Source organism: Paenibacillus campinasensis (assembly GCF_002272015.1).
Taxonomy (GTDB): Bacteria; Bacillota; Bacilli; order Paenibacillales; family Paenibacillaceae; genus Paenibacillus_AQ; species Paenibacillus_AQ campinasensis.
In genome coordinates this window covers 1-45,485 of the sequence record NZ_NPBY01000055.1, presented here as the reverse complement: position 1 = coordinate 45,485, position 45,485 = coordinate 1, and the positions used below count along the sequence as shown (strand labels likewise).

Genomic DNA, 45,485 nt, shown 5'->3' with positions numbered 1-45,485 from the left:
TCTTAAATAATTCATCGTTGAGTTCTTCGCAACGACTCGAAGCCATCCCCGCATCTTGCTTTCATTCTCAAATTCCGGCTTGCTTGTAATCACTTTCAGGAATGATTCTTGAATAATATCCTCGGCCGCAGCATGATCTCGAACAATATACAGGATCTGTCCATAGACCAGATCATAAAATTCGTAATAGATTTGTTCTTGCAAAGCTTCGCTCAGATCAGCGAATTCTGCTGCGAGCAGGAGCTGTAATCGGTTGGACACTCGATAATCTCCTCTCTGGCGTTCCCATCCTATTTCTTTCATCATTTTACATCAAGTTGTGTGAAAAAGCCCACCTCATTCTTATTAGAAAGCAAAGAAGCTTATACCAACTGATATGGACAAATAGGGTGGATCATTATTGAAATTTGGTTCGGTGTTGTCAACTTGAAGAAGGAGGGAAACAGGCCGAGACGAATCATAATGGAAGCGAGAAACCGAGTGGAGGTGAAAGGGCGTGCTAATACATCCAGAAACAGCATCATCAGATCGCCGGTTCGGGATCATAGCGGTGGATGCGTGGGGTGGAATCCATCCCGAAAGGGGAGAGGAGCGCAGCGGAACTAGGGCGGATGACACCGCCAAGCCGAGCTTGGGACAGCCCTTGCCCGAATGAGAACAAAGGGCGAAGGGCTGTCTGACGCTCATGCACGATACACGATATAGAGCGAATGTTAACGGACTCCGTCAGGCTGGACAGCAGGGCTTGCCCATGGAATAAGCGGGTTTTATGCCCAATTGCCGTCGATAAAAACAGGCTCTTCCTTGCCGTCACGGGTAATGCCGGTAATGTTCAGATCCTTCGAGCCCATCATGAAATCGACATGGGTAATGCTGGCGTTCAGGCCGTGCTCTCGCAGCTGTTCCGGCGTCATCGTTTTGCCGCCCTCCAGATTGAAGGCATAGGCGCTGCCGATCGCCAGATGACAGGAGGCATTCTCGTCGAACAGCGTATTGTAGAACAGAATGCCGCTTTCCGAGATCGGGGAGCGGTACGGCACCAGCGCCACTTCTCCCAAAAAGTGTGAGCCTTCATCCATCGAGATGAGGCGGGCCAACGTATCCTGACCTTGCTCGGCAGAGAAGTCGACAATGCGGCCTTGCTCGAACGTCAGAGTGAAATTGTCGATAATGTTGCCGCCATAGCTTAGCGGTTTCGTGCTCCGCACTGTGCCGTTTACACCGGTCTTCAGCGGAGCGGTGAACACTTCTTCGGTCGGGATGTTGGCAACAAAGCGCTCGCCTTTCTCGTTATGGCTGCCCGCCTGCGCCCAAATATGGCCTTCCGGCAGCTCGATGGTCAGATCGGTTCCCTCGGATACAAAACGAAGCTTGTGATATTTCTTCCGGTTGAGCTCATCGGATTTCTTCTGCAGCGTGTCGATATGCTTCTCCCAGGCCGCGACCGGATCATCCAGATCAGCGCGAACCGCATGGAAGATCGCATCCCACAGCTTCTCGACCTGCTGTTCCTTCGGCACATCCGGGAACACTTTGGCAGCCCAATCCGGGGATGCAAAGGCGATGCCGGTCCAGCTCATCTTGTCGGCCTGCTGGTACTGACGGTACTTGGACATCGCTTCACCGTATGTACGCTGATACGTGGCAATGCGCTCCGGATCAACGCCTTTCAGCAGGTCCGGATTGGAGGAGAGGACAGTCAGAAAGGCAGCACCCTGTTCAGCAAGCTCAGTGACCTCCTGGGCGTAATGCGTTGGCGCTTCCTTGAAAGACTCATCCGGTGCGAGGTCATAGCGGATGCGGTTGACGATTTCATCGCTATAATTCACTTTGACCAGCTTGGCACCGGCTTCGTATGCTTTTTTTACAATGAGACGAACGAGGGGAGCGGCTTCAATCAGCGCATTGACAACCAGCGTTTGCCCTGGCTGCACATTGGCGCCCACCTTGACGCCAAGCTCCGCGTATCGTTCCAGCTTCTCTTCAAAACTTGCCATGTTCATTCCTCCGTTATCCTTTTTCTATAATTAACCTAAGGTCAATTCATATTGATGTCGGGTTTAGGAAAGCAGCCATCCAGACAGAAGCTGAATGGCTGCCGCACCCTAGAGTACGCTGTTTAAAATGCCCAATTTCCTTTCAGGAATACAGGCTCCTTCTGACCGTCTGCCGTAATGCCGTATATATCCATATCCGCAGATCCGATCATGAAGTCCACATGGGTCACACTGGTATTCAGGCCGCGCTCCTGCAGCTGCTCATGATTCAGTCCCTTGCCGCCTTCGAGACAGAAGGCATAGGCGCTGCCGAGCGCAAGATGGTTGGAGGCATTCTCGTCAAACAAGGTGTTGTAGTATAAAATATTCGACTCCGAGATCGGGGATTGATGGGGAACGAGCGCAACCTCACCCAGATAACGAGCACCTTCGTCCATGGACAGCAGCTGCTCCAGCGTTTCCTGGCCGGTCTCGGCGGTGAAGCTGACCACCTTGCCATTCTCGAAGGTGAGCGAGAAATTGTCGATGATGTTGCCGGCATAGCTGAGCGGCTTCGTGCTGCGGACAGTGCCGTTCACGCCCGTCTTGAGCGGAGCGGTGAACACTTCCTCGGTCGGCATGTTGGCGACAAAGGCATGTCCCTTTTCGTTGATGCTGTCCCCTTGCGCCCAGATATGGCCTTCCGGCAGCTCGATCGTCAGATCGGTGCCCGGGGCGATGTAGTGCAGCTTCTTGTACTTCTTGGCATTCAGCACCGCGGATTTCTGATCCAGTGTCTCCAGATGCTTCGTCCAGGCGGCAACCGGATCAGGCTGATCGACGCGTACCGTATGGAAGATCGCGTTCCACAGCTTATCGACTTGCTCTTCCTTCGGAACATCGGGGAACACTTTAGCGGCCCATTCCGGAGAAGGAACGGCGATCAGACACCAGCTGAATTTGTCAGACTGCTGGTAGGCGCGATATTGCTTCAGCGCTTCGCCGCGGGTTTTGTAGAAGTTAGCGATGCGGCCGGATTCAATGCCATTCAGAAGGTCGGGATTCTCGGAGAGCACATGCAGCACAGCCGCTCCGTTCTCGACGAGCTCGGTCAGCTCGCCCGCCAGCCACTTAGGCTCTTCCGTAAACACATCATCTGCGGCTTTTTCGAACTGAAGCCGCGTGATCGCTTCATCGTTCCAGATCACCTTGACCAGCCGGGCACCCGCTTCATATGCCTTGTTGGCAATTAAACGGATAAAGTCTGCAGCAATGACAGGCGCGTGAACGACCAAGGTTTGACCTTTCTGGACGCCCACACCTACCTTTACTGCCAATTCGGCATACTTGTCCAGCGATGTATAGAAATCGGACATTTGGTACCCTCCAATACGAATATAGATTTTCCACCATATTATACTAGATGAATGTACATATTAAAAACATTAATGACAGACGCGCAAAAGTGTTATATTGTGTCTTATGGGTATGAACTGTTGAAGGAGGATGAAAAGGTGTCACAGATTCAAATTGAACGTGCCGGGATGCAGCGGGATGATGAGGATCATTTTATCGGATACACGATCTTTGCCTATGAAGGCCATGCTGAACCTTATGAAATTACGTTCCACAGCAAAGACGGGCGCAACTGGGATTACAGCCTGAATTTTGCGGACGAGCCCGGTCTGGAAGAGCAGTTCCTGGCGGTAGACGAGCTGATCGAGAACAATGACGACCTGTTTGACGATTTGCTGGATGCAGCGATTGAGGCGGGGGATCTGTAGTACATAGCGGAGCGTGACCTGCATCAACAATTGAGCCATAGATAGCGCAAAAACCGTGCTTCCCCTTTAAAGGTGAAAGCACGGTTTGTTTGTGAGCTTATGGCCGTACCCGCGGTGTCTGTCTCATCATCCGATGATAATCTTGCCCTCCGGATGACGATACAGATCCTTATGGTTGTGGCGGCTTAACGCATAGGCCAGCGTTAACGGCCCGAGCCGTCCGAGGAACATCAGCGACGAGACCGTTACCTTGCCGATATCCGACAGTTCGGGTGTCAGTCCCATGGACAGACCAGCGGTGGCAAAAGCCGATACCGCCTCGAACAGAATGATCAGGAAGTCACCCTGCTCCGTGACCGACAGGAACATGGAGGCGCCGACCAGCAGCAGCAGCGACAGGATCGTCAGCGTAATGGATTTATAAACGACCGCCTGAGCAATCCGGTTGCGAAACAGGACGACATCGCGTTTGCCCTGAATCATTGCCACCACAGCGCCGATCAGGATCGCAAAGGTAGTTACCTTGATTCCGCCGCCGGTCGAGCCTGGCGCAGCTCCGATGAACATCAGGATGACCATGAAGAACTGGGAGGACTGCTGCAGCCCTGATATGTCAATCGTGCTGACCCCGCCGGAACGGGGGGTGATCGATTGGAACAGGGAGGCCATCATTTTGACCGGAGTGGATAGCGGCCCAAGCGTTCTTGGATTGCTGAACTCCAGAATAAACAGCAGAACTGCACCGAGCACGATCAGGGTGGAGGTAACGGTCAGCACCACTTTGGAATGCAGGGAGATTTTGCGTGTCTTCGGATACTCAATCAGGTCGAAGATGACGATAAAGCCGATACCGCCGAGGAAGATCAGCGCCATCAAGACCAGGTTCACATACGGGTCTGCCACGTAAGCGGGAAATCCGCTGAAAGGCCCGTGATGGAGACCCATCAGATCAAAGCCCGCATTGTTGAAAATGGATATGCTCTGGAATATGCCCAGATACATCGCTTCAGACAACGGCATGTCCATGGCAAAGCGGATGGTCAGCAGGATTGCGCCTGCGGCTTCAATAATGATCGAGTAAATGAGCGCTCTTCGAATCAGATCCACGATACCGGACATCTGGGTATGTCCCATCGCTTCCTGCAGTATCATGCGCTCCCGCAGGGAGATGCGCCGGTTGAACATCAACGCTACCCACGTAGCCGATGTCATGAAGCCGAGTCCGCCGATCTGGATCAACAGCAGCAGCACGATCTGGCCGAAGAATGACCAATGGGTGCCGGTGTCCACCACGACCAGGCCGGTAACGCTTGTCGCCGATACGGCCGTGAACAGCGCATCGACGAACGGCGTGGATGTGCCGTCCGAGGAGGCGATAGGCAGCTTGAGCAGAAAGGTGCCGATCAGCACGATCGCTGCAAAGCCGAGAGCCAGAAATTTAGGCGGGCTTAAAGGTTTGCGTAAATGGTTCTTTTTTTTCATGTCGTCAGGTCCTTTATTGATATTATTGCAAAAGCCATACTTTCTAATCATAACACGAAAGGTGAATCACTCAACTACCATGAATGCAGACAAACCGCCAATTCCTGTACCGATCCCTTTGATCATTGGGATTGTGGCCATTTCATTTTCTTCCATATTCATCAAATGGGCGGAGAGCCCGACCTCGATTCAGGCCATGTACAGACTGATTATCACCGCATTGATCATGCTCCCGTTTAGCGGCAAATACATCGCCGAGATCAGGAAGCTGACGCGCACGGACTGGGCGCTGCTAGCCTGTTCAGGCTTCATGCTGGCACTTCACTTTCTGCTCTGGATGGGCTCCCTCCGGTGGACCAGTGTGGCCAGCTCCACGATTATTCTTGCCCTGCAGCCGGTATTTGTAATGATCGGCGCGTATTTCTGGTTTAAGGAGCGGGTGCATATCCCGGCGCTGATCGGCATGTCGATCGCCTTTGCCGGGGTGTTCCTGCTGATCGGAAGCAGCGGGTTCGACGGGAGTCAGGGTCATCTGACCGGCGATCTGATGTCGCTTGGCGGTACCGCAGCGATCGCCGTCCACATGCTGCTGGGTCAGCTGCTGCTGAGGCGGCTGCCCGCGTACCTGTACAGCCTGCTTGTGTTCCTGTTCGCAGCAGCTGTGCTGGCCGTATACAATGCCGCGCTGGGCGTTCCTTTTACCGGCTATGCTGCATCAGAGTGGGGCATCTTCGCGTTGCTGGCATTCGTGCCCACCGTGTTCGGCAGCCTGCTGTTCAACTGGCTCATGAAATATGCCTCGGCTTCCACCGTGTCGATGAGCGTGCTCGGCGAGCCGGTTGGAGCCAGCCTGTTGGCCTTCCTGCTGCTTAACGAATCGATGAGCCTGCTCCAGGCGGCAGGAGGCGCGCTCGTGATGCTCGGGTTGGTGATGTTCCTGCAAGGGAACAAGGCAAGCAGGGCGGTCACGCCGCTTCGGCAGGAAGAAGCCGGATAACGATATGGGGCGGGTGAGCATACCGCTGATTAGCTGATTGTGAGGACGGGCGGGAAGTTGTCACTCATCGCCAGGCGTGCCATGTTATAATGAAGGCAGGTTTGGAGTATGGATAGACCAAGAGATTGTGAGAGGGATCGGATGGAAGTGAACACGGAAGTACAGCACAGCCCCTCGAAACCGATCGAGGGCAATACTTACTTGCAAGGGGTTAAGGACTGTGTGCCGACGCTGCTCGGCTATTTAAGCATCGGCTTTGCCGCCGGTGTGGTGGAGCGGACCGCTGGCTTCAGCTTGATGGAGATCGCGCTGCTGTCGCTGATTGTGTATGCGGGCTCCGCCCAGTTTATCGCAGCTGGTATGGTGGCGGCCGTCTCGCCCATAGCGACCATTGTCACGACGATATTTTTTGTCAATGCAAGGCATTTGCTGTTAAGTGCGGCAATTGCTCCTTATTTTGAGAAGCTGTCGGCTCGAAAAAGCTTTTTTATCGGTTCGCTGCTGACAGATGAAACGTTTGGCGTGGCTTCGACCAAAGCCCAGGAGCAGAAGAAGCTCGGCTATAAATGGATGGTGGGGCTGAATTTGACCGCCTATCTGAACTGGTGTGCAGCTAATGTAGCCGGCGGGCTTGTCGGCGACTGGATACCGAACCCGGAGCGATGGGGACTTGATTTTGCCTTGCCGGGCATGTTCATCGGCCTGCTCGCGCTGCAGATGATCAGCCGGAAGAAATTCGGCCTCGACCTGCTCGTTGCGCTATGTGCGGCAGCGGCCGTTGTACTGGCCAGCTTCCTGATGCCGCCGAGCGCGGCGATTATTGTGGCGATTCTCGTGGCGGCCACGGCGGGGATGGTGATGGAACGATGGAAGTAAGATGGCATATCTTTCTGCTCATTGTCGGCTCTGCCATCGTCACGCTGATTCCCCGGGTGCTGCCGCTCATGGTGCTCAATCGCCTGCGCATACCGGAAGCGCTGCTGCGCTGGCTGGATCATGTGCCGGTCGCGGTGATGGCTGCGCTGCTGGCCCAGGAGCTGCTGCTGGCTGACGGGAAGGTCGATCCGGGCCGAAATCTGCTGGAGATCGCCGCCGCGGTGCCGGCCTTTCTGACGGCGTTCATCACGAAGAGCCTATTCGCCACGGTGATTGTCGGCATCATCACAATTGTTGTTCTGCGTCTTGTGATCTGAATACTGGAGCTGTTCTCACATGCTTGCCGCATGATGGGGGCAGCTCTTTTATTTCGCATATTTGGACGAATGTCAGGGGACAGGGGTCCTTTCGGAATGTCTGTAGATTGCATAAGGTGTACTAGACCATGATGTTTGCTTGAGTGTAATCGAACCTGATAGGCAGAAGGAGGGGACAGGGGATGATGCCGACGGTAACGATCGTCATACCCTTTTATAATTGCCCATATATACAGGAGGCATTGGAAAGCGCCATTCACCAGACCTATCCCGCTGTCGAAATCATCGTTGTGGATGACGGGTCAACCCGGCATGCCGATCTAATTGCACCTTATACGCACCGGGTGTATTACTTGGGCAAGGCTAACGGCGGGACCGCTCATGCGCTCAACCACGGATTTCGGCATGCATCGGGTGAGTATATCGCATGGCTAAGCTCGGATGATAAATTTGAGCCTCACAAAATTGAAAGACAGATGGCATTCATGCTCACGCATGGATTGGACGTAAGCTATACCGCCTTTTCGGTTATCGACCAGCACAGCCGGATTACCGATCCGTACCGTCCGGCTCCGATGGCAGGCATGGCCGATCTGTGCCGGCAGCTGTCCTATTCGAATCCGATCAATGGGTGTACGGTGATCGCCAAAAAAGAATGGATCGCCGGTGTCGGGATGTTTAACGATCATCTTCCTTTTACGCATGATTATGACCTGTGGATTCGATTGGCCATTAACGGGGCGAAATTCGGGTATATGCCGGACTGCCTCACCAAATACCGGGTCCATGAGCAGATGGGCACGATTCAGCACCGGGCCAGAATTGCCGGTGAGTATCAAATGGTACAGAATAATTACCGCAATTTACTGCAGCATGTGGCGGCTCAACTCGGTGGTTAAGGGGGAGAACGTGTGAAGATACTGCTCGCAACCCACTGGCTGATCCCCCATGTCGGCGGCGTCTGGAATTTTATGGTCCAGCTGAAGCAGCACCTGGAGAACCACGGGCATCAAGTGGATATGATGGGAAACAGTCCGGATTACAAAAAAATTCACATCGTGAATCAACATGGGATGGAGCTGGCCAAGGAGGCGCTGCTGCCGATTCTGTCGGCTAAGCTGGCATCGGCGCAAGTCCCGGAACTGAACGCACATCCGGTCATTACCAATTATGAGCTTGAGCGATACTTTATGGAGCTGTCGGCCGCCTATTTTGGCCTGGAGAGCTATGATATCATCCACACACAGGATGTATTTGCCACGCGTTCCCTCAGTCGGGTGAAGCCGAAGCGAACGCCGCTGATTGCTCATGTTCACGGCTCTGTAGCGCGCGAAATGATGGACCATTTCCGCAACCATCCGGAGATGGGAATATCGGAGGGGAGTCCTGCATGGAGATACTTTCCTTCCATGGAGTATCATGCAGCGATGGCAACGGACATTACGATTGCCGCCAATCAGTGGTCGAAAAACATTCTCGTTGGCGAGTTCGGTGTCCCGGAGAACCGGGTAGCCGTGTTTCAGTATGGATTTGATGCGCCGGCCTTTTATGCCAAGATGAATGCAGGCACCCCGGTCGTGCGGCCCCCAGGCAAAAAAGTAATTATCTGTCCGGCAAGGCTGGTCTATGTGAAAGGGATTCATGTGCTGATCTCAGCGCTGGAAATTTTGCGGCATATGCGTGACGATTGGGTATGCTGGATCGTAGGGGACGGCGACTATCGCGGGCAACTGGAACTGCAGACGGTCAACAGCAGCCTCCAGTACCATGTATTCTTCCACGGGTCCAGAAACGATGTGCCGGCGATGCTGACTCAATCGGATATTTTTGTCCACACCTGCATTCAGGATAATCAGCCATATTCGGTTATGGAAGCCCAGATGGCCGGGCTGCCTTGCATCGTATCCAGTGCCGGCGGCCTGCCCGAAATGGTGCAGCATGGTCAGACCGGTCTGATCTCGCCGGTTGGCGATGCATACACGGTAGCACAGCAGCTCAATCTTCTGCTCGAACGCGATGATTACCGGATGAGGCTCGGCCAGAATGCGAAGGCCTTTGCCATGAATCACTGGTCCATGGATCTGATGGTTCAGCGGATGCTGATGATGTATCATGGCGCGCTGACTCAGCGATAAAACAACATGGAGGGGAAGCTGATGAATCAGCAAGCATTTACCGTGATGAGCGATCTGTATAACCGGATCTTTCACCGGCAGGTATCCACGCCTGAAATTCTGGTGGACTACGTTGTATTCAATCGCATTCTCGCTTCATTGCCGAAAGATTACAAGCTGCCGGATACGGTCGTTTCTAACCCGTAAGGGGCTGGTGGGGTTACTTCTTCGCCTATCAAGGGCATGGGGGTAGCCCCTATCTTGTTACCTGCAGTTCAGGTATAATTTTCCTTGAAATTATAACTCTAAAGGATGGTGCCCTATGAATCTAATCACGAAGGAAGCCGTTGATCGATTTACGATAATGCATGATCAATACATATCAGACTGGCATGAGGCAATGGCGACAGGAGACACGACGGCTTTGGATCGGATGGCCAAAGCGTACTACGTTGCGTTTTTTGACAATCCAAGTGCGAAGCCCTTGTTCTTTAATGCCGAGGAATCCTGGAAAGGGATGCAGGATTCCGTAAACCAGCTGCTGGGCGACCATAAAAACTTCGATCACCGCGTGATCAGGCTGAAGGACAACGAGCAGGCGGTCGTCTTCTATGACCTGTCCATTACTTATAGGGATAATAAGGTGGCGCAATTCTTCACCATTGAAAACTGGCAGTTTATCGATGGAAATTGGCTCATCCAGAGTGAAATCCAGCAGCGCATCATCTAGCTCATCCATAATCTATGCAAACCAGCACACGCGTTTGACACCATACGATATATCGTTATATCATAACGATATATCGTATTAATTGATAACAGCAGAGATGATAGATAACATGCAGAACCAGATGAGGAGGCTTCATATATGCTTATTCAAACGAGAACGATGGTGGTGAAGAAAGGCTTTGCCGATCAAGTGATCGAGCGCTTCACGCAGGATAGCCCGATGGACGCGATGGAAGGGCTGATCGACAAGACCGTGATGGTGAACCGGAAGAAGCAGGAAGACGATGTGGAGGAAGTGGTGGTTGTCATTCGCTGGAGATCGATCGAGGACTGGAAGAACTGGGAGAAGAGCGACGCTCATATTCAAGGACACCGGGAGAAGCGCGGCAAGCCGCAGCCCGAGTATCTTGTAAGCGTTAATGTTAATATGTACGATGTGAAAGCGGTCAAAGAAGGCCAGCATAAGGATCAGGCATAATTCGGAGTCATAAAGAAGAGACATAACAGTAAGGCTTTAATACGAGGCTTATAATAATATAATCAACCGGACCTTAAGAAAGGCGCAGCTTCCAGATACGGAGGCTGTGTTTTTTTTGTTGTGCAGATCGAGGTGGAAAGACCGCCTGTTTTCCGAATCTACCATCTAATAATTGGAATTAAATGCAACAAATTCTACAGTCTGGCCGTTTGAAGAGTAGTGAAAGGAGGAGATCAACGATGAAGATCTTTGCATTGCTGCTTACCGTTCTGCTGACTTTCAGCGGATGCAGTTCGATGGAGAGCGAAGGAGGCGCACAGCGGACCGAAATCATCGGCAATGTCACCGCCGAACAGCTGCTGGCCCGGGAGCCGGGCGCGGATATTTTTCAGTGGGAGGGCCTCGTTTACCTCAACGCAGAAGAGATCGAGTGGGTTCAGGAGGAGGAGCTGGAGCCGGGAGACCTCGTTGGAACGATCCAGCAAGTGTATGAGCAGAATCGTCCCTTTGTCGATGGCATGGCGACCGTCCTGCCGGAAGGCACGGAAATTTACGAATCCAAGCCGCATCTTGGACCGATTCTGCTGGCAAAAAAGGGCGATACCTACATTAAATATTTGGCGCTCATCGAAGGGTAAGTGAAGCCGGCATCAGCAATTGGCTATCCATATGATAAGCGGTCACCAAAGGATTTGACGCGATGTCAAATCCTTTTATTTACATTGCACGCAAGTCAGGATATAATGAATTCGAAATGACTGACCGGGGGTCGGTCAATGACTGAGGAGGAGGCGTGGTATGCGTATCGTTAAAGAGCATGATGTGCGCCGCAAGGAACTGCTGGATACGGCGGAGAAGCTCTTTACCACGAAGGGGTATAACGAGACAACGATCAACGATATCCGGGAGGCCATCGGCATTGCCAAAGGGACGTTCTATCATTATTTCAAATCCAAGGAGAAAATTCTGGATGCCATCATTGACCGCATCATTGAACAGGACTTGATCCGGGCGCGAGATATTGTGGCGGATCCATCAATCAGTCCGATGGAGAAGCTGTATCGGGTGTTGCTGGCTCAGCGCCCCTCATCCGGGGACAGCAAGGAAGAGATCACGCAAAGCCTGCATGAGCCCGAGAATGCGGAAATGCATCTGAAGACGATGATCCGCGCTATCGAAAGTCTGGCTCCGGTCATTACGGAAGTAATCGAGCAGGGGATTGCCAGCGGGGATTTTCATACGGAGTATCCGCGAGAGGTCGTCGATATGCTGCTGATCACCGGGCAGATGCTGTTTGACGAGGCGCTGTTTCAGTGGTCGCCGGAGGAGCAGCTCAGACGTCTGCAGGCTTTCATTCAGGCCATGGAGCTGCTCCTCGGAGCTTCGAAGGGCAGCTTCGACTTTATGTATGACATCTTAATGGGCGGGTAGATAGCCAGCGAAAGGTGTGAAAGGTATGGAAGGTGTGGAGAACCCGGGGAAACCGATACAACCTTCACCGAGAAACTTTAACCTGATGGTGATCGGACAGATCATCTCCATCTTGGGATCGGCGCTGCTGCGCTTTGCGTTATCCCTGTATGTGCTCGACATTACGGGGCGGGCGGACATCTTTGCGACGCTGTATGCGATCTCGAATATCCCGCTTCTGCTCTCGCCGCTCGGAGGCGCCATCGCCGACCGGTTCAACCGCCGCAATCTGATGGTCATCTACGACCTGATCAGCAGCGCGATTGTGCTGGGCTATATTGTGCTTATGCTGGGCGGCAGCACCTCGGTGTTCTTGATCGGAACCGTGATGGTGCTACTGTCCTTCATCAGTGCGCTGTATACGCCGGCGGTAACGGCAAGCATCCCGCTGCTGGTGGAAGAGAGAAGACTGGAGAGCGCGAACGGGCTCGTGCAGGCGGTGCAGGCGCTCTCCGGGGTCATCGCCCCCTTGATCGGCGGTGTGCTATACGGATACATGGGCGTGCGCTTGCTGATTGTCATCAGCTGCATCGCGTTTGCGCTGTCAGCGCTCTTGGAGACGTTGATTCAGATTCCGTATGTGAAGCGCGCGCGTGACCGTGGAATGGTGCATATGCTGGCCGGGGACATGAGGGAGGGATTTGCCTATGTGGCGAAGCAGCCGCTCATTCGCAAGTCGATCATCCTCGCCGCCTTGCTCAACCTTCTGCTAACACCGTATTTTATCGTAGGCGGCCCGATCGTGCTGAGGATTACGATGAACAGCAGTGAAATGATGTACGGACTTGGCATGGGTCTGATTCAAGCAGCTACGATTCTGGGTGCGCTGATGATCGGTTTTTTTGCCAAGAGGATGAAGACCTACACCTTGTATCGCTGGCTGCTGGCCATCGCCTGTCTGCTCATGCCGATGGCGGCGGCGGTGTCGCCCTTGATGCTGGACCTTGGCTATTATCCTTCCTACCTGATGTTCATCGCATGCGCGATTGCGATTGCCATGGCGATGACGATCATCTCTATTTATATCATCACCAAAGTTCAGAAAGAGACGCCCAATGAAAATCTGGGCAAAATCATGGCTATCATCACGGCGGTCTCCCAATGTGCCGCTCCGGTCGGCCAGGTCCTGTTCGGCCTTGCCTTAGAGCAGTTCAGCTCCAGGGTGTACGTACCCACATTCTTTGTCATTGCGGCGATGCTCGGGCTGTCTGCGTTGACCTACCATATGCTGAAACGCAGGCCGGCGGTATCCCTGAGAAATGAGGAAACGGTATAAATGAAAATCAGAATACTGCGAAAAGACTTCTCCAGAAACAAAATCATAACCGCAACACTGTTTGTTTTTATCATGCTGGCAGCGATGCTCGTATCGGGTGCGGCCCATATTGTCGTCACCTTGTTCGGTTCCATTGACAGTCTGTTTACCCGCTCTCATGCACCACATTATGTGCAAATGCATGCCGGGGAGCTGAATCAGGCCGACATCGACGCTTTTGCCAGCAGCAACGAGCTGGTCAAGGACCACCAGACAGTATCCATGCTCGGCATCAACGGCGCATATATTTACCTCGGGGATAACGAGTTATCCGAGGCGGGCAGCATCGTGGAGAACAGCTTTGTGATGCAGAATCACGCCTTTGATTATTTGCTGGATACCGACAGCAGCATCGTGCAGATGGAGGATGGCGAAATCGGTGTGCCGATCTACCATATGAAGCAATATGATTTAGAATTGGGCGATTCGGTCCGGATCGTCAAGGATGATTTCAGCAAGGAATTTACGATTGCCGCCTTTGTCCGGGATGTGCAGATGAACCCTTCCATTGTGACTTCCAAGCGCTTCCTCGTCAGTGACAACGACTGGACAGCGCTGCGGGATCATATGGGAGAGATTGAGTATTTAATCGAATTCAGGCTTCATGATCCAGACAGGGTCCATGAATTCGAAGCGATGTACCAGGCCAGCGGTCTTCCGCAAAAGGATACGGCGCTCACCTACTCGTTATATCAACTGCTCAACGGAATTACCGACGGCATTGCGGCGGCAGTCATCATGCTGATCAGCCTGCTGCTCATTGCCATTGCAGCGCTCTGTCTGCGCTTCACCCTGACCGCGACCATTGAGGAAGACTACCGGGAGATCGGCGTCATGAAGGCGATCGGAATCAGCAGCCGGGACATCCGAAGCCTCTACATGGTCAAGTATGTCCTGCTCGCGGTGCTGGCCAGTCTGTCAGGCTGGCTCATCTCCCGCTTGCTCGGTCATCTGTTTACGCAAAATATTGCGCTCTACATGGGCCTGGCACCGGCAAGCGTCTGGAACCACATCGTTCCTGCACTGGGTGCGCTGCTAGTGGGTTCAGCCGTTGTCCTGTACTGCCGTTTCGTGCTTCGCCGCTTCGGCCGCATCTCCGCTGTGGAAGCGCTGCGTGAAGGGGTGCTTCAGACGGGGGAGCGCGGGCGTCAAGCGTTTCGGCTCAGCCGAAGCTCGCTCGGCAATGTAAACCTGTTTCTCGGGATTAAAGCGGTGTTCAGCCGGTTTAGCATGTACGGTGTGCTCTGCTTTGTGTTTACACTATGTGCCTTCCTGATGATTGTACCGTTCAATTTTCTGAATACGATCCAGTCTCCGGACTTTGTGTCCTATATGGGTGCGGGGCGAAGCGACATTCGGATCGACCTGCAGCAGGGGGAAGAGATGGAGCAGCGCTTCAATCAGATTGACGGCTATCTTCGTCAGGATGCGGATGTCACGAAATACGCCTCGTTTGTTACCGCGGCCTACCAGGCGGAGAATGCGGAAGGAACTTACGAGAACATCAAGGTGGAACTGGGGGACTTCTCCGTCTTTCCTCTCCAATACGTGAACGGGACGGCTCCCGCGACCGAGGATGAGATTGCGCTCTCCACGATGAATGCCGAGGAACTCGGCAAGTCGGTCGGGGATACGCTGACGGTGCTTGCAGGCGAGCAGGAGCGGACACTGACCGTCACCGGCGTGTATCAGGATGTCACGAACGGCGGCAAGACAGCCAAGGGCCTGCTGCCCTATGCGCCGGATCAGATTTTGTGGTATGTGGTGAACCTCGAGGTGGCCGATGGCGTCTCTGTACCGGACAAAATAGAGGAATATCACGCGGCCTTCTCCGCGGTCAAAATTACGGATATGGACGACTATGTGTCCCAAACCTTAGGCGGGCTCATCGACCAGCTGTCGCTTTCGGTTGTGCTGGCTTACGGGCTTGGCATTGCGATCTCGATTCTGATCACCGCCATGTTCTTCCACATGCTGATCGCTAAAGAAGGGGCGCAGATTGCCATTATGCGCAGTCTGGGTCTTACGGCAGCGGATTTGCGGGTGCAATATATCACGCGGGCGATGCTCGTGCTGCTGATCGGAGTCGTGCTTGGCACGGCAGCGGCTGTCACACTTGGTCAAGGACTGGCCGGTGCGCTTATTCCCGGCATATCCAGCATGCGCTTTATCATTCACCCGCTAGCCAGCTTCATCGTCAGTCCGCTGCTGCTGGTGGCTGCAGTTACCGGCACCATGCTATGTGTCAGCATGTCGATGAACAAACAGAAGCTTACGCTGACGGCACAATAGGGAGGCAATTATGAACGTTATTTTGGAAGCCAAACAGTTGAATAAGGTCTACACCACCGGTACAAATACAAGCCAGCAGGTGCTGCGTGACGTGAGCTTGGCTATTGGGGAAGGAGAATTCGTGTCGGTGATGGGTCCGTCCGGATCAGGCAAATCGACGCTATTGTACAGCATCAGCGGCATGGATCAGATCACTTCCGGCAGCATCCAGTTTGACGGCCAGGATCTGGCCGCCATGCGGGAGGAGGAATTGGCTGCCCTTCGATTGACGAAGATGGGGTTCATCTTTCAGCAGAGCAATCTGCTGAAGAATCTGAATTTGCTGGATAACATCCTTCTATCGGCCTATGTGGCGAAACGGGAGAGCCGTAAGACGATCAATGGGCGGGCGCAAGCGCTGATGGACCGGCTTGGCATTGCCTCGCTGGCGGATCATGACATCACCCAGGCCTCCGGCGGACAGCTGCAGCGGGTGGCGATCTGCCGGGCGCTGATCAACAATCCGTCCATCCTCTTCGGGGATGAGCCGACGGGCGCGCTGAATTCCAAGGCAACGGGTGAGGTGATGGACATTCTTGCCAACATCAACCGGAACGGTACCACGATTCTGCTCGTGACCCACGATGCGAAGGTAGCGGCGAAGACGGAGCGCGTCATCTTTATGACCGATGGGATGATTGCAGGGGAGCACAAGCTTGGCAAATATGACTCCGATGCGGATCTGAAAACGCGCGAGCGTGAGCTTGCGGTATGGCTGTCATCGAAGGGGTTTTAAGGTGCGGCGGCGCGGACGGATGCAGTTCCGTTCGGGCCGCTTTGTCATAGAAATGGACCTGAAGCGCCATTGAACCGGTCCCGTGCCTTCCTTTATGATGGAAGGGTGTGTCGGCTCCGACAGTTGGGCTGGTCATCATAGTAAGAGATCGAAGCATATCCGAGGGGTATCGCTGGACATCGGGCTTGTGCCCGCCAGGCAGCACTGCTGTTATACGTGTGGAATTGTAGCAAATCATCATCAGAAAGGCGGGAATTGGGACATTGCTATCCTCGATCATTACCTTTGTTATGATCATGTTGGTCATTGTCATACTGCTGAAGCTTGGCGTACTGCAATTGACAACGAAAAAGAACTACGTGTTCAAGCGAAAGGGGAAGGAGCTTTCGTTCCGCTATCAGAAATTTGACGGGTTCGAGTACCATTATTTCTGGTTCGGAAAGGGAGCCGAAGTGACGCTAACCTATGAGGTCATTGTCGAAGAAGGCGAGCTTGCCCTGGAATGGATCAGCGGCGGGAAGATCATCTGGCAGCAAAGCTTTACTTCGAACAGCGAAGGATCGTTTACAACGCAGCTTACCCGCCGCTATCATTCGGTGCGAGTGGTAGGCCGGCAAACGAAGGGTGAATGCCGCATCCGATTCACATAGCGGCCGCCGCGGCATAAATCTTAGCCAGCGATGGCGGCAGGAAGCTCATGGATCGCGCTTCCTGAATAGCCGGCTCAATCCTCATCATTCCGCGGAAGGGGTCGCGGCCATGACTTCCCGCAGCCGCTGCATGTCGCTCATCGGCGGCTGTCCGTACATGCGGGCATATTCCCGGCTGAACTGGGACGGGCTCTCATAACCTACGCTATAGGCGGCATCGGCAGCCTGAAGACCCTCGATCAGCATCAATCGGCGGGCCTCCTGCAAACGGACCGTTTTCTGATATTGCAAGGGACTCATCGCAGTGACGCGTTTGAAATGTTTATGAAATGCTGAAACGCTCATATTGACGGACTTGGCCAGCTGCTCGACGGAGAGCGGCTGGTCATATTCGCGATTCAGCACTTGGACTGCCTGGGCGATATTATGGGCATGGCTGCCGATCATGGCGAATTGCGACAGGAGCGCCCCCTGACCATTCTGAAGCACCCGGTACACAATTTCGCGGGTTATGAGCGGAGCGAGAACCGGGATGTCCTCCGGCGTGTCCAGCAGCTGGAGCAGGCGGACAAGCGCTTCGAGCAGCGCGGATGACGTCTCATTAACGGTAATGCCGCGAGCAGCTTGGGAGTCTGATTCCGGGCGTTGCATTTCTTTTACAATATCCACAATCACGTCAAGATCAACCCCCAGCTTCAAGCTAAGGTAGGGAACCTCGGGTGAGGCTTCGATAATATGACCGACGATTGGCAGCTCGACGGACGTAATGAGATAATGAGCGGGGTCATAGCGATAGATCTCGCTGGCAAGCGAAGCGGTCTTCGCGCCTTGAGCGACGACACAGATTGAAGGTTTATAGACGGATTCCAGCGGTTCCGAGGGATGGACGGCATGCATCAGCGACAGCGAAGGCACCGCCGTAGGGTGGGTGCCGCTCGATGGCGTGTGGCGCAGGATGAGCTGTGCCAATTGCGCCAGCGCCAGCTGCTGCCGCTCGGGATCATTCAAGGCTTCCATTACAGAAGCACTCCTTTCGCACCAGGCATGGTGCCCTTAGTTATTGGGTTATTGGAAAGCGGAATAGAATTAGGCAAGGATCGAACAGCTATAGGTTAACGGTATGCTTCTCCTCTGCATTACAATCAGGTTGCAAGCTTCAACGTTTGTAGTATACCATCCTGTGCAGATGATCGTAAAAGGAGCGAATGAATATGCGTTTACAAGGCAAAGTGGCTATCGTTACCGGGGCATCCCGAGGCATTGGAAGACAAATCGCCATACAGCTGGCGCAGCTTGGTGCAAGCGTGGTCGTCAACTATTCTGCAAGCGAGGGCAAGGCGGAGGACGTGGTGAATACGATTAGGCAAGCCGGAGGGGAAGCGATGGCCATCCGTGCGAATGTCGGACGCGTGCAGGAGATCGAGCTTTTATTCACGGAGACGATCCGGTCTTATGGGCGCATCGATCTTCTTGTCAACAATGCGGGCATTATGGAATGCCAGGCGATTGCGGATGTGACGGAGGAGATGTTCGACCAGCATTTTGACATTAATGTGAAAGGGACGTATTTCGCCTGTCAGCAAGCGATGAAGCATATGGAGGCGGGCGGCACGATCATCAATTTCTCCACCTCGGTATCCGGTGCGATGCTGCCGACTTACAGTGTGTATGCCGCGACGAAAGGAGCCGTTGAGCAGCTGACGCGTCAGCTCGCCAAGGAGTTCGGGCCGCGGGAGATTACGATCAACTGCATTGCGCCCGGACAAGTATCGACGGAGCTGTTCCTGGACGGCAAGTCGCCGGAGCTGGTTGATTCCTTCCGCCGGATGAACGCCTTCGGGCGGCTGGGAGAGCCGGAGGATATCGCTAATGCGGTGGAGCTGCTCGTGAGCAGCAACGCCCGGTGGATTACGGGGCAGACGATCCGTGTGAACGGGGGCTTCAACTAAGAATCCCAACCACAGAGGAGTAGCTTCTTCGGCCTGAATACAGTTAGGACATATTCAGGCAATGAAATACAATACAAGGGAACTGAAGGGCTGCTCTTAACCAGAGAAGTCCTTTTTCCCGTTGCGGGATTTTGGCATGAATAGGAAGGGGATACCCACTAATAATCCAGTCCTATTGTAGACCATAATAACGTAGCGATATTGATAAATTGAAGGAGGGATCTACAATGCACAATCAAAAGCTGGGCGTTCATGAATCTCTAGAGCTGCATGAGCTGCTCACATTCAAAACAACTTGTCTGACCAAAAGTCAAAGTATGGTGCCACTCGTTGCTGATGTAAATTTAAGAACGATTTTGCAGCAAGATATTCGGGATGGTGTAGCGGACATTCAGCAGTTGAAGAACGTTCTGATGTAGAATCAAAAATAACAGGAGGCTAAAGATGAATCCAGTTACAGGAAATGCAACCGGAATGAATGCCATGACAGATCAAGCCATCGCTGCGGATTTACTGAATTCGGCCAAAGCAGGGATTAAAAACTATGCAACAGCCATCGCGGAGACAGCTAGCCCAGAGGTAAGAAATATGCTGTGGGATCAATTGAGCAAAACGGTAAAGCTGCATGAGCAAATTTTCAATTACATGCACACCAATGGCTTGTATGAACCGCATGATATTAACAAGCAAATCCAAATGGATATCCAAAACGCGGATAAAGCCATACAACTTGCAAGCACGCACATGAACCCGATCAGCTAGCTATATCGTTCTCTCGGCATGAGGACATGGAAGAAGTCGCGATACTCGCGGCTTTTTTTAATAAATTGAAGGATAAGGGTTGATAAAACGCTCGACTGCCATTAATATATAAGCATTCAATTATATGCTAATGTGTTGTGAAGGATTGGATAGGGAAGGAGGGCGTCGAATGGAGACGTTGCATGAAGCCGCCGAGAAGCTGAAATTGCTCGGTGACCGGACCCGATTGACCATGCTTACGCTGCTCAAGGACCGGGAATGGTGCGTGTGCGAGTTTGTGGAGATCTTTGACATGTCCCAGCCTGCCGTCAGCCAGCATTTGCGGAAGTTGAAGTCACAGGGACTCGTTCGGGAAGCGCGAAGAGGGCAATGGGTATACTATTCGCTCCATGTGGAGGACAAGCCGTATATCCAGGCGGTGCTGGATGCGATGCCGACCGGTTCGCAGGTGCTGTCCGCGATGGATAAGGAGATCCGCTGCGCCTGTGATTGATGCCTGCCCATGGACTGACCTGCACATGCTGCATATAAGCATATGATGATATATTGATTACAGATAAAGCGGGGGTTCTTCATTGTACTCAGTCCTTATGGCCAGTATTATTTTTCTGATTACGTTAGTGTTTGTCATCTGGCAGCCTAAAAACCTGTCCATTGGCTGGTCGGCGTGTGGCGGCGCTGTGCTGGCGCTGCTGTTCAACGTCGTTGATTTTCAAGATGTGTGGGATGTGACCCAGATTGTCTGGAATGCTACGCTTGCTTTTGTGGCGATTATTATCATTTCCCTGATTCTGGACAAAATCGGTTTCTTCGAATGGGCAGCGTTACATATGGCGAGTGCAGCCCGCGGCAGCGGATTGCGAATGTTCGTCTATATTACGGTGCTCGGCGCGATTGTGGCCGCCTTGTTCGCGAATGACGGGGCAGCGCTCATATTGACTCCGATTGTGCTTGCGATGGTGCGCGCGCTTCGTTTTGACGAGAAGCATGTGTTTCCGTTCATCATAGCCAGCGGATTTATAGCCGATACCACCTCACTGCCGCTTGTGGTCAGCAATCTGGTGAATATCGTGTCCGCCGATTATTTCGGGATTTCTTTTATGACGTATGCCAGCCGGATGATCGTTCCCAATCTGTTTGCCTTAACAGCCAGCATTGTCGTGCTGTATCTGTTCTTCCGCAAAAGCATTCCGCGCTCCTTCGATGACACGCCGCTGAAGCCGCCAGCCAGCGCCGTTACGGACCCGAGAATGTTTCGCTTGTCCTGGATCGTGCTCGCTGTTCTGCTGGTAGGCTATTTTGTGTGTGAATTCGTGCATGTGCCGGTATCCATTGTTGCCTCTTGCGTCGCGTTATTCTTCCTGCTGATCGCACGCAGAAGCCCGGCTGTCTCCACGAAGGAAGTGCTGCAAGGCGCGCCATGGGCCATCGTGTTCTTCTCGATCGGGATGTATGTGGTCGTGTATGGGCTCCGTAATGCAGGCCTGACCGATCTGCTGGCTACGGTCATCCAGGGCATTGCAGATCAGGGGCTGTTCGCTGCCACCATTGGCATGGGCTTTGTCGCCGCGATTTTGTCCTCGGTGATGAACAATATGCCAACGGTGATGATTAATGCGCTGGCGATCGACGCGACTACCACTTCGGCGGCGATTAGAGAGGCGCTGATCTATGCAAATGTGATCGGTTCCGATCTCGGGCCGAAAATTACGCCGATCGGTTCCCTGGCCACGCTGCTGTGGCTGCACGTATTATCGAGGAAGGGCGTGAAGATTGGCTGGGGAACGTACTTCAAAACAGGGGTAATATTGACGATTCCGACGCTGTTCTTCACGCTGTTGGGGTTGTATCTGTGGTTATCCATCCTATGAACTTAGAGAACATACAAGAAAAGGAGCAGCAGCCATGAAAAAAACGATCTATTTCCTGTGTACCGGCAATTCATGCCGCAGCCAAATGGCGGAAGGATGGGCGAGACAATATCTGTCCGGCGAATGGGAGGTTTACAGCGCTGGCATTGAAGCGCATGGCTTGAATCCGAATGCCGTCAAAGCGATGCGCGAAGTCGGCATTGATATTTCGGGACAGACGTCAGATATCATCGACTCGGATCTGTTGAATACGTCAGATCTGGTCGTTACGCTGTGCGGGGATGCCGCGGATCGCTGCCCGATGACGCCGCCGCATGTCCGGCGTGAGCACTGGGGATTTGACGATCCGGCGAAGGCTGAAGGAACCGAGGAGGAGAAGTGGGCGGTATTCCAGCGGGTTCGCGATCAGATCGGGGAGCGGATCCGGACTTTTGCCGATACCGGTCAATGAGGCGTTGACTGCGAGCGCCGGGCGTTAACCCGGTGCTCGTTTGCATGTGATAACGTTAGCTCATGGCATTTAGGGAACGAAGAAGATGGGAAGGGGAGGAAAGCGGATGGAACCCGGATTGGAAATCATTCGAAATCAGGTTCGGGAGAGCGGCTGCTATTGCATGAGAAGCATGAAGAAGCATCCCGGATACGAAAATAAAGTGAATTGGACGGAAAGCCAGTTCGATCACGGGCTGTCTTATGTGCAAATCAAGCAGGGGAAGAAGGTGCTGGGCTTTATTGAATATGCTCCTGGGGAGTCCTCCTGGAGAGCCGTGCATGCCGACGGCTACCTGGTCATTCATTGCCTGTGGGTCGGTGTACCGGGCATGGGGACCGGTTCCCGGCTGATTCAGCTCTGTCTCGAAGAGGCCAGGGAGCGCGGTATGAAAGGCGTAGCTGTTCTCACCAATCCGGATACCGGATGGGCGCCGAGCAAAGATATTTTTGTCAAAAACGGATTTTCCCAGGTTGAGCATGGCCCGTACTCCTTTGAGCTGTATGCTTATACATTTCCGGATGCATCAGCATCAGCGCCCTATTTTCCAACCGATTGGGATGCGCGTCTGCAGCGATTCTCACAAGGACTGACCATATTAAGGACGGATCAATGCCCGTATCTTGAAGTGGCGACTGACAATTTATTGGAAGCCGCGAAGGCGGCACATATTGAGCCTCACATTATACATATCGAGAGCCGGGCACAGATGATGGCACTATCCCCGACACCTTATGGAGTTTTTAACGTGGTCTATAACGGGGAGCTGATTGCTTATCACCGCATGACTGCTCGAGCGTTCTACAAGAAGCTGACAAGTTAATTGATGCTTGAATGCCGATACAGAAGTACTCAGACGATGAACGCAGTTTATCGCAGCCAATGGAGCCGAGATTATCTCGGCTTTTTTTGCGTGTTCAAAGTAGAAGAATCGTTATATTCTGCGTTCGAAACGCTTCAATGCATGGTTGTATTGTTCCGATATCTATAGTAGAACGATCGTCACAGCAGGCAAGGAGGGAGCTTATTGGCAAAGCGTTAGGGAAGGGTATCTGTCGCACAGCTTCGCGTTATAATGCCGAAAACTACTGGAGGTAATGCAATGAAGAGTTTGCAACTGAAAGTCATGGCGGGATTCAGTGTGGTTACTGTATTAATGACGGCATTGATCATCATTAATGTATTGCAGATCCGCACGTTTAACAACGAAATTGATGTGCTTGTCGAACATGAGCTGCCTTTGTTAATTGCCGACGAACGTTTGCAGTATAATCTTTCTCAGCAAATTTCTCTGGCTAGAGGGTATCTCCTATTTGGAGACGATGCCTACAAAGCTGCGTTTCATCAACTGACGGAGGAGAGTACCGATCTACACCAGACTTTAACGGCTTTAAGTGAATCTGTAGCCTTGCAAGAGCTGATCGAGAAAAGTGTGGCCTGGGGTGAACTAATTGAGAAGGAGATCTTCGCTGCCCATGAGCAAGGAAGAACCGAAGAGGCGATCCGTGTGCTAAGCAATGAGGGAACAAGCATTGGCACAGAGATCATGGAAGGGCTGAGCGAGCTCGTTGGCAGCAGAGAAGCGGAGATTGTGAGCGATGGACATGCGCTAATCGCAGATGGAGAGCGCATTATAGCCTTGACGATCGGTTTAACCATATTCGGAATACTCGGGGCCTTGACCCTTGCTTATATCCTTTCCAGACGGATCAGCAAGCCCATCCAGCTGGTTACGGAGCGCGGGAAGATGGTGGCGAGCGGCGATCTGAGCAAGCCGCATCTAGACATTCACTCGAAGGATGAGGTTGGGCAGCTTGCGGCCTCGTTCAACCATATGACCGATCAGTTAAAGGTGCTGATTCGGCAAGTGGCCGAAGGCTCCGAACAAGTGACGGCCGCATCGGAGGAGCTTACGGCCAGCGCAAGGGAAACGACGCAAGCGACCCATCAGGTTGCAGCCACGATCCAGGAGCTGTCCACCGGTGCTGAAACAACAAGGCATGGCACAACGGAAAGTGCGCGAGCTTTAGAGGAAATGGCCGCCGGTATCGGGAAAATTGCAGAAAGCGCAGCAGTTGTATCGGAAACGGTCGTCAGCGCGACCGCCCAAGCCAAACGTGGCAGCGAGCAGATTCAACAGGCGGTGGAGCAAATGGTGACAATGAATGAACGGACCGGGGATACTTCCAAGCTCATCACGCGACTCGGAGAACGTTCGGAAGAGATCGGCAGCATTGTCGAAGTCATCAGCGATATTTCCGAGCAGACCAACCTGCTGGCGCTTAACGCTTCAATTGAAGCGGCAAGAGCCGGAGAACATGGCTTAGGCTTCGCCGTGGTAGCCGGACAGGTGCGCAAGCTGGCAGAGCAAGCGAATGCAGCGGCCAACCAAATCTCCGATCTTATCAAAGAGGTGCAAGAGGATACGGCCCGCGCCGTTCAGTCCACCAATCAGGTGGTCCATGGCGTCAAGGATACGACCCGAATGGTGCAGCAAGCGGGAGAGGGCTTCGGAGTGATTGTGAAGGAAGTGGACATCGTAGCGGCTCAAGTGCAAGAGGTATCCGCATTGTCAGAGCAAATGTCCAGCAGCTCGCAGGAAATATCAGCCTCCATTACCGAAACGTCCAAGATAGCAGAGGCATCGGCCAGCAGCACGCAGAGCGTGGCCGCCATTGCGGAAGAACAATTGGCAGCAATGGAAGAGGTCACCTCTTCTTCCGAGGGATTAAGCCATCTGGCGACCGAGCTGCAGGATGCTGTGAAGAAGTTTAGAATATAGGGAAAGCAGAAGCCGTGGGACTATCCTGCGGCTTTTGTTTATTTTCCTGAAATGAAATGAAGTGCTTGAACCTAATTTGTAAATGGGATATAGTTTTTATATCGACATAACAGCAGGTCTAAAAAAGGAGGAGCCATGTCACCACGTACCAAGGAGCAGAATGAAGCCATCCGGGAGATGCGGATGCATCAAATTATGCAAGCGGCTGCGGAAGTTTATTTGGAGAAGGGTATTCAGCTGGAAATCCGGGATGTGGCAGCGAAGGCAGCCCTCGGCTATGGCACGGTGTATCATTATTACAAGAATAAATATATGCTTCTGGAAGATTTATTGTGGGATGCCCTGTATCGAGCGGAGTCCGCTGTAGGGGCGGCGTTGGCGGTGGAGGGCGGCGGTTTGCAGAAAGCCGAGTCATTCGCACGGCTGCTCCTGCAGCAGTGCATCCAGGACCCTTCCGTATTTATTTTGCTTAAAACGGTCGCCGATAACTTCCACCACTTCCCGGGCAACCGGTTCAGCAAGCTGCTAGCGGAATTTCAAGGGCGGATCTATCAGCCGTTTGTGGCATGGATCGGGGAAAGCAGCGTGAGCTCGTCACCGGAGAAAACAGCGAATCTGATATTCGGTTCTCTGGTCGGCTGCGCCGCGCTGAACATCCATCACGATCGGCGAGGCGAGCTGGATGCCGAAGGGGTTATGGATATGATTTTTTCAGGCATACAGCCGAAGGAGAGATAAGGTATGGTGATTCTGAAATCACGTGCAGAAATTGAAGAAATGAGAAGGGCTGGCCGAATTGTTGCCGCTTTTCATCAAGCCATCGCAGGCATGATCCGTCCGGGCGTCACGACGCTCGATATCGAATCGTTCGCCGTACAATTCTTGAAGGACAATGAGGCTAAGCCGTATACGATGGGCTATAACGGATACCCATATGCAACATGCGCATCCGTCAACGATGTCATTGCGCATGGTTTTCCAAGCGCTCAGCCGCTCAAGTCTGGCGATATCGTCACGATTGACCTCGTCGCACTGGCGGATGGCTGGGTCGGTGATTCCGCCTGGTCCTACGCAGTTGGCGAGGTGCCGGTAGAAGCGGAGCGTCTGTTGCGGGTGACCAAGGAGTGCTTATATCTGGGTATCGAGCAAGCGGTTCCTGGAAACCGGATCGGCGATGTGATGCATGTGGTTCAAACCCATGCCGAGCACAATGGATTTTCCGTCGTGCGTGATTTACTTGGCCATGGCGTCGGAAGGGAAATGCACGAGGAGCCTAACTATGCCCATATCGGGAAGCCTGGGAAAGGGTTCCGCTTGAAAGAAGGGATGGTGTTGACCATCGAGCCGATGTTAAATGCCGGGACAGCACGGATGACCATCGATGCCGACGGATGGACCGCCAGAACGGCTGACGGATCGCTGTCCGCACAGTACGAGCATACGATTGCTATTACTGCGGAGGGGCCGGTCATTCTGACCGAAATTTAATGGATGCCAAGGTTGGCATCGGACGGGATCATGAAGACCATGTGCATGATACTGGTTGAAGCATCTGAGGAACCATACAATCAAGGACTATGCCGCCGTATCGTGTACACGGTGACACGTGATGGTCTTTTTCTTAAAATAAGTAAAAAAGGATTAAAGGATTCGGGAAAATAATGATGAAATCTCGTGGATAGAACAAAATCTAGAGGAGAGGCTGCCGGATGAAATTTTCATTTGAAGTTGGACACGAAGAGAAGCATACGGTGGAATTCGAATTTAATCAATTCCTAGGAAACCTGAGTATTAAAGTGGACGGAAACGATAGAATCCGTGATTTTAGAACGCTCTCATTTAAATTGATGAAAACTTATGAATTCGAGGTTGGAAATGAAGAAAAACACCAAGTTAAGATCGAAAAAATCAGGAAGCTTATACTGGCAGGATTCAGAAAGACCAAATATAAAGTATACATTGACGGCATCTTAAGCAAAGAATATGAAGGAAAATAAGAGCTGTGAATAGGAATGTTATCAAAAATCCCAGCGGTTATCAGCTTAAGAGAAAAACCAGTTTCAAAAGGAGCCGCTCTAAATGAATAGCATCTTTGAACATTTCTAAACAGCTATTTAATGGGCAATCGATCCAACAAATCGGAGGGGCTTAATCGTGAAACAAAATAAATACGACGATGCTGCATTTTTTTCACAATATGAACAAATGCCAAGGTCTATTCAAGGGCTCGAAGCGGCCGGAGAATGGCATGTGCTGCGAGAACTGCTGCCTGATTTGAGCAACAAGCAGGTACTGGATTTGGGTTGCGGCTTTGGCTGGCACTGCCGCTATGCACGTCAGCAACAGGCTAGCTCCGTTATCGGTGTAGACATATCAGATAACATGCTGCGCAAAGCCCGTGAAATGACAGATGATCCTCACATCTCTTACCAGCTTATGCCGATTGAAGATATCCAGTTTTCCCCTGCCCAATTTGATGTGGTCATCAGCTCGCTGGCATTCCATTATATTGAATCGTTTGCTGCAATCTGCAACAAGGTATATGATCTGCTGAAGCCAGAAGGGAGCTTCGTCTTCTCTGTGGAACATCCAATTTTCACATCGCGCAACGAGCAGGATTGGCATTATGATGACGAAGGAAACCGTCTGCATTGGCCGCTCGATGATTACCAGGCAGAAGGCGTGCGCAGCACATCATTTTTAACGGATAACGTAATCAAGTACCACCGCACGATATCAACCTATATGAACGATGTCATGGAGGCGGGTTTTACGATTACAGCAGTAAAGGAGCCGACGCCTTCGGAGGACATGCTGGCGCAAATTCCTGGTATGCAGGACGAATTGCGACGCCCTATGTTCCTCATCATATCAGCCATCAAAACGCTGCGCTGAAGTAAGGCATAGCAAATTACATTCTCCGATTCTCGCGTGTTCAATAATCCATTTTCCTGAATCGCCAAAAGCCGATTGCGCATGCCACCATGATCCAGATTAGAAGAACCGTTAGCGCGCCGGCCCAGGATCCGTTAACTGCGTTCATATCGAACAATGTATGCAGCGATTTTTCTGGAAATACGGACAATAGCAGCTCCGACACGTCTTCCGGGAACATCTTAACGAGGGCGGGGAGGAACATGACGCTTAAGGCAAAGGATATTCCTCCGGGTGTGGACTGGAAATAAAAAGCACCCGCCGCACTCAGCGAACTGTAGAATAGCACCATAAGCATGGATCCGATGGCTTTGGCCAAAATTGCGGAGTCTAGAGACAAGGCCTCCATCTGGTTCATCGATATGATGAACTGATTGACTGCGAAGATTATCAAGATCAGGGCCGTGCTGATCAGCATGGACAGTATGGCTATGAACGAAAGCTTCGTGAGATAGTATTTTCTGCGTATGGGTGTCATGGCCAGGTTCGTATGAACAGCCCCTGATGCCAGATCCTTCTTAACAAAAATAGCGGCAAAGATGATAAGCATAATCGCGGCTACATCCATCCCAAGTAAAGTAATATCGATCATCTCCATGCCAGATAGTTCCGACAGCACCTTCCCTTGTGTAATCTCGATGGTGAACAGGAAGATCACCCCGAACAGAATACTGAGCAGGATGGTTGCAAAGATCATATACCGATAGCTCGGCAGGAACATCATTTTTTTGAAATCAGCTTTAATCAAGTGCTTCATGCATGGTCACTCCCTTGGCAACATAGTCTGCTTTTCCATCGGTTATCTCCGTAAATACATCTTCAAGGGACGGATTAACCTTTGTTAATTCATGTAGAATGATTTGGTTATCGAGCGCGAGTCGGCCAATTTCTTTGGCGTCCAAATTTCTGACCTCAAGACCTGTTTTGCTCGGTTGGACACTCGCTTGTTTATCCAGCAAGACGCTTGTTATCTTGTCCAGGTCGTCAGCCTCGACATAAATATAGGAGCTTAAACTCCTTCGGTTCATTTCATCCATTGTCATATCCGCCAGCAGCTTGCCTTGTCCGATAATAACCACGCGGTCGGCTACGGCTTGAATTTCGCTCATCAAGTGGCTGGACACCACAACGCATTTCCCGCTCTCCGCAAGCTGCTTGAACAGCCCCCGCAACCATTTGATACCGTCTACGTCCATGCCGTTAAACGGTTCATCCAGTATGATGGTGTCAGGGTTGCCGAGCAGGGCGGTCGCCACGCCTAACCGCTGTTTCATCCCCAGGGAGTACGATTTAACTTTTTTATTCTGGACATTTTCCAAACCTGTGATCTGAAGCATTTCATCCACCCGTCGTGGATTCAGGTTAGCTGCGGTAGCAATGATGGATAAATGTTGCTTGGCTGTAAGGTTGTTATCCAATGCAGACGGATCGATTAACGTACCGACTCTTTTCGTCGGTTCAGGTAAATCTGAATATGATTTTCCATCGACGACAACGTCTCCGAGCGTAGGGCGGACGAGCGAGATGATCATTTTCATTGTGGTCGATTTACCGGATCCGTTGGGACCCAGAAAGCCTGTAACTGTGCCAGGTGTAAGCACCAGATTCAAGTGATCGACCGCTGTTTTGGTCCCGTATTTTTTCGTCAGATTGGCTAGTTTAATCAATTGCATCACCCTTTTGTGTGAGATAGTAGTGATGAGCGCCATCGATATAATCCTTGGCAAAATTATACAAAAACAAATCTTCTTCCGGCCAATGATCGCTTTGTTCAAGTCCTTTGGCGTAGGCCGTCAACATCTTCGGGTCATCATTAGTCGAACGTTTGATAAATTCCTCCCATTTCCGGCCCAACTCAAACCCAGTCTGGCATGTATACGAAGCATTGTTAAGCTTATAGGCGGCCGCTTCCAGGATTAGCAGCTTCCATTGCCAATAATAATCAATGAGCTCTTGATAATCATCCTCAGATGTATTCTCAAATAATTGCTGCGTCTGCAGGTCGAACTCCACTTGTGCATAGTCGAGGACCGTTTGCTTGTTTAAACCGAGTACGAGTTTAATGATCGGTTCCAGATTTTGATCAGGGTCTGCCTCCATGGAGGCCAGAATGGCTTTAATGATCGTCTGGCTCATTCTGATCTCCATCTCCTGTCGTAGGAGTAGATCCGCTTGATTCTTTAAAATCTGTTTGATATCTGACGCGTGATCGGACTTCAGGATATGATGCTTGATCTCATTCAAGGGCAGGCCGATTCGCTTGAAGAATAAGATTTGCTGCAGCTTCATCAAATCGGCTTCCGTATAGTATCGTGCGTTTTTCTCACCGGCCCTTGTTGCGACAAGCAGGTTGATTCGGTCGTAATATTGAATTGTTCGTACGGTGGTCCCGGATAATCTAGCCAGTTCACTTACCGTATATCGTTTTTCAGTCATGGGCGCTCACTCCTGATTCCATTAAATCATATTACGTTACGTCATATGCAAGGCCTTGATTTAGCCAACGGATCGATGCATCTGAATACACAGCACGCGATAGGAATTTGAACCGACTGAATCGAGTTCAAATAGTCGGGAATCCATTGATTTAGCATGACGCTCTGCATCTGGTTAATGTGAAAGTCGCTATCATAGCGGCTTTTTTCATTTGCAGTCTTTCTTTTTGTATACCGTGGGCAGTGGGAGAGACAAAGTGCTTGACTATGACGTTAGGTCATAGTGTTTAATTCACTACGAATACACAACGAGGAGTGATAGAAGTGAACATCCAAACATTGCGTTCAGACCTTATTTATCAAAAAGTTGCCCAGGCTCCGCCCGAGGAAAAGCTGGAACTATTCAGAAACGAAATGCTGGCGCCCTTTATGAAACAATGGCAAATTCAGCAGATTCCGTTCAAAGCGGAAGATCCGAATGGTTTCGACGTCATTACATTTAATAATATGATGCATCGATCTCCGGATCAGATTACCCCACAAATTTCGGCAGAGATCGAGATGATTTCGTCTGAATCATTCTGGTTAGAATGTGAGCAGGCTGTGAAGAAGAGCCTACATCGATTTGTAGAGCATGATATTCACCTTCCCGTATCCGATTATTTGTTTACGATTCAATTAGGGAATCCGGACAGCCGCGCCTTAACGATAAACGAAGGATATAGCGGCTTTGGAGGCATTCCCGGGTTTATCTGGGCGACACTCTTGCCTAATGAGTATACGATTCCTCGAATGAAGGCTGCGCTGGCGCACGAATGCAACCATAATGTGCGGTATCAATTTATTCAGTGGGATCACACCGTTAATTTGGGGGAGCTCATGGTAAGTGAAGGATTAGCTGAAAGCTATGCTACGTTTCTGTATGGTGAGGAATGGCTCGGTCCCTGGGTAGCAAAAACAGACGCAGAAACACTGAACAGGCGCATCAAGCCAGTGCTCAGAGAGCAGTTGCATGTAACCGGGCTTGATCAATGTGCTCTATACCTTTACGGGGACGAGATCGCTAAACTGCAAAACTTGAAACCCGTCAATATGCCCTATAGCGCTGGCTATGCTTGCGGATATTATTTAATCCAGTATTATTTAAGAGTAACAGGAAGAACGATCTATGAGGCTACAATAACACCTGCTGCTCAAATATTAGATGAAATTAAAGGATTTTGGGATGAAGAAACCATTATTAGGGGTTAAAGATATCGTTCAAATTACCGGCATTACAGCCAGGACCCTGCATTATTATGATCGAATTGATTTACTTAAACCAACGCATTTGACGGAAAAAGGGTATCGTCTGTATGATCGAAGCAGTCTGGAAAAACTTCAAATGATTTTGTTCCTTAAGGAGCTGGATTTCTCCTTGAAAGAAATTGCGGACATTGTGAAGCTGACGAGGAAGGAACAGCAACACATTCTAAACGAGCAGCGCCACGTTGTACAATCGAGAATTCAACAACTAGAATCAATCAAGACAGCCATCGAAGAATACGTTTCAGGGAAGGATATCGGCAGTTTGCAGATTTTTAATTATTCTTCCGTGCTGCCTTTGCAAGAGCAATATGCGAATGAGGCGAGCTTCTTTTATGGCGAAACAGAGGCGTATAAGGAATATAATGAGCGATTGGAGCAATTGCCAGCAGACGAAAGAGGGGAGCTGTTTTCTCGCGTAGAGCAAATGTTTAAACAAATGGCATCCCATATGAAGGCGTCTCCTGCTTCCGATGAAGTGCAGCGACTGATCCGAGAGTGGAGGGAGAGCCTGGAGCATCTCATGACTTGTGATTCAAATCTGCTAACCTGCATTGCCGATACGTACAAATATGACAGGCGGATGAGAGATTATCTTAATCAATATGGCGAGGATTTTGCAGATTTCCTGCACAGCGCGATTATGCAGTATATATCTCCATCGTGAAGCTCAAAGTTAAGTATTTAGGAGCGTGACAATAGGTGACCTATGAAGAAATTATACAGGCATTGGCTGACATGGGCAGTGAGCAGACGAAAAGCACGTATATTCGCCATGGGGCGAAAGAGCCGCTCTTTGGCGTCAAAATCGGGGATATGAAGAAGCTCGTTAAGCATGTAAAAAAAGACCAAGCGCTCGCTCTGCAGCTGTATGAATCCGGCAATTATGATGCGATGTACCTGGCTGGACTTAGCGTCAATCCGAAGACGATCACCAAGGAGCAGCTGCAGCATTGGGTGGCTGGCGCTAATTGGCATGCGCCTGCCGAATATACGGTAGCGAGAGTGGCCGCAGAAAGTCCGTATGCGCGTGAACTGGCGGTGGCGTGGATTGATTCGCCTGAGGAACTGGTCGCTGTGAGCGGATGGAGCACCTATGCCAATTATGTGTCGATTACGCCAGACGAAGCGCTGGATATGGAGGAGGTACGCAGCTATTTGATCAGAGTGCGCGATACCATCCACAGCGAGCGCAACTGGGTTCGCTATGTGATGAATACCTTTGTGATTTCGGTCGGGACATACGTTAAGGCTTTAACGGAGGAAGCGAAGGCAGTCGCAGAGGCGGTCGGCAAAGTGCATGTGGATGTCGGCAATACGGCATGCAAAGTTCCGCTGGCAACGGAATATATCGCCAAGATCGAGGCGATGGACCGAGTGGGTAACAAGAAAAAGACCTGCATTTGTTAACCAGTAACAGCGAAAGAGGTGGGGGCCGTTCTATGCGGCACACCTTTCGCTGATGCATTAGAAGCTGCGGAATACGCAGGCGGTAAGCTGATGAGATGGATAATTCTGCCATGGCATACGACTGAAGACGGAGTTATTTTCATTCCGGAGGAGGTAATGGAGTATTGATAATCTAAGGTATAATCTATGAAGAAAAGCTGAGAGTAGGAGAAGCCATTCATGAAAAATAATAAGTATGTACGTACATTGACAGAGAAATGGTGGTTCATTATCGCCACATTGGTAAGTTCACAGATTTTGTATTTAATAATGATGTTTTATACGTTTCCTTATTTGTCGAAGGAATCTAATCATTTGCTCCCATTAGATATGAGGGCATCCGGTTACAGTGTAAATGACGTAGAGCTCTTTTTATCCACAATATCAGACAAAGGAAGGGACTTTTACATAAATGTTCAATTACCGCTAGACATGGTGTATCCTTTGTTATTCTCTCTATTTTGTATTCTGATTCTGTCAAAGCTCACTCGTGGTAAAAATGCCGTCTTATCGTTAGCAGCTTCACTGATTGTCGTTATTGATTATGCAGAAAACTTGTGCATCTATTTGCTCTTAAAGAAGGATTCTGTTTCTTCGGACCTCGTTAGTTGGAGTAGTGTTCTTACCATTACTAAGAATATTGTCTATAATGCGTTCTTGATCATAATATTATTCTTAATGTTAAAAAACATAGTCTCATTTGTAAGAAATAAGATTACATTGAAATCACAAAGTTAGGTTGTGGATCGTTAATTGATGGTGGTATGGATCGATCGCGCTACGGACACCATAAGTTGTGGGCGGAGCAAAATCAATTATGAAGAAAAATATAATTGAGTTGCATATACATAGGCCACGTATAAACTTCAGGATGTTGGATATGGACACCTCATGATGAATTTTCGTATGATGCTGATAAGCTTAGCCGCATTATAGTTAGTGATACAGAATTGGCATAAATCGATTGAGGGGTAATGGTCGGTGAGGTTAAAACATTTGGTGACTGACGAGTTATGACGGCGGGTAGCAACAATAGTTTGGAAAAATTGAGGCTGAGTCTCTAAGTTCTTTTTCACAAAACTCGTATTTTGTACATATGTTACTGCAAGCTGGTTACCGATGTAGTTCTCGGCCCTCGACAAATTGACGGTGGACAAAAACTTGTACCGTTAAAGGACAAGAACTTCTACCTATTGCCGTTTACTTCCTCTTTTCACTCCTCAATTTATCCGGTTCAGGGCTAAAACAATAAACAATCAACCTTTTCAGATTAACGACTTCATTGTGTCTAGACTGTTTTTTGGAGCACCATAATGCTCATCATCACTTGAATTACTCACGATAAGCATCTTGTTTAGTTGTTTTGGGCGACTGGGACAAGAACATGTACCGTTAAAGGACAAGAACTTGTACCTATTGCCGTTTACGTTCCCCTATTCCTTTTCATTCTCAATTGATCCGGTCCGGGTTAAACACAAAAAACCGGCAATCTTTTCAGATTAACGGCTTCAAAAACTCAATTTTTTCACATATGTCTCGACTGTTTTTTGGAGGATCTTATGTTCATCACTTGGATTACTCATGTTCAGCATCGCAACTTTTTGTGGTGTACACGATATCATTGATTGAATATCTTGTTTAGCGGTTTCATGTTGATTCGGGCAATTGCATTTGTTAGTCAACAACGGTTCTTTGTTTTGCAAATGATAATATTCAATGCTGCTAGATGAGCTGCTCTCATCAAAGTTGTATTTGAAAGCGACATCTGGAAACGAACGATCCCTCATATTTTCAATTTCCTTCCAAGAAGGAACACTAATTTCTTTACTTCTCTTCCCTGCGGTCTCCATCCAAGCACAGAAGAAATTCTCACAGAACTGTAAGACCAGTTTTTCAAGAATCCAGGAAAGCCCCCCCATATCAATACTTCTACGGATTTTCATTTGATAATTGACGACCTGATCAGAGAAATACTCCAGAAGCTCCCTGATTAGAAGTGGCGCTACATCAGAAATCAAGCTCGTTCTCAAAGAATTAAAGCCGTAGAAATGCTCCTCCTTTAAAAGAGATTTTCTCCAAAAAACATAAGCATATGCATAGGGACAAATTTCAGGGAATTCAATCGTTTCATTCGATTTTCTAAGCTCCATCAATTGAGTTATGCAATGTTGATGAGACTTAAGTGAACTCTGAAATAATCGGTCTATAACTTGTTGAACAGCATTAGAAGTAACCCCGTAAAGTAATTGCGTGGATGTTCCCGCTTTGTGTCGGCTGGTAATGGTAGAATAAACAATTTTTAATACATGGTTCAGCAAGTTATAGCAAGCGCATACGCGTGGAAACGATGAGGAGATCTAATTGCTGCCGCGTCAACAGCGTGAAAAAGTGCAGCTGAAGAGAACGCAGCGGGGGAATTACCTACAGCTTGAATAAGTGGGAAAACAGGGAAACTTACAGTATTCATGAAAGAAGGACGGCTGGAAATCGACACAACGTAAAATAACCCACATCCTGATAAATAGGTGTGGGTTATTTTTACGCTTATTTTGATATTTGCACATCCTGCCAGTTGGCATTATTTAGAATCTCCGCATTTTTCCCAAGAAATGCCTTACCTGCTTCTTCATCTCCCTGCAGGTGGTACATCATCCATGCTGTCAAATATCCATCAGAGTGTACCAGCATATCTTCATGGTCAGCGTTCACCGCCCTAGCCCGGACTTTCAAAACATTATCGGTAATCAAATCGTAGTTTTTAATAAGGGAAGATAGCGGTGCTACTCCTATTCCGTTATCCTCTCCTGTATCATTTTTGAGAGTGCCGGCTGTCATAAAATAGGGGATGGTGATTTTACTTACATCGTAGTTCCACCCCAATGCCTTCGAAAGTTCAACATTTGCAGCGCTTCCTGTAAAAATTGTTTTATAGTAATGGCCGTTTTTTTGAGCTGTTACGGCGTTGATGGCTCCAACACCACCTTGAGAATATCCTGCTATGCCAATATTATTAATGTCTATTTTCCCAAAGAATATATCATCGGCATCTGAATTTAGTTCAAGCATCAAGTCAAGGCTTTCTGCGTTAAACTTACCACTACTAGACATACGGTCTTCATTCCCCACAACTATAAATCCCCATGTAGCAAGGTGCTTAAAAAAGGGTTCGTATCTAGATGCATTCATACCACTAGCATTTGCAATCACAATCAGAGGATAAGGATGGTTGGTATTTGTTAATTCAGTCGGATACCAAATTTTAGACTGAACGCCTTCTTTATCTCTTGAATTATATTCAACAGTAGAAACATCATACGTTCCCATTTTGATATATTTTTGTTCTATTACACTTTCAGTCTTGTAACCATCAGAATATCCTTCATCTAAAAGTGGCTGCGTCGATTTCCATTTACCATAGAGCGTCATGCCAACCACCACTAGCACTAATATTCCCAAGAGGATTAACAAAACTTTCCCTAACATTTTCAATAATCTCCCTGCTTTTTTCATAAACTTCTCCTTATCTGCTTTTCATGTAGGTATAAAATTTCTGAAGACTATCAATATTCTTTTTCTAATAATTCAATTCCATAATTATGGACATCACCATTTACTGCATCTAATATCCAATCGCTTATGCTTTTGTTGCCATTTAATTTATCAAAAACATTGCTTGAAATGATTGTGTGTTGTGTCAGGTTTATCTCCTTATCATAAGACAGACCATCCCAGATGTAGATTCCCACGCCCGGTATATTGTCTTGAAGCCCTTCAACCATTGATTTCAGATTTGACTGAAAAACATCACCACTTTTATCGGTTGCCGACATTTCTCCGTGATCAAGGTAAGCTTGCCACTTTGCCAGCTCCCCATCCCGTACAGAACTATCAAATAATATTTTTACGCTATCTCCACGTTTGTCATATAATGCCGTCAGGCTGTCAAGCACGATATTGTCCGTATTGAGACGTTCAGAAATTGTTTTTGGGGATTTCCAGACATTCTCAGATATATCCTGCCAATCATCTGTGAGCAGCAAAGAACTGTCAACAGCAACTGTAACATTTGAGGTTGATTGATAATAATCAATAACATCATCTGCAAGTAGTGATGTTCCAAATCCCCCAGCAGAAAATCCAGTAACAAGGAGTGTATCCGGCGTGCCAGTATACTTTACTGCCTCCTTCATGAAAAGAGAAAAATTAGTATAGCCATAATGATATAACGTTTTTGAGTTCCCCTTGTCATCCGAATAGGCATATTCACCTGTTCCTGAATGAAAATCGCCTGTACTGTATGGAAGAACAAGGATTGTCCAATCTTTAAATGGGTTATCTTCTGTATCACTTGCAATTCCCATCTTAGCGACGAAATCTTGGTTTTTTACCACATCTGCATAAAAGTCTTTTGGATGCGCTGCAGTGTATTCATTTATACTTGCTCCACCACCAAAGAAATAAACCATAACCTTGTTTTCACTTCCTAAACGAATGAAACCATTCCATTCGCTCCCATCAGACGATTTTGCTTCTTCCGGCGTAATAGCATACCACTCTCCTACTTCCGGGCTTCCCTTCAATTCAGGAAAGCTGATGAGAACGGAGTTTTTTAGCATAACAAAAACTACAATAGCCAAAACCACAATCAATAAAAAAATGCCTATCATTATATTCCGCAGAATATTCCGTTTCTTTCCATTTGACTTTTCCATACATTACTCCCTTGACAAATTGAATTATTTATTGTAGTCTTCTTTCGATGTGACAATTGTATCAACCTAATTGACTGATCGTCAATGCAACCACCAAAAATGAGACAAAAGCAAAGGAATGTATCATCATTAATAATCAACAGAAGAACCGATATGTAAAAGAACAGATTACGACTACACTCATTCAGCTTATGCAGAAACGTACTTTGTCTGACATTTCCATCAGCGAAATAACAATGACTGCTGAGGTTGGCAGAGCATCCTTCTATCGTAATTTCACTGATAAAACAGATGTCCTCAGACAGCACATTATGTATCTGACACAAAAATGGGGAGCTGAATTTGAAAGTAACCCCAACTCCAATCCGCAAAACCTTTTTGGCAGTCTGTTTCAGCACTATAAGGACAACGACAATTTCTATCTGCTTTTGTACCGTAACCATCTGACAGAATTGATTCTTGATACCATTTTGGATATCTGCGGCCCCAAGGGTGAATCATCAAACATAGATGCCTATAGAAAGTCTTTCTTTGCCTATGGACTATATGGCTGGATTGTAGAGTGGATGATGCGGGGCATGCAAGAATCTGCTGATGAGATGAACACTTTACTTACAACTGCTTTGCAATAGGCTCAAGAAATGACATAAGCCTGTGTTGCGTTCTATGGTGTGGCTTGCTTGAGTTTGAAGACGAGTCCGAGTAATACTGCTTAAATAAAGACCAACCTACAAAGTGAACTTTGGAAGTTGGTCTTACGTTTTACTTCAATAAATTAAGTGCCTGTTTAATATCTTCATCAACATATTTGTGATCTTGAACTTTGTCATCGTTCTTCAACTCCAGCTTCCCATGCTTGGACTCTATTCTAAGCTGTTTTGGTGTCATTCCATATTGCTCCTTGAAGCTGGAAGCGAAAATCTGGGAATTAGCAAACCCATTCATCATTGCAACGTCAATTACTCTTTCATTGGTGTGCAAGAGCATTTCATAAGCCTTTCTTAACCGTACATATTTTAAATAGGATTGAAAACTCATCCCCATCTTATTTTTGAAGAAATGAGAGAAATAATACTTACTTAGATACTCATGATTGGATATTTCCTCCAAAGTTATCTTCCTGTTATAGTTTAGATCGATATAATCTAGGATTCGTTCTAACCTTTTCAGGTTGTCATTTGATTTTTCCAGATTATCTTCATCAATCATATTTATTTCAAATTCTCTGATAAGACTGAGGATAATTTGCTGTAGGATAATGGAAATCTCAATAATAAATCCTGTCTCTTTAGTATGAAATACTCGTAAAATATTTATTAAAAAACTTTTTAATGTAGCATATTTGTCCAGTGATTTTAGATCCGTAACACTATTACAAATAAACTCCATTTTCTCAATTTGGGGATGAAGATTCTGGAACATATTCATATCCATTTGTATGATCACGGCTAAATTTTGATAATCCGTACCCGTAAAGGAGTGAACGTTATTCGAGTTAATCAAGATTAGATCGCCTTTTTGCATACAATAGTCATGGGTTTCCACATGAACTTGGAGATCGCCTTTAACTAACATGATAATTTCCAACTCTTGATGCCAATGTAAAGGAACAGTTTCTATTCGACAAACGTACATTTTGATGGACAGGTTATCTGTATATTTGATTAATTCTTTTTTGTATAAGTACTTCATTTCTCTCATCCCCTAAATAGCTTTTTCGGGAATATCTGTCGTTAAACCTGATGAATGTTATTTTATTTGGCTTAAACGTTCATCCATTTGATCCAAAATATGTGTAGGCAATGAATAGAACGCTGCCAAATCCCGGAGGGAGGAATTACCCATTGAAGCGCCCAAATCATCCGGATTGACTTTAACCTGTTCAGACATCATTGTCCGTATGAGCGGTGCAGCCTCATCGTGGTGCAAAAGTTCAATTAGTGGAGTTTTCGTGCTAAATATCCTCAAATAACTCTTGGTCGGAGAATAGCTGATCGAATAGCTTCCACTGAATAATTCCAATAGGACCTCTTCCTCAAGTTGTTCTCCGGTTATGTCAGTAAACTCCCAGGTAACACCGTTAATTTCTAAATCCTTTAAATGGGCATGGGGTAATCGTATACGGGCAGATGCATTGAAAGGAATATCAAAAGTAAAATCAAGCCTTCCTTCCTTATCAATCTCCCATCCGCTACGATAGGTGCCCGATGCGGTTTCAACTGTTGCTTTCACCCACTTCAGCCGGTTATCCGGTTGCGGGACGAGCTCCACGCGCTGGAAACCCGGGGCCTCCTCAACGGGATTAATTCCCGCCATGCAACGATACATCCATTCTACGATTGCGCCGTAAGCATAATGGTTTAAGGAATTCATGCCTGTACCGCTAATCGTTCCGTCTGGTAGAATTGAATTCCACCGTTCCCAGATGGTCGTTGCACCCAGCTTCACGGCATAAAGCCAACTCGGGTAGTCGTCATTAAGCAGTAAGGTATAAGCAAGATCATTACATCCATGATTTGTCAGTACATGATTTAAGTAAGGTGTTCCGACAAACCCTGTTTTCAGGTGATTATGGTCAGCTTTTAAACGCTTTCGCATAGCCTTAACCACTTTGTCGATGTAGCCTTTTGGAACCAAATCCATAAACAGCGCAACTGCGTACGCAGTTTGTGTATCGATCGCCAACCGGCCTGTTATAGTAAAAAATTCCTCCTGAATTGCAACTTTAACTTCCTTTGAAATACGCTCATAGTATGCCGCTTCTGCTTCCTGCCCTAAGACCTTCGCTGCTTTGGCCACAATGTTTGTTGAATAACAGTAGTACGCAGAGGCGATGAAATCCTTATCGGTTCCGCCGAAAGGAGAATCCGGATTGCTGCTGTCTAGGGAAAGCCAATCTCCAAAATGGAACCCTACCGTCCATAGTCTACGTCCCCCTGAGTCCGTATCTTTTTTTATAATGTAGTCGGCCCATCCTTTCATGCTTTCAAACTGCTGCTGAAGAATGGTCACATCTCCGTAATGTAGATATACATTCCATGGAATAATTACGGACGCATCTCCCCAAGCGCTGGAACCACCCACACGAATATTAGCAGCAGGAACAACCACCGGAACCTCTCCTTGGCGTTCCTCCTGTTCACTTCCAAGGTCATAGCAATACTTGTTAAAAAAAGCATAGGAATCCATATTAAAACAAGCGGTACCAGAGAATACCTGAGCGTCCCCCGTCCAGCCCATTCGTTCATCCCGCTGAGGGCAATCTGTCGGAACATCCAGGAAGTTCCCCTTTTGTCCCCACTTTGCATTCTGAAACAAGCGGTTGATCAGAGAATTGTCGGTCTCGAAATGCCCTGTATCATCAAGGTTCGAATAAAGAACACATCCAGTAAAATCCTCAGAATTCAATTGTCCGATCCAGCCTTCAACCTTTACATATCTGAATCCATAGTAGGTGAAGTAAGGACGAACGATCGTTTCCCGTCCATCTGCCGTAAATTGATGTTCCGCCATTGCGGTGCGCAAATTATCTCGGTAGAAATTTCCTTCCTGTAGCACTTCGCCGTATTGTAACCGAATGATACTTCCTTTGGGAGCGTTGGTCCGATATTCGATCCAGCCTACCATGTTCTGCCCCATATCCAAGACCGTCTCGCCCGCAGGAGTATGAATCACTTCGAGAGGCTTCCTTTTCTCCTTGATCACTACAGGAAGACTAAGCCTGGCCTTGAGTCGATCATAGCCAAGTTCAACTTCTATAACGGGATAGCTTTCAGAGGCTTGAAAAGTTGCATCATAAATTTCACCGTCGTATAAATTTCCCGATATAATTTGACTTTGTTCCGCAGTCCATGAGTCATTGGAAACTATGATCTCAGTTGAGCCGTCCCTGTATGTCACAACCATTTCATATAGAAGAGCAAACGTATTACCGTAGATCTCGCTCGAATGGCCGTCAAAACCAAAACGCCCTTTGTATAAGCCATTTCCAAGCCTTACCGATATCTCATTCTGACCTGTTTGCAGAAGTTCGGTCACATCATATGTTTGATATTGCAGCCATTTATGATAATTATTGAAGTTAGGTGTCAGAAATTCGTTTCCGGCTTTTAGACCGTTAATATATATTTCGTAAAGCCCCAGTCCACATACATAGACTCGAGCCGAAGCAACGGGGCCTTTCAGCAGTAACGATTTTTTTAAAATCGGATGAATGGTCTTATTGAATTTCGGAGTGATCCATGTCCCTTTCCACGCTTCGTTCAGCTTGGCTGTCTCAAACCACGCAGTCTCACTTGTGGCGTGTTCTCCATTATCCGCCCATACCTCCACACGCCAAAAATAGCGGCATCGCGGTATCAATTCCAGCGGAAGCTCAAAGGCAAGACTGTTGATATCCTTCCTTGACCCGCTGTCAAATATGACATTTTGGAATTCATCGTCAATCGCCACAACATACCGGGCTGCCACTTGCTTCTGGCCTTTCGTATCGGTTACAGTGTATGAAAATCTCGGTCTGCCTAAATCAAAGCCCAATGGATTCACCACACGGTTGGTTTTTAAATGAATAATTTTCATGAGAACCTCTCAGAATTAGTTTTTTTAATATCCATCACACACATCACTTACCTAATTATAGATTGGCGTATTTAGGCGACGATATAGAGGAATACAAGCATACATATCGTATTCTTAATATGATTGGGTCAGCATAGCTAAAACAAAAAATGCTGCCGTCAATGGGTAATGGCAATTGAAGCCGTCGACCTTGTATTCTTTTTAACGCTTCTATAAAAACTGTTTTCGGATCCTTAAGAAAACTGTAAAGGTTATTAAATCGTATGACAAAAAAACAGTTTCCCATCCGAATCATCTGGCGATCCAGGATGGGGAACTGTTTTTGCTTATCGCTTACACTACAGGTATTTCAATCGTTACGCTTTCTGATTTCTCAGTGGAAATAATCAGCGTAGCAGTTCCTTTTTCCACACCAGCCCGAACGACGACCTGCATTCGACCGTTGTAAGTCTCATGCATCGAATCGAAATAGTTCTCTTCCGTTCTCGCTCTTCCCGTTCCACTGCCTTGAATGACGGCTGGTCCCTCAATGGCAACTGTAACTTTCCGCTGCACCGCCGTATTGAGGATTCCGCTGGCATCAACAAGTTCAATGTTAACGTAGCAAAGATCGTTTGACCCTGCACGCAGATCTTCGCGCTCCTTGGTCACTTTCAGCTGAGGCGCTCCGGCCGACTTCAGGTTGTAACGTCCGACTTCCTTGCCTCCGATGTAAGCAACAGCTTCAACTTCCCCTGGCTCAAATGTGGTATCCCACTTGCAATATAATTTCTTGAAATCGTCTCCAACCGTCTTCCTGCCTTGAGATTTACCATTAATAAATAGTTCTGCTTCCTCAGCATCCGAGTATACCTCAACTACGACTCCTTTGCCCTCCCAACCGGGCCATGTCCAGCTGCTTATGGAATCCGTCCATCCCCATAGGCTCAATTTTGCATCTCGACCATAGTACTCAGGTTTCTGCACGGCAATGTAGGGCTTGTGACCGCGTCCACCCCACACAATCTCACGCCAATAGGAAATCGGAAGCCGGTGACCCGTAATATCGAAATCCCCGGTCTGGGCGGTAATCCACGGATATGGTGCATAGACAAGGATGCCTGGGTCTCCTTCATAACTGACTTTGCCGATGCCAACCTCACCCAGGTAATCCCAAGCGGTCCACGAAAAGTCCCCCAATACAAATCCGTTATTTTTCACAATTTCCCAGATATGATCCAGTGCTGCCGGATGTGACTCTGCGCCAACAAAGGTTTTATTGTTGGACTTCTCGTGTTCAATGAGGTACCGTTCAGGTGAATAATTGTAACCTTCGATGTCTAGCACTCCCAGTGCTTCCTCGATCATGTCTTGAATGATGTTACTTGATGAAAATTGACCCATAAGCGGTCCCATCGCTTGCATAACCTGATTAATCTCACCGCTATCCAGCGAACTGCTTAATTCGGAGAATCCCTGGTCAACGGCGATTTCTTTGATCCTTCCCAAGGTGGTCATGATTGGATTCACGCCATTGGTGATGTAACGGGTGTCATCCAGTGAACGAATCTTCTCAATAATTTTTCGGCCCAGAATGTTACCATGTCGAGAACCAATTTCCGCAAGTTCATTACCGATCGAATACATGATAACACTAGGATGATTGTAATCCTTGCCAATCATGCGTTCCACGTCCTGTTCCCAATGCTCTATAAACGTTGTGGCGTAGTCATAATCGATTTTGCCGTGCGTCCAACAGTCGGTCAATTCATCCATCACAAGCATACCGTGCTTATCGCAAGCATCCAACAGCGTTCTGCCCATCGGGTGGTGGGCAGCGCGTATTGCATTGTAACCTGCTTCTTTTAGCTTACGAATCCGACGTTCTTCGGCGTCTTTGAAGGCAACGGCGCCAATGACTCCGTTATCATGGTGAATGCATCCTCCCTTTAACTTCAACGTCCTACCATTGATGCGCAGGCCATGAACGCTGTCCAGCTGCAGCTTGCGTATACCAAATGTCGTGATGTCTTCGTCCACAACCTTGTCGTTCAACTTTATGACTGTAGTACAAGTGTACAGATTCGGGTTATCCGTGTCCCAGAGTTTAGGAGACGACAGGGTTATTCTCTGCCAGGTCGATATCTCACCTCGGGATGCTACTGAGAATTTCGTCGCCTCCTCGCTTACTACTTTTTCTTCAGCGTCCTTGATTGTGGTAATTGCATAACCGGTGTGCAGTCCCAGATTCTCATTTTTGATCGCGACCTCAATTTGGAGTACGGCCAGATCCGGTTCTGCATCTACTGTTGTAATCCGAACGCCGTCCATGGCAATATAAATCGGTTCCGCTTTCATCAGCTTGACATTACGGTAAATCCCTGAGCCGGTATACCAACGGCTATTGGGTTGGGAGCCGTTCTTCACCACAACCTTAACTTCGTTCTCTTGTCCGTAGCGAAGAAAATCGTTGATCTGCACATAGAAATTCGTGTACCCGTAATCATTTTTACCTGCCAGATCACCGTTAACATAAACGAAAGTATTCATGTAAACGCCTTCAAATTCTAGAAAGACAACTTTCCCCTGATCCTCTTTTGGTAAAATGAGTTTCTTTACATACTCATAATTTCCGCCTTGAAAATATGCTCCTCCTGAACCCGCAGGGTTATCTGCGGAGCGCTCCGTCAAGATCATCGCATCATGGGGCAAATCCACATGCTTTAAATTTTTCTTAATACCCTTCGTAGAAGCTTCAATGATGCTTATATTATTTCCGAATGTCCAATCTTTGTTAAAATCCTGCTTTAACACTCGCTTCTCCTCCATTTCACTGAGAAAACTGCATCAAACTTAATTACTAAATCTGAATTTATTATAGGCATCCCCTAGAATAGATTAATATAACGGAAATGAAACTCTGATAGCGCACTTTTAACTATTTCTGGTACAAGCCGCTGCCTTGTAATTTGCATATCTAGTAC

The 45,485-nt window shown here is 48.8% G+C and carries 45 protein-coding genes; 31 read left to right on the top strand and 14 right to left on the bottom strand.

Annotated elements, in window-relative coordinates:
* From CHH67_RS17675 to CHH67_RS17665, 3 genes are all read right to left on the bottom strand, one after another.
* Window positions 1-261 (bottom strand): RNA polymerase sigma factor (locus CHH67_RS17675; protein WP_280523045.1); only part of this gene is annotated, 261 nt, incomplete at its 3' end.
* Window positions 262-767: 506 nt separating this feature from the next.
* A complete protein-coding gene (locus CHH67_RS17670; RefSeq protein ID WP_095266526.1) occupies window positions 768-1,997 on the bottom strand; it encodes an aminopeptidase in 1,230 nt (409 codons plus the stop codon).
* Window positions 1,998-2,119: 122 nt separating this feature from the next.
* Window positions 2,120-3,352, bottom strand: coding sequence for an aminopeptidase (locus CHH67_RS17665; RefSeq protein WP_095266525.1), 1,233 nt, complete (start codon window positions 3,350-3,352; stop codon window positions 2,120-2,122).
* A 138-nt stretch (window positions 3,353-3,490) separates the two neighbouring features.
* On the opposite strand from CHH67_RS17665, the gene CHH67_RS17660 reads away from it, so the two are divergent.
* Window positions 3,491-3,760, top strand: a complete 270-nt coding sequence (locus CHH67_RS17660; protein ID WP_095266524.1) for a hypothetical protein — start codon at window positions 3,491-3,493, stop codon at window positions 3,758-3,760.
* 126 nt (window positions 3,761-3,886) lie between these two features.
* Here the strand turns inward: CHH67_RS17660 and CHH67_RS17655 are convergent, their stop codons facing one another.
* Complete coding sequence (locus CHH67_RS17655; protein WP_095266523.1) at window positions 3,887-5,242, bottom strand: TrkH family potassium uptake protein; 1,356 nt, start codon at window positions 5,240-5,242, stop codon at window positions 3,887-3,889.
* A gap of 79 nt (window positions 5,243-5,321) precedes the next feature.
* On the opposite strand from CHH67_RS17655, the gene CHH67_RS17650 reads away from it, so the two are divergent.
* From CHH67_RS17650 to CHH67_RS17590, 14 genes are all read left to right on the top strand, one after another.
* Window positions 5,322-6,239, top strand: coding sequence for a DMT family transporter (locus CHH67_RS17650; RefSeq protein WP_095266522.1), 918 nt, complete (start codon window positions 5,322-5,324; stop codon window positions 6,237-6,239).
* 141 nt (window positions 6,240-6,380) lie between these two features.
* Window positions 6,381-7,115, top strand: coding sequence for an AzlC family ABC transporter permease (locus tag CHH67_RS17645; protein WP_095266521.1), 735 nt, complete (start codon window positions 6,381-6,383; stop codon window positions 7,113-7,115).
* The gene (locus CHH67_RS17640) at window positions 7,106-7,432 is read left to right on the top strand and encodes an AzlD domain-containing protein (protein ID WP_095266520.1); all 327 of its coding nucleotides are present in this window, start codon (window positions 7,106-7,108) and stop codon (window positions 7,430-7,432) included. The genes CHH67_RS17645 and CHH67_RS17640 overlap by 10 nt, the downstream gene beginning before the upstream one ends.
* A gap of 182 nt (window positions 7,433-7,614) precedes the next feature.
* The gene (locus CHH67_RS17635; RefSeq protein ID WP_095266519.1) at window positions 7,615-8,331 is read left to right on the top strand and encodes a glycosyltransferase family 2 protein; all 717 of its coding nucleotides are present in this window, start codon (window positions 7,615-7,617) and stop codon (window positions 8,329-8,331) included.
* A gap of 12 nt (window positions 8,332-8,343) precedes the next feature.
* On the top strand, window positions 8,344-9,567 hold the full coding sequence (locus CHH67_RS17630) for a glycosyltransferase family 4 protein (protein WP_095266518.1): 1,224 nt from the start codon (window positions 8,344-8,346) through the stop codon (window positions 9,565-9,567).
* A 21-nt stretch (window positions 9,568-9,588) separates the two neighbouring features.
* Window positions 9,589-9,753: a hypothetical protein gene (locus CHH67_RS26245; RefSeq protein ID WP_176475565.1), complete on the top strand. Its 165-nt coding sequence runs from the start codon at window positions 9,589-9,591 to the stop codon at window positions 9,751-9,753.
* Window positions 9,754-9,868: 115 nt separating this feature from the next.
* Entirely contained in the window at window positions 9,869-10,276 is a 408-nt protein-coding gene (locus tag CHH67_RS17625) for a hypothetical protein (protein WP_095266517.1), read from the top strand.
* Window positions 10,277-10,414: 138 nt separating this feature from the next.
* Entirely contained in the window at window positions 10,415-10,753 is a 339-nt protein-coding gene (locus tag CHH67_RS17620) for an antibiotic biosynthesis monooxygenase (protein ID WP_095266516.1), read from the top strand.
* A 239-nt stretch (window positions 10,754-10,992) separates the two neighbouring features.
* Window positions 10,993-11,391, top strand: coding sequence for a hypothetical protein (locus tag CHH67_RS17615; RefSeq protein WP_095266515.1), 399 nt, complete (start codon window positions 10,993-10,995; stop codon window positions 11,389-11,391).
* A gap of 160 nt (window positions 11,392-11,551) precedes the next feature.
* A complete protein-coding gene (locus CHH67_RS17610) occupies window positions 11,552-12,184 on the top strand; it encodes a TetR/AcrR family transcriptional regulator (protein WP_095266514.1) in 633 nt (210 codons plus the stop codon).
* Between the two features lie 25 nt (window positions 12,185-12,209).
* Window positions 12,210-13,499: an MFS transporter gene (locus CHH67_RS17605; protein WP_095266513.1), complete on the top strand. Its 1,290-nt coding sequence runs from the start codon at window positions 12,210-12,212 to the stop codon at window positions 13,497-13,499.
* Window positions 13,500-15,830 carry an ABC transporter permease gene (locus CHH67_RS17600; RefSeq protein ID WP_095266512.1) on the top strand — a complete coding sequence of 777 codons (2,331 nt, stop codon included), beginning with the start codon at window positions 13,500-13,502 and terminating at the stop codon, window positions 15,828-15,830. It begins immediately after the preceding gene.
* A 10-nt stretch (window positions 15,831-15,840) separates the two neighbouring features.
* A complete protein-coding gene (locus CHH67_RS17595; RefSeq protein WP_095266511.1) occupies window positions 15,841-16,605 on the top strand; it encodes an ABC transporter ATP-binding protein in 765 nt (254 codons plus the stop codon).
* Between the two features lie 290 nt (window positions 16,606-16,895).
* Window positions 16,896-17,255: a hypothetical protein gene (locus CHH67_RS17590; protein ID WP_218832034.1), complete on the top strand. Its 360-nt coding sequence runs from the start codon at window positions 16,896-16,898 to the stop codon at window positions 17,253-17,255.
* Window positions 17,256-17,339: 84 nt separating this feature from the next.
* On the opposite strand, the gene CHH67_RS17585 is transcribed toward CHH67_RS17590, so the two are convergent.
* Window positions 17,340-18,272: an AraC family transcriptional regulator gene (locus CHH67_RS17585; RefSeq protein WP_095266509.1), complete on the bottom strand. Its 933-nt coding sequence runs from the start codon at window positions 18,270-18,272 to the stop codon at window positions 17,340-17,342.
* A gap of 194 nt (window positions 18,273-18,466) precedes the next feature.
* Here CHH67_RS17585 and CHH67_RS17580 point away from each other — a divergent pair, with 194 nt between their 5' ends.
* From CHH67_RS17580 to CHH67_RS17525, 12 genes are all read left to right on the top strand, one after another.
* Window positions 18,467-19,204: an SDR family oxidoreductase gene (locus CHH67_RS17580; protein WP_095266508.1), complete on the top strand. Its 738-nt coding sequence runs from the start codon at window positions 18,467-18,469 to the stop codon at window positions 19,202-19,204.
* A 227-nt stretch (window positions 19,205-19,431) separates the two neighbouring features.
* On the top strand, window positions 19,432-19,623 hold the full coding sequence (locus CHH67_RS17575) for a hypothetical protein (RefSeq protein ID WP_095266507.1): 192 nt from the start codon (window positions 19,432-19,434) through the stop codon (window positions 19,621-19,623).
* A 25-nt stretch (window positions 19,624-19,648) separates the two neighbouring features.
* A complete protein-coding gene (locus CHH67_RS17570; RefSeq protein WP_095266506.1) occupies window positions 19,649-19,966 on the top strand; it encodes a spore coat protein in 318 nt (105 codons plus the stop codon).
* Between the two features lie 169 nt (window positions 19,967-20,135).
* A complete protein-coding gene (locus tag CHH67_RS17565; RefSeq protein WP_095266505.1) occupies window positions 20,136-20,459 on the top strand; it encodes an ArsR/SmtB family transcription factor in 324 nt (107 codons plus the stop codon).
* Between the two features lie 97 nt (window positions 20,460-20,556).
* Window positions 20,557-21,837 (top strand): arsenic transporter, encoded by a 1,281-nt coding sequence (locus CHH67_RS17560; protein ID WP_179292160.1) that lies wholly within the window; start codon window positions 20,557-20,559, stop codon window positions 21,835-21,837.
* Window positions 21,838-21,871: 34 nt separating this feature from the next.
* A complete protein-coding gene (gene arsC / locus CHH67_RS17555; RefSeq protein ID WP_095266503.1) occupies window positions 21,872-22,288 on the top strand; it encodes an arsenate reductase (thioredoxin) in 417 nt (138 codons plus the stop codon).
* Between the two features lie 106 nt (window positions 22,289-22,394).
* A complete protein-coding gene (locus CHH67_RS17550; protein ID WP_095266502.1) occupies window positions 22,395-23,150 on the top strand; it encodes a GNAT family N-acetyltransferase in 756 nt (251 codons plus the stop codon).
* A gap of 279 nt (window positions 23,151-23,429) precedes the next feature.
* Complete coding sequence (locus CHH67_RS17545) at window positions 23,430-25,109, top strand: methyl-accepting chemotaxis protein (protein WP_179292159.1); 1,680 nt, start codon at window positions 23,430-23,432, stop codon at window positions 25,107-25,109.
* Window positions 25,110-25,244: 135 nt separating this feature from the next.
* The gene (locus CHH67_RS17540) at window positions 25,245-25,847 is read left to right on the top strand and encodes a TetR/AcrR family transcriptional regulator (RefSeq protein ID WP_095266500.1); all 603 of its coding nucleotides are present in this window, start codon (window positions 25,245-25,247) and stop codon (window positions 25,845-25,847) included.
* A gap of 3 nt (window positions 25,848-25,850) precedes the next feature.
* Complete coding sequence (gene map / locus CHH67_RS17535) at window positions 25,851-26,597, top strand: type I methionyl aminopeptidase (protein WP_095266499.1); 747 nt, start codon at window positions 25,851-25,853, stop codon at window positions 26,595-26,597.
* A 221-nt stretch (window positions 26,598-26,818) separates the two neighbouring features.
* Entirely contained in the window at window positions 26,819-27,106 is a 288-nt protein-coding gene (locus CHH67_RS17530; protein WP_095266498.1) for a hypothetical protein, read from the top strand.
* A gap of 157 nt (window positions 27,107-27,263) precedes the next feature.
* Window positions 27,264-28,004: a class I SAM-dependent methyltransferase gene (locus CHH67_RS17525; RefSeq protein WP_095266497.1), complete on the top strand. Its 741-nt coding sequence runs from the start codon at window positions 27,264-27,266 to the stop codon at window positions 28,002-28,004.
* A gap of 40 nt (window positions 28,005-28,044) precedes the next feature.
* Here CHH67_RS17525 and CHH67_RS17520 read toward each other — a convergent pair whose 3' ends face one another.
* From CHH67_RS17520 to CHH67_RS17510, 3 genes are read right to left on the bottom strand one after another with little or no spacing between them, the layout of a single operon-like run.
* On the bottom strand, window positions 28,045-28,800 hold the full coding sequence (locus tag CHH67_RS17520) for a hypothetical protein (RefSeq protein ID WP_095266496.1): 756 nt from the start codon (window positions 28,798-28,800) through the stop codon (window positions 28,045-28,047).
* Complete coding sequence (locus tag CHH67_RS17515) at window positions 28,784-29,716, bottom strand: ABC transporter ATP-binding protein (protein ID WP_244908243.1); 933 nt, start codon at window positions 29,714-29,716, stop codon at window positions 28,784-28,786. The genes CHH67_RS17520 and CHH67_RS17515 overlap by 17 nt, the downstream gene beginning before the upstream one ends.
* On the bottom strand, window positions 29,703-30,479 hold the full coding sequence (locus CHH67_RS17510) for a MerR family transcriptional regulator (RefSeq protein ID WP_095266494.1): 777 nt from the start codon (window positions 30,477-30,479) through the stop codon (window positions 29,703-29,705). Before CHH67_RS17510 ends, CHH67_RS17515 begins: the two co-directional genes overlap by 14 nt.
* Window positions 30,480-30,802: 323 nt before the next feature.
* On the opposite strand from CHH67_RS17510, the gene CHH67_RS17505 reads away from it, so the two are divergent.
* The 3 genes from CHH67_RS17505 to CHH67_RS17495 are packed head-to-tail and all read left to right on the top strand — an operon-like array spanning window position 30,803 to window position 33,193.
* Entirely contained in the window at window positions 30,803-31,729 is a 927-nt protein-coding gene (locus tag CHH67_RS17505; protein WP_095266493.1) for a DUF2268 domain-containing putative Zn-dependent protease, read from the top strand.
* Complete coding sequence (locus tag CHH67_RS17500) at window positions 31,704-32,450, top strand: MerR family transcriptional regulator (RefSeq protein WP_095266492.1); 747 nt, start codon at window positions 31,704-31,706, stop codon at window positions 32,448-32,450. The genes CHH67_RS17505 and CHH67_RS17500 overlap by 26 nt, the downstream gene beginning before the upstream one ends.
* Before the next feature lie 35 nt (window positions 32,451-32,485).
* The gene (locus CHH67_RS17495; protein ID WP_095266491.1) at window positions 32,486-33,193 is read left to right on the top strand and encodes a DNA alkylation repair protein; all 708 of its coding nucleotides are present in this window, start codon (window positions 32,486-32,488) and stop codon (window positions 33,191-33,193) included.
* A 1,547-nt stretch (window positions 33,194-34,740) separates the two neighbouring features.
* On the opposite strand, the gene CHH67_RS25980 is transcribed toward CHH67_RS17495, so the two are convergent.
* The 3 genes from CHH67_RS25980 to CHH67_RS17475 form a co-directional block, all read right to left on the bottom strand.
* Window positions 34,741-35,550, bottom strand: a complete 810-nt coding sequence (locus CHH67_RS25980) for a hypothetical protein (protein WP_144029276.1) — start codon at window positions 35,548-35,550, stop codon at window positions 34,741-34,743.
* A gap of 226 nt (window positions 35,551-35,776) precedes the next feature.
* Entirely contained in the window at window positions 35,777-36,742 is a 966-nt protein-coding gene (locus tag CHH67_RS17480; RefSeq protein WP_244908242.1) for a poly(ethylene terephthalate) hydrolase family protein, read from the bottom strand.
* Window positions 36,743-36,792: 50 nt separating this feature from the next.
* Window positions 36,793-37,944, bottom strand: a complete 1,152-nt coding sequence (locus CHH67_RS17475; protein ID WP_095266488.1) for a pectin acetylesterase-family hydrolase — start codon at window positions 37,942-37,944, stop codon at window positions 36,793-36,795.
* A gap of 191 nt (window positions 37,945-38,135) precedes the next feature.
* Between CHH67_RS17475 and CHH67_RS17470 the strand changes: the two genes are divergently transcribed.
* On the top strand, window positions 38,136-38,576 hold the full coding sequence (locus CHH67_RS17470) for a TetR-like C-terminal domain-containing protein (RefSeq protein WP_218832033.1): 441 nt from the start codon (window positions 38,136-38,138) through the stop codon (window positions 38,574-38,576).
* A 130-nt stretch (window positions 38,577-38,706) separates the two neighbouring features.
* Here the strand turns inward: CHH67_RS17470 and CHH67_RS17465 are convergent, their stop codons facing one another.
* From CHH67_RS17465 to CHH67_RS17455, 3 genes are all read right to left on the bottom strand, one after another.
* Complete coding sequence (locus CHH67_RS17465; protein ID WP_179292158.1) at window positions 38,707-39,636, bottom strand: AraC family transcriptional regulator; 930 nt, start codon at window positions 39,634-39,636, stop codon at window positions 38,707-38,709.
* A gap of 57 nt (window positions 39,637-39,693) precedes the next feature.
* Window positions 39,694-42,522, bottom strand: a complete 2,829-nt coding sequence (locus tag CHH67_RS17460; RefSeq protein ID WP_095266485.1) for an alpha-L-rhamnosidase — start codon at window positions 42,520-42,522, stop codon at window positions 39,694-39,696.
* 333 nt (window positions 42,523-42,855) lie between these two features.
* On the bottom strand, window positions 42,856-45,315 hold the full coding sequence (locus tag CHH67_RS17455) for a glycoside hydrolase family 2 TIM barrel-domain containing protein (protein WP_179292157.1): 2,460 nt from the start codon (window positions 45,313-45,315) through the stop codon (window positions 42,856-42,858).
* Window positions 45,316-45,485: the final 170 nt, after the last annotated feature.

Coding starts and splice junctions, on each gene's coding strand:
- CHH67_RS17645 (WP_095266521.1), top strand. CDS start 6,381: ATGGAAGTGAACACGGAAGTACAGCACAGCCCCTCGAAACCGATCGAG.
- CHH67_RS17610 (WP_095266514.1), top strand. CDS start 11,552: ATGCGTATCGTTAAAGAGCATGATGTGCGCCGCAAGGAACTGCTGGAT.
- arsC (WP_095266503.1), top strand. CDS start 21,872: ATGAAAAAAACGATCTATTTCCTGTGTACCGGCAATTCATGCCGCAGC.
- CHH67_RS17530 (WP_095266498.1), top strand. CDS start 26,819: ATGAAATTTTCATTTGAAGTTGGACACGAAGAGAAGCATACGGTGGAA.
- CHH67_RS17460 (WP_095266485.1), bottom strand. CDS start 42,522: ATGAAAATTATTCATTTAAAAACCAACCGTGTGGTGAATCCATTGGGC.
- CHH67_RS17545 (WP_179292159.1), top strand. CDS start 23,430: ATGAAGAGTTTGCAACTGAAAGTCATGGCGGGATTCAGTGTGGTTACT.
- CHH67_RS17570 (WP_095266506.1), top strand. CDS start 19,649: ATGAATCCAGTTACAGGAAATGCAACCGGAATGAATGCCATGACAGAT.
- CHH67_RS17465 (WP_179292158.1), bottom strand. CDS start 39,636: ATGAAGTACTTATACAAAAAAGAATTAATCAAATATACAGATAACCTG.
- CHH67_RS17585 (WP_095266509.1), bottom strand. CDS start 18,272: ATGGAAGCCTTGAATGATCCCGAGCGGCAGCAGCTGGCGCTGGCGCAA.
- CHH67_RS17620 (WP_095266516.1), top strand. CDS start 10,415: ATGCTTATTCAAACGAGAACGATGGTGGTGAAGAAAGGCTTTGCCGAT.
- CHH67_RS17640 (WP_095266520.1), top strand. CDS start 7,106: ATGGAAGTAAGATGGCATATCTTTCTGCTCATTGTCGGCTCTGCCATC.
- CHH67_RS17520 (WP_095266496.1), bottom strand. CDS start 28,800: ATGAAGCACTTGATTAAAGCTGATTTCAAAAAAATGATGTTCCTGCCG.
- CHH67_RS17605 (WP_095266513.1), top strand. CDS start 12,210: ATGGAAGGTGTGGAGAACCCGGGGAAACCGATACAACCTTCACCGAGA.
- CHH67_RS17500 (WP_095266492.1), top strand. CDS start 31,704: ATGAAGAAACCATTATTAGGGGTTAAAGATATCGTTCAAATTACCGGC.
- CHH67_RS17635 (WP_095266519.1), top strand. CDS start 7,615: ATGATGCCGACGGTAACGATCGTCATACCCTTTTATAATTGCCCATAT.
- CHH67_RS17615 (WP_095266515.1), top strand. CDS start 10,993: ATGAAGATCTTTGCATTGCTGCTTACCGTTCTGCTGACTTTCAGCGGA.
- CHH67_RS17650 (WP_095266522.1), top strand. CDS start 5,322: ATGAATGCAGACAAACCGCCAATTCCTGTACCGATCCCTTTGATCATT.
- CHH67_RS17470 (WP_218832033.1), top strand. CDS start 38,136: ATGCAGAAACGTACTTTGTCTGACATTTCCATCAGCGAAATAACAATG.
- CHH67_RS17600 (WP_095266512.1), top strand. CDS start 13,500: ATGAAAATCAGAATACTGCGAAAAGACTTCTCCAGAAACAAAATCATA.
- CHH67_RS17575 (WP_095266507.1), top strand. CDS start 19,432: ATGCACAATCAAAAGCTGGGCGTTCATGAATCTCTAGAGCTGCATGAG.
- CHH67_RS17595 (WP_095266511.1), top strand. CDS start 15,841: ATGAACGTTATTTTGGAAGCCAAACAGTTGAATAAGGTCTACACCACC.
- CHH67_RS17590 (WP_218832034.1), top strand. CDS start 16,896: ATGATCATGTTGGTCATTGTCATACTGCTGAAGCTTGGCGTACTGCAA.
- CHH67_RS17655 (WP_095266523.1), bottom strand. CDS start 5,242: ATGAAAAAAAAGAACCATTTACGCAAACCTTTAAGCCCGCCTAAATTT.
- CHH67_RS17475 (WP_095266488.1), bottom strand. CDS start 37,944: ATGGAAAAGTCAAATGGAAAGAAACGGAATATTCTGCGGAATATAATG.
- CHH67_RS17665 (WP_095266525.1), bottom strand. CDS start 3,352: ATGTCCGATTTCTATACATCGCTGGACAAGTATGCCGAATTGGCAGTA.
- CHH67_RS17515 (WP_244908243.1), bottom strand. CDS start 29,716: ATGCAATTGATTAAACTAGCCAATCTGACGAAAAAATACGGGACCAAA.
- CHH67_RS17565 (WP_095266505.1), top strand. CDS start 20,136: ATGGAGACGTTGCATGAAGCCGCCGAGAAGCTGAAATTGCTCGGTGAC.
- CHH67_RS17550 (WP_095266502.1), top strand. CDS start 22,395: ATGGAACCCGGATTGGAAATCATTCGAAATCAGGTTCGGGAGAGCGGC.
- CHH67_RS17560 (WP_179292160.1), top strand. CDS start 20,557: ATGGCCAGTATTATTTTTCTGATTACGTTAGTGTTTGTCATCTGGCAG.
- CHH67_RS17670 (WP_095266526.1), bottom strand. CDS start 1,997: ATGGCAAGTTTTGAAGAGAAGCTGGAACGATACGCGGAGCTTGGCGTC.
- map (WP_095266499.1), top strand. CDS start 25,851: ATGGTGATTCTGAAATCACGTGCAGAAATTGAAGAAATGAGAAGGGCT.
- CHH67_RS17580 (WP_095266508.1), top strand. CDS start 18,467: ATGCGTTTACAAGGCAAAGTGGCTATCGTTACCGGGGCATCCCGAGGC.
- CHH67_RS26245 (WP_176475565.1), top strand. CDS start 9,589: ATGAATCAGCAAGCATTTACCGTGATGAGCGATCTGTATAACCGGATC.
- CHH67_RS17510 (WP_095266494.1), bottom strand. CDS start 30,479: ATGACTGAAAAACGATATACGGTAAGTGAACTGGCTAGATTATCCGGG.
- CHH67_RS17540 (WP_095266500.1), top strand. CDS start 25,245: ATGTCACCACGTACCAAGGAGCAGAATGAAGCCATCCGGGAGATGCGG.
- CHH67_RS17480 (WP_244908242.1), bottom strand. CDS start 36,742: ATGAAAAAAGCAGGGAGATTATTGAAAATGTTAGGGAAAGTTTTGTTA.
- CHH67_RS17625 (WP_095266517.1), top strand. CDS start 9,869: ATGAATCTAATCACGAAGGAAGCCGTTGATCGATTTACGATAATGCAT.